Origin of the sequence: Kribbella monticola (assembly GCF_003261635.1) — a bacterium.
In the GTDB taxonomy this organism is placed as follows: Bacteria; Actinomycetota; Actinomycetes; order Propionibacteriales; family Kribbellaceae; genus Kribbella; species Kribbella monticola.
Window position 1 is genome coordinate 56,748 of the sequence record NZ_QFXK01000031.1, and the last position, 56,471, is coordinate 113,218.

Annotated in this window: 53 protein-coding genes and 1 riboswitch (1 of these 54 only partly in view); of the genes, 20 read left to right on the forward strand and 33 right to left on the reverse strand. The window is 68.2% G+C overall.

Annotation, left to right across the window (positions count from 1 at the left end; all coding sequences use genetic code 11):
• Both DIZ26_RS19655 and DIZ26_RS19660 read right to left on the reverse strand, forming a co-directional pair.
• Positions 1-22, reverse strand: the start of a protein-coding gene (locus tag DIZ26_RS19655; protein WP_112243584.1) for an NAD(P)-dependent oxidoreductase. It extends 617 nt beyond the left edge of the window; the window shows 22 of its 639 coding nt (coding positions 1-22); the start codon lies at positions 20-22; the stop codon falls past the left edge of the window.
• Positions 23-128: 106 nt separating this feature from the next.
• Entirely contained in the window at positions 129-1,106 is a 978-nt protein-coding gene (locus tag DIZ26_RS19660) for a helix-turn-helix transcriptional regulator (protein WP_112243586.1), read from the reverse strand.
• A 61-nt stretch (positions 1,107-1,167) separates the two neighbouring features.
• Between DIZ26_RS19660 and DIZ26_RS37920 the strand changes: the two genes are divergently transcribed.
• Positions 1,168-3,036 carry a hypothetical protein gene (locus DIZ26_RS37920; protein WP_198676174.1) on the forward strand — a complete coding sequence of 623 codons (1,869 nt, stop codon included), beginning with the start codon at positions 1,168-1,170 and terminating at the stop codon, positions 3,034-3,036.
• On the opposite strand, the gene ribH is transcribed toward DIZ26_RS37920, so the two are convergent.
• The 5 genes from ribH to ribD are packed head-to-tail and all read right to left on the reverse strand — an operon-like array spanning position 3,037 to position 7,039.
• The gene (gene ribH / locus DIZ26_RS19675; protein ID WP_112243588.1) at positions 3,037-3,507 is read right to left on the reverse strand and encodes a 6,7-dimethyl-8-ribityllumazine synthase; all 471 of its coding nucleotides are present in this window, start codon (positions 3,505-3,507) and stop codon (positions 3,037-3,039) included. It abuts the gene before it with no gap.
• Entirely contained in the window at positions 3,507-4,739 is a 1,233-nt protein-coding gene (locus tag DIZ26_RS19680) for a bifunctional 3,4-dihydroxy-2-butanone-4-phosphate synthase/GTP cyclohydrolase II (protein ID WP_112243590.1), read from the reverse strand. The genes ribH and DIZ26_RS19680 overlap by 1 nt, the downstream gene beginning before the upstream one ends.
• Position 4,740: 1 nt before the next feature.
• Positions 4,741-5,406 carry a nicotinamide riboside transporter PnuC gene (gene pnuC, locus DIZ26_RS19685; RefSeq protein ID WP_112243591.1) on the reverse strand — a complete coding sequence of 222 codons (666 nt, stop codon included), beginning with the start codon at positions 5,404-5,406 and terminating at the stop codon, positions 4,741-4,743.
• The gene (locus DIZ26_RS19690; RefSeq protein WP_112243593.1) at positions 5,406-6,011 is read right to left on the reverse strand and encodes a riboflavin synthase; all 606 of its coding nucleotides are present in this window, start codon (positions 6,009-6,011) and stop codon (positions 5,406-5,408) included. Before DIZ26_RS19690 ends, pnuC begins: the two co-directional genes overlap by 1 nt.
• The gene (ribD, locus tag DIZ26_RS19695) at positions 6,011-7,039 is read right to left on the reverse strand and encodes a bifunctional diaminohydroxyphosphoribosylaminopyrimidine deaminase/5-amino-6-(5-phosphoribosylamino)uracil reductase RibD (RefSeq protein ID WP_198676175.1); all 1,029 of its coding nucleotides are present in this window, start codon (positions 7,037-7,039) and stop codon (positions 6,011-6,013) included. Before ribD ends, DIZ26_RS19690 begins: the two co-directional genes overlap by 1 nt.
• A gap of 123 nt (positions 7,040-7,162) precedes the next feature.
• A riboswitch (FMN riboswitch) is annotated at positions 7,163-7,294 on the reverse strand.
• A 246-nt stretch (positions 7,295-7,540) separates the two neighbouring features.
• On the opposite strand from ribD, the gene DIZ26_RS19700 reads away from it, so the two are divergent.
• The 4 genes from DIZ26_RS19700 to DIZ26_RS19715 all read left to right on the forward strand — a co-directional run bounded on the left by DIZ26_RS19700 (position 7,541) and on the right by DIZ26_RS19715 (position 10,655).
• Positions 7,541-8,398 carry an ABC transporter substrate-binding protein gene (locus DIZ26_RS19700; protein WP_112243595.1) on the forward strand — a complete coding sequence of 286 codons (858 nt, stop codon included), beginning with the start codon at positions 7,541-7,543 and terminating at the stop codon, positions 8,396-8,398.
• The gene (locus tag DIZ26_RS19705) at positions 8,398-9,147 is read left to right on the forward strand and encodes an amino acid ABC transporter permease (RefSeq protein ID WP_112243597.1); all 750 of its coding nucleotides are present in this window, start codon (positions 8,398-8,400) and stop codon (positions 9,145-9,147) included. The genes DIZ26_RS19700 and DIZ26_RS19705 overlap by 1 nt, the downstream gene beginning before the upstream one ends.
• On the forward strand, positions 9,131-9,886 hold the full coding sequence (locus tag DIZ26_RS19710; RefSeq protein ID WP_112243599.1) for an amino acid ABC transporter ATP-binding protein: 756 nt from the start codon (positions 9,131-9,133) through the stop codon (positions 9,884-9,886). Before DIZ26_RS19705 ends, DIZ26_RS19710 begins: the two co-directional genes overlap by 17 nt.
• Positions 9,887-9,947: 61 nt before the next feature.
• Positions 9,948-10,655 carry a polysaccharide deacetylase family protein gene (locus tag DIZ26_RS19715; protein WP_112244430.1) on the forward strand — a complete coding sequence of 236 codons (708 nt, stop codon included), beginning with the start codon at positions 9,948-9,950 and terminating at the stop codon, positions 10,653-10,655.
• Here DIZ26_RS19715 and DIZ26_RS19720 read toward each other — a convergent pair.
• The 6 genes from DIZ26_RS19720 to DIZ26_RS19745 are packed head-to-tail and all read right to left on the reverse strand — an operon-like array spanning position 10,652 to position 15,219.
• Positions 10,652-11,443: an HAD-IIA family hydrolase gene (locus DIZ26_RS19720; protein WP_112243601.1), complete on the reverse strand. Its 792-nt coding sequence runs from the start codon at positions 11,441-11,443 to the stop codon at positions 10,652-10,654. The genes DIZ26_RS19715 and DIZ26_RS19720 overlap by 4 nt on opposite strands.
• The gene (gene rpe / locus DIZ26_RS19725; protein ID WP_112243603.1) at positions 11,440-12,102 is read right to left on the reverse strand and encodes a ribulose-phosphate 3-epimerase; all 663 of its coding nucleotides are present in this window, start codon (positions 12,100-12,102) and stop codon (positions 11,440-11,442) included. Before rpe ends, DIZ26_RS19720 begins: the two co-directional genes overlap by 4 nt.
• Before the next feature lie 13 nt (positions 12,103-12,115).
• Entirely contained in the window at positions 12,116-12,910 is a 795-nt protein-coding gene (gene cobK, locus DIZ26_RS19730) for a precorrin-6A reductase (protein WP_112243605.1), read from the reverse strand.
• Positions 12,907-13,647, reverse strand: coding sequence for a precorrin-4 C(11)-methyltransferase (gene cobM / locus DIZ26_RS19735; protein WP_112243607.1), 741 nt, complete (start codon positions 13,645-13,647; stop codon positions 12,907-12,909). The genes cobK and cobM overlap by 4 nt, the downstream gene beginning before the upstream one ends.
• On the reverse strand, positions 13,644-14,831 hold the full coding sequence (gene cbiE, locus DIZ26_RS19740; protein WP_112243608.1) for a precorrin-6y C5,15-methyltransferase (decarboxylating) subunit CbiE: 1,188 nt from the start codon (positions 14,829-14,831) through the stop codon (positions 13,644-13,646). Before cbiE ends, cobM begins: the two co-directional genes overlap by 4 nt.
• The gene (locus tag DIZ26_RS19745; protein WP_112243610.1) at positions 14,824-15,219 is read right to left on the reverse strand and encodes a pyridoxamine 5'-phosphate oxidase family protein; all 396 of its coding nucleotides are present in this window, start codon (positions 15,217-15,219) and stop codon (positions 14,824-14,826) included. The genes cbiE and DIZ26_RS19745 overlap by 8 nt, the downstream gene beginning before the upstream one ends.
• Before the next feature lie 140 nt (positions 15,220-15,359).
• Here DIZ26_RS19745 and DIZ26_RS19750 point away from each other — a divergent pair, with 140 nt between their 5' ends.
• From DIZ26_RS19750 to DIZ26_RS19770, 5 genes are read left to right on the forward strand one after another with little or no spacing between them, the layout of a single operon-like run.
• Positions 15,360-16,658, forward strand: coding sequence for an ABC transporter substrate-binding protein (locus DIZ26_RS19750; RefSeq protein ID WP_112243612.1), 1,299 nt, complete (start codon positions 15,360-15,362; stop codon positions 16,656-16,658).
• The gene (locus DIZ26_RS19755) at positions 16,655-17,608 is read left to right on the forward strand and encodes a carbohydrate ABC transporter permease (protein ID WP_112243614.1); all 954 of its coding nucleotides are present in this window, start codon (positions 16,655-16,657) and stop codon (positions 17,606-17,608) included. The genes DIZ26_RS19750 and DIZ26_RS19755 overlap by 4 nt, the downstream gene beginning before the upstream one ends.
• Entirely contained in the window at positions 17,605-18,456 is an 852-nt protein-coding gene (locus tag DIZ26_RS19760) for a carbohydrate ABC transporter permease (RefSeq protein ID WP_232828460.1), read from the forward strand. The genes DIZ26_RS19755 and DIZ26_RS19760 overlap by 4 nt, the downstream gene beginning before the upstream one ends.
• A complete protein-coding gene (locus DIZ26_RS19765) occupies positions 18,453-19,868 on the forward strand; it encodes a GH1 family beta-glucosidase (RefSeq protein WP_112243615.1) in 1,416 nt (471 codons plus the stop codon). The genes DIZ26_RS19760 and DIZ26_RS19765 overlap by 4 nt, the downstream gene beginning before the upstream one ends.
• The gene (locus tag DIZ26_RS19770) at positions 19,865-20,860 is read left to right on the forward strand and encodes a LacI family DNA-binding transcriptional regulator (protein ID WP_112243617.1); all 996 of its coding nucleotides are present in this window, start codon (positions 19,865-19,867) and stop codon (positions 20,858-20,860) included. Before DIZ26_RS19765 ends, DIZ26_RS19770 begins: the two co-directional genes overlap by 4 nt.
• A 93-nt stretch (positions 20,861-20,953) precedes the next feature.
• On the opposite strand, the gene DIZ26_RS19775 is transcribed toward DIZ26_RS19770, so the two are convergent.
• The 3 genes from DIZ26_RS19775 to DIZ26_RS19785 all read right to left on the reverse strand — a co-directional run bounded on the left by DIZ26_RS19775 (position 20,954) and on the right by DIZ26_RS19785 (position 24,875).
• On the reverse strand, positions 20,954-22,297 hold the full coding sequence (locus DIZ26_RS19775) for a hypothetical protein (RefSeq protein ID WP_157979762.1): 1,344 nt from the start codon (positions 22,295-22,297) through the stop codon (positions 20,954-20,956).
• 194 nt (positions 22,298-22,491) lie between these two features.
• A complete protein-coding gene (locus tag DIZ26_RS19780; RefSeq protein WP_232828461.1) occupies positions 22,492-23,967 on the reverse strand; it encodes an ABC transporter permease in 1,476 nt (491 codons plus the stop codon).
• Positions 23,964-24,875, reverse strand: a complete 912-nt coding sequence (locus DIZ26_RS19785) for an ABC transporter ATP-binding protein (protein ID WP_112243621.1) — start codon at positions 24,873-24,875, stop codon at positions 23,964-23,966. The genes DIZ26_RS19780 and DIZ26_RS19785 overlap by 4 nt, the downstream gene beginning before the upstream one ends.
• Before the next feature lie 97 nt (positions 24,876-24,972).
• Here DIZ26_RS19785 and DIZ26_RS19790 point away from each other — a divergent pair, with 97 nt between their 5' ends.
• Positions 24,973-25,476 (forward strand): GbsR/MarR family transcriptional regulator, encoded by a 504-nt coding sequence (locus DIZ26_RS19790; protein WP_232828462.1) that lies wholly within the window; start codon positions 24,973-24,975, stop codon positions 25,474-25,476.
• 38 nt (positions 25,477-25,514) lie between these two features.
• Here the strand turns inward: DIZ26_RS19790 and DIZ26_RS19795 are convergent, their stop codons facing one another.
• Entirely contained in the window at positions 25,515-26,168 is a 654-nt protein-coding gene (locus tag DIZ26_RS19795; protein WP_232828463.1) for an NBR1-Ig-like domain-containing protein, read from the reverse strand.
• A gap of 199 nt (positions 26,169-26,367) precedes the next feature.
• Here DIZ26_RS19795 and DIZ26_RS19800 point away from each other — a divergent pair, with 199 nt between their 5' ends.
• Positions 26,368-27,063, forward strand: a complete 696-nt coding sequence (locus DIZ26_RS19800; RefSeq protein ID WP_112243627.1) for an SH3 domain-containing protein — start codon at positions 26,368-26,370, stop codon at positions 27,061-27,063.
• 45 nt (positions 27,064-27,108) lie between these two features.
• On the opposite strand, the gene DIZ26_RS19805 is transcribed toward DIZ26_RS19800, so the two are convergent.
• Together DIZ26_RS19805 and DIZ26_RS19810 are read right to left on the reverse strand one after the other, a co-directional pair.
• Positions 27,109-27,882, reverse strand: a complete 774-nt coding sequence (locus tag DIZ26_RS19805; protein ID WP_157979763.1) for an alpha/beta fold hydrolase — start codon at positions 27,880-27,882, stop codon at positions 27,109-27,111.
• Positions 27,883-27,929: 47 nt separating this feature from the next.
• On the reverse strand, positions 27,930-28,913 hold the full coding sequence (locus DIZ26_RS19810) for a LacI family DNA-binding transcriptional regulator (RefSeq protein ID WP_112243631.1): 984 nt from the start codon (positions 28,911-28,913) through the stop codon (positions 27,930-27,932).
• Positions 28,914-29,036: 123 nt separating this feature from the next.
• Between DIZ26_RS19810 and DIZ26_RS19815 the strand changes: the two genes are divergently transcribed.
• Genes DIZ26_RS19815 through DIZ26_RS19825 form a run of 3 tightly spaced genes read left to right on the forward strand, consistent with a single transcriptional unit; the run spans position 29,037 to position 32,191 of the window.
• Complete coding sequence (locus DIZ26_RS19815) at positions 29,037-29,960, forward strand: carbohydrate ABC transporter permease (protein WP_198676176.1); 924 nt, start codon at positions 29,037-29,039, stop codon at positions 29,958-29,960.
• On the forward strand, positions 29,941-30,867 hold the full coding sequence (locus DIZ26_RS19820; RefSeq protein ID WP_232828464.1) for a carbohydrate ABC transporter permease: 927 nt from the start codon (positions 29,941-29,943) through the stop codon (positions 30,865-30,867). The genes DIZ26_RS19815 and DIZ26_RS19820 overlap by 20 nt, the downstream gene beginning before the upstream one ends.
• 22 nt (positions 30,868-30,889) lie before the next feature.
• Positions 30,890-32,191, forward strand: a complete 1,302-nt coding sequence (locus DIZ26_RS19825) for an ABC transporter substrate-binding protein (protein WP_232828465.1) — start codon at positions 30,890-30,892, stop codon at positions 32,189-32,191.
• Between the two features lie 176 nt (positions 32,192-32,367).
• On the opposite strand, the gene egtD is transcribed toward DIZ26_RS19825, so the two are convergent.
• The 10 genes from egtD to DIZ26_RS19875 form a co-directional block, all read right to left on the reverse strand.
• The gene (gene egtD / locus DIZ26_RS19830; protein ID WP_112243633.1) at positions 32,368-33,345 is read right to left on the reverse strand and encodes an L-histidine N(alpha)-methyltransferase; all 978 of its coding nucleotides are present in this window, start codon (positions 33,343-33,345) and stop codon (positions 32,368-32,370) included.
• Positions 33,342-34,115 (reverse strand): ergothioneine biosynthesis protein EgtC, encoded by a 774-nt coding sequence (gene egtC / locus DIZ26_RS19835; RefSeq protein WP_112243635.1) that lies wholly within the window; start codon positions 34,113-34,115, stop codon positions 33,342-33,344. The genes egtD and egtC overlap by 4 nt, the downstream gene beginning before the upstream one ends.
• A complete protein-coding gene (gene egtB, locus DIZ26_RS19840; RefSeq protein WP_112243637.1) occupies positions 34,115-35,449 on the reverse strand; it encodes an ergothioneine biosynthesis protein EgtB in 1,335 nt (444 codons plus the stop codon). The genes egtC and egtB overlap by 1 nt, the downstream gene beginning before the upstream one ends.
• Positions 35,446-36,672 (reverse strand): glutamate-cysteine ligase family protein, encoded by a 1,227-nt coding sequence (locus tag DIZ26_RS19845; RefSeq protein WP_112243639.1) that lies wholly within the window; start codon positions 36,670-36,672, stop codon positions 35,446-35,448. Before DIZ26_RS19845 ends, egtB begins: the two co-directional genes overlap by 4 nt.
• A 162-nt stretch (positions 36,673-36,834) precedes the next feature.
• On the reverse strand, positions 36,835-40,347 hold the full coding sequence (locus DIZ26_RS19850; protein WP_112243641.1) for a glycoside hydrolase domain-containing protein: 3,513 nt from the start codon (positions 40,345-40,347) through the stop codon (positions 36,835-36,837).
• Positions 40,348-40,401: 54 nt separating this feature from the next.
• Positions 40,402-43,920, reverse strand: a complete 3,519-nt coding sequence (locus DIZ26_RS19855; RefSeq protein ID WP_112243643.1) for a glycoside hydrolase domain-containing protein — start codon at positions 43,918-43,920, stop codon at positions 40,402-40,404.
• 66 nt (positions 43,921-43,986) lie between these two features.
• Entirely contained in the window at positions 43,987-44,655 is a 669-nt protein-coding gene (locus tag DIZ26_RS19860) for a (2Fe-2S)-binding protein (protein ID WP_112243646.1), read from the reverse strand.
• Positions 44,652-45,428 (reverse strand): ABC transporter ATP-binding protein, encoded by a 777-nt coding sequence (locus tag DIZ26_RS19865; protein ID WP_112243648.1) that lies wholly within the window; start codon positions 45,426-45,428, stop codon positions 44,652-44,654. Before DIZ26_RS19865 ends, DIZ26_RS19860 begins: the two co-directional genes overlap by 4 nt.
• Positions 45,429-45,431: 3 nt before the next feature.
• Positions 45,432-46,484, reverse strand: a complete 1,053-nt coding sequence (locus tag DIZ26_RS19870; RefSeq protein ID WP_112243650.1) for a FecCD family ABC transporter permease — start codon at positions 46,482-46,484, stop codon at positions 45,432-45,434.
• On the reverse strand, positions 46,481-47,482 hold the full coding sequence (locus DIZ26_RS19875) for a FecCD family ABC transporter permease (protein WP_198676177.1): 1,002 nt from the start codon (positions 47,480-47,482) through the stop codon (positions 46,481-46,483). Before DIZ26_RS19875 ends, DIZ26_RS19870 begins: the two co-directional genes overlap by 4 nt.
• Positions 47,483-47,618: 136 nt before the next feature.
• Between DIZ26_RS19875 and DIZ26_RS19880 the strand changes: the two genes are divergently transcribed.
• Both DIZ26_RS19880 and DIZ26_RS19885 read left to right on the forward strand, forming a co-directional pair.
• On the forward strand, positions 47,619-48,572 hold the full coding sequence (locus tag DIZ26_RS19880) for an ABC transporter substrate-binding protein (protein WP_232828467.1): 954 nt from the start codon (positions 47,619-47,621) through the stop codon (positions 48,570-48,572).
• Positions 48,573-48,582: 10 nt separating this feature from the next.
• A complete protein-coding gene (locus DIZ26_RS19885; RefSeq protein ID WP_112243654.1) occupies positions 48,583-49,254 on the forward strand; it encodes a hypothetical protein in 672 nt (223 codons plus the stop codon).
• On the opposite strand, the gene DIZ26_RS19890 is transcribed toward DIZ26_RS19885, so the two are convergent.
• Genes DIZ26_RS19890 through folP form a run of 3 tightly spaced genes read right to left on the reverse strand, consistent with a single transcriptional unit; the run spans position 49,227 to position 51,488 of the window.
• Complete coding sequence (locus tag DIZ26_RS19890; protein WP_112243656.1) at positions 49,227-49,919, reverse strand: class III extradiol ring-cleavage dioxygenase family protein; 693 nt, start codon at positions 49,917-49,919, stop codon at positions 49,227-49,229. The genes DIZ26_RS19885 and DIZ26_RS19890 overlap by 28 nt on opposite strands.
• A 22-nt stretch (positions 49,920-49,941) precedes the next feature.
• The gene (locus tag DIZ26_RS19895) at positions 49,942-50,676 is read right to left on the reverse strand and encodes a pyrimidine reductase family protein (RefSeq protein ID WP_232828468.1); all 735 of its coding nucleotides are present in this window, start codon (positions 50,674-50,676) and stop codon (positions 49,942-49,944) included.
• Positions 50,676-51,488 carry a dihydropteroate synthase gene (gene folP / locus DIZ26_RS19900; protein WP_112244441.1) on the reverse strand — a complete coding sequence of 271 codons (813 nt, stop codon included), beginning with the start codon at positions 51,486-51,488 and terminating at the stop codon, positions 50,676-50,678. The genes DIZ26_RS19895 and folP overlap by 1 nt, the downstream gene beginning before the upstream one ends.
• A gap of 160 nt (positions 51,489-51,648) precedes the next feature.
• Between folP and DIZ26_RS19905 the strand changes: the two genes are divergently transcribed.
• The 3 genes from DIZ26_RS19905 to DIZ26_RS19915 are packed head-to-tail and all read left to right on the forward strand — an operon-like array spanning position 51,649 to position 54,679.
• Positions 51,649-52,968: an L-fuconate dehydratase gene (locus DIZ26_RS19905; RefSeq protein ID WP_112244443.1), complete on the forward strand. Its 1,320-nt coding sequence runs from the start codon at positions 51,649-51,651 to the stop codon at positions 52,966-52,968.
• A complete protein-coding gene (locus DIZ26_RS19910) occupies positions 52,965-53,717 on the forward strand; it encodes an SDR family NAD(P)-dependent oxidoreductase (protein ID WP_112243660.1) in 753 nt (250 codons plus the stop codon). The genes DIZ26_RS19905 and DIZ26_RS19910 overlap by 4 nt, the downstream gene beginning before the upstream one ends.
• The gene (locus tag DIZ26_RS19915; RefSeq protein WP_112243662.1) at positions 53,714-54,679 is read left to right on the forward strand and encodes an aldo/keto reductase; all 966 of its coding nucleotides are present in this window, start codon (positions 53,714-53,716) and stop codon (positions 54,677-54,679) included. Before DIZ26_RS19910 ends, DIZ26_RS19915 begins: the two co-directional genes overlap by 4 nt.
• Before the next feature lie 96 nt (positions 54,680-54,775).
• On the opposite strand, the gene DIZ26_RS19920 is transcribed toward DIZ26_RS19915, so the two are convergent.
• Positions 54,776-56,359, reverse strand: coding sequence for an ABC-F family ATP-binding cassette domain-containing protein (locus DIZ26_RS19920; protein WP_198676179.1), 1,584 nt, complete (start codon positions 56,357-56,359; stop codon positions 54,776-54,778).
• Positions 56,360-56,471: the final 112 nt, after the last annotated feature.

The window sequence follows — 56,471 nt, forward strand, 5'->3', positions numbered from 1 at the left end:
CGCCGAAAACCGTGATCTTCATCGAATACCGTCTCTCTGGTCGACTCATATAATACGAGAATCATAATATATGTCGGTCAGAAGATGGTAGTGAGCTGCGTCTCCGCGCCGGCCCGCGCGAAACCGAGTCAGGACTCGTAGAGCTCGATGATGTCGTGCGCGAGGCGGGCCAGTTCCGCGCGGAGTTCAGCAGGCTGGAGTACTTCGAGGTCGGCGGCGAAGCGGATCAGTTGGGTGGCGGCATTCGGCACCGACTCGATCGGGACGGACACCGTGATGCTGCCGTCCTCGGCCGGCTCCGCACCGGCGTCAGTAATTGCTTTGAGCAACAGTGTTGCGGACAGATCGGCCAGTCGCCGGACAAGCGCCGGGGCGATCCGGACCACGGCATGCCCGGTGAACCGGCGTTGCTCGAACTGGTCGAGATGCTCCTGCCAGTACTTCGCGAGATCGAACTCAGCCGCCCTGATGAAGGTCTCGTCGGACGCGGTGAGCTCGAGGATGTTGGAGACCCGGTAGGTCCGGATACCCGGGCCGGCCGCCGAAGCCGCGACGTACCAGCTGCCGTTCTTGAGCACGAGCCCGTACGGCGACAGTGTGCGCTCGACTTCACGGGGTGCTTCCCAGCGGCGGTAGAGCACCTTGATCTTTCGGTCGTGCAGCACCGCCTCGGCGATCGCGGCCAGGTGCGGCGAGTCCTCGGCCTCGCGGTACCAGGCCGGGACGTCGAGGTAGAAGCGGTTCTTCAATCGGCCCGCGCGGTCACGTTGGTCGGGCGCTAGCGCTGCTAGAAGTTTTAGCTCTGCTCCGCTGGTCTGCTCGGTCAAGCCGAGCGCCGCGGCCGGCCCGGGCATACCGACCATGAACAGGGCTGCCGCCTCCTGTTCGGTCAGACCGGTCAGCTTCGTCCGATAGCCGTCGACCAGCCGGTATCCCCCGGCCCGACCCTGGTCGGCGTACACCGGAACACCCGCGGCCGCCAGCGCTTCGACATCGCGGTAGATGGTCCGCAGCGAGACCTCCAACTCGTCGGCCAATTCCCGCGCGGTCAGCCGTCGACGGGTCTGCAGCAACAAGAGGATCGACAGCAGCCGGCTTGAACGCATGATCCGAGACTAGTTCTAAAGACTGCCATTCACTGTCAGGTTTCCGCGAGAAGGTCTGGTCATGAGCACAGCGACCAAACTGACCAGCGACTTCGACTTCCTCACCGGCCACTTCGATGTCGTCAACCGCGTTCTCAAGCCGTCGGGCGAGTGGGAGGAGTACGCGGGCACCTGCACCGGGCGGACCCATCACCACGGGGCGGTCAGCATCGACGAAGCGCGGTTCCCGAGCAAAGCGTCGTACGGGATGTCGCTCCGGCTCCGTGATCCCGCCACGCAGGAATGGACCGTGTACTGGGTGAACAGCACGACCGGGAAACTCCAGCCGCCCGTGCGTGGCAGCTGGTCCGACGGCAAGTGCACCTTGTACGGCGTGGACGAGGTCGACGGGCAGGAGATCCCGGTCCGGCTGACCTGGTCGGACATCACGGCCGAGACCGCGCATTGGGAGCAGGCCTACTCGGTGGACGGCCAGTGGCAGACGAACTGGACGATGGACCTCACCCGCCGCGCCACCGAACCGCCGGCGCTCGACCTCCCGAACGTCACCGGCGACTTCGACTTCTTCGTGGGCGACTGGGACGTGCGGCATCGCAAGCTCGACAAGCCGCTGACCGGGGGCTCCGAGTGGAGCAGTTTTCCGGGGACGGCCAGTTGCTACACGCTCTTCAACGGTGCCGTCTGCATCGACGAGACCTTCTTCGCCACCAAGGATTTCGACGGCCTGACCGTCCGGCTGTACGACGTGCAGGCGGGTTCGTGGGCGATCTACTGGGTCAACAGCGCCCGGGGCATCCTCGAGCCACCGGTGTACGGCGGGTTCGGGCTGGACGACATCGGCATCCTCGAAGGACCCGATCAGCACGAAGGGCGGCCGGTGGACGTCCGGTTCCGCTGGACGAAGGGCGACGTACCGGTCTGGGAGCAGTTCTTCTCCGCCGACGGGGGCGAGACGTGGGAGAGCAACTGGACGATGACCTTCTCGCCGCGGAAGGTGACGAGCGACTTCGACTTCCTCACCGGGTACTTCGATGTCGCGCACCGCCGGTTGACCAAGCCGTTGACGGGGAGCGACGAGTGGGAAGAGTTCGAAGGCACGTGCAGCGCGCGGACGCATTTCGACGGGGCGATCAGCATCGACGAGATGCAGTTCCCGAGCAAGTCGTCGTACGGGATGTCCCTGCGGTTATTCGATCCAGTGGAGAAGGAGTGGACGATCTACTGGATCAGCAGCACGACGATGGAGCTCAATCCGCCGGTCCGAGGGACGTGGTCAGGTGATCGGTGCTGGCTGACCGGCGAGGAGGAGTACGACGGGAAGCCGATTCTGGTGAGCTATGCGTGGTCGGAGGTCACGGAGACGACGGCGCATTGGGAGCAGTCGTTCTCCGAGGACGGCGGCGACACCTGGGAAGTCAACTGGACAATGGACTTCACCCGCCGCGCGACCGAGCCGCCGCCCGTTGACACTCCCAAGCTCACCAGCGACTTCGACTTCCTCGTCGGCAGCTGGCAAATGCACAACCGCCGCCGCAAGCCCGCCCTCGGCGAACCGGCCGAGTGGTACGAACTGGACTCCCGGATGGAGGTCTTCTCCTACTTCGACGGCGCGATCAGCTTCGACGAGGGCTGGTTCCCCACCGAAGGCTTCCGCGGCGCCACCTTCCGCCTCTACAACCCGACCACCAAGACATGGTCCATCCACTGGATCAACAGCCAACGCGGCAAACTCGAAAGCCCGGTCGTCGGCTCCTTCACCAACGGCACCGGCATCTTCGAAGCCCCCGAACTCTGGGAAGGCCAGCAGATCCTCGTCCGCTTCACCTGGACCCCAGGCGAAGACAAAGCCGCCTGGGAACAATCCTTCTCCACGGACAACGGCATCACCTGGCAGCCCAACTGGCAAATGACCCACACCCGCACCAAGTAGCTACAAGGCGCGGGCGGCGAGGAGGGTGGCTAGGGCTGCTTGGGTGGATTCGTAGCCTTTGTCTTCTCGGGAGTCGGGGAGGCCGGCTCGGTCGAGGGCTTGCGGGTCGTTGTCGCAGGTGAGGAGGCCGAAGCCGACCGGTACGCCGGTGTTGACGGAGACCTGCATGAGACCGTCGGTCGCCGCCTGGCAGACGTACTCGAAGTGCGGGGTGTCGCCGCGGATGACGACGCCGAGGGCAACGACCGCGTCGTATCCGTTGCGGGCCGCGTGCAGGGCAGCGACGGGGAGCTCGAAGGAGCCGGGCACGCGGATCACCTTGTAGTCGGTGACGCCCGAGTCGGCCAGCGCGCGTTCAGCGCCGGCGACGAGGGCGTCCGTCACCGTCGGATGCCACTGCGCGGCGATCACGGCGACCCGGACCCCTTCGGCGCGCGGGATCTGAATCGTGGGTGCTCCGCTTCCCGACATCAGTTGACTCCGTTCTCGTCCGTGCCGGTGGGCAGGTGGTGGCCCATCCGATCGCGCTTGGTCCGCAGGTACCGCAGATTGTGTTCGGTCGGGTCGATCGAGATGCCGCGGCGCTCGACCACGTCGATACCGTAGCCCTGGACGCCGGCCAGCTTGTCCGGGTTGTTCGTCAGCAGCTTCACCGAGGTGATGCCCAGATCCGCGAGGATCTGCGCGCCGGTGCCGTAGTCGCGAGCATCCGCAGGCAGTCCGAGATCGAGGTTCGCGTCGACCGTGTCGCGGCCCGCGTCCTGCAGTTCATAAGCCTGCAGCTTGTGCAGCAGCCCGATTCCGCGCCCCTCGTGCCCACGCAGATAGACCACGACGCCGCCCTCGGCCGCGACCTGCCGCATCGCCTCGTCCAACTGCGGACCGCAGTCACACCGCAGCGACCCGAAGACGTCCCCGGTAAGGCACTCCGAGTGCAACCGCACCAAGGTCGGCCCGGCACCGATCTCGCCGCGGACCAGCGCCAACTGCTCCGACCCGTCGACCGTGTTCCGGTAGCCGTGGGCAACGAAATCGCCGTACTGCGTGGGCAGCACCGTCGTGGCGACCCGCTGGATCTGGCTCTCGGTCCGGCGCCGGTACCGGATGAGGTCCTCGATCGACACCAGCACCAGCCCGTGCTCGTCCGCGAACGTGCGCAGATCGGCCCCGCGCTTCATCGTCCCGTCGTCGTTCACCAATTCGGCGATCACCGCGGCCGGCCGCAACCCGGCAATCCGGGCCAGGTCCAGCGACGCCTCGGTGTGCCCAGGGCGAACCAGTACGCCGCCCTCGCGCGCCCGCAGCGGGAAGATGTGCCCCGGCTGCACCAGGTCATAGGACTCCGACGCCGAATCGGCCAGTACCCGGATCGTCCGCGCCCGGTCGGCCGCCGAGATCCCCGTCGTCACCTTGTCGCGAGCGTCCACGGAGATCGTGTACGCCGTCCGCAGGCGTTCCCGGTTGTGCGGCGTCATCAGCGGGATCCCGAGCCGGTCCAGCTCGGCCGCCTCCATCGGGACGCAGACCACGCCCGAGCTGTAGCGGATCAGGAAGGCGAGCAGTTCCGGCGTCGCCTTGGATGCGGCGAAGACCAGGTCGCCCTCGTTCTCGCGATCCTCGTCGTCGACCACGATCACCGGCCGGCCGGCCCTGATCTCGTCGACGGCATGCTCGATCGTGTCGAGTTTCAGCACTTCACCCATGTCAGCCCACCACTACCGGTTCAGGCGTGGCGACCGCCGCGCGATTCTGGATCCGCCACCAGGAGGCGAAGCCGAGGACACAGAAGAGTCCGTACACCACGTACATCGCGGCGGACGGGTAGAACTTGGCCTGCACGAGCAGCGGTACGCCGACCACATCGACGGCGATCCAGACCAGCCAGAACTCGACGAACCCACGCGCCATCCCGTACGTCGCCAGGATCGAGCCGGTCAGGATCCACGCGTCCCACTGCGGACCCCACGAACCCAGCGCCTTCAGCACCGGGTAGGCGATCGCGTAGAGCACGACGGCCACGCCGAGCAACTCGAGCCGTTCGCGACCCGAGGCCCACCGCGGCTGGACGCCGGTGCCCGCGCCGCTGTGGCGGGTCTGGTACCAGCGGTACCAGCCGTAGAGGCTGACCAGGGCGAAGAACACCTGGCGGCCGGCCTGGCCCCAGAGGTCCTTGTCCTGCGGGGTGTCGAAGAGCCCACCGACGAACACGGTGAACAGCAGCACGTTGCCGACGATGCCGACCGGCCAGGCGGCCACCAGCCGGCGCATGCCGAACAGGGCGCTCGCGAGTCCGAAGACGTTCCCGACGATCTCCCGGACCAGGACCGGCGACCCGCCGATCGTCACCTGCGAGTGCAGCAGCCAATCCATTATTTGCCTCCAGCAACGAGTAGCCGCTCGACGTACTTGGCGATCACGTCGACTTCGAGATTCACCGTGTCGCCGACCTGATTGCGGCCTAGCACGGTCAGTTCCAGCGTGGTCGGGATCAGGCTGATCCCGAAGGTTCCGGTGCCGTCGTCGACATCGGTGACGGTCAACGACACTCCGTCGACAGCGATGGAGCCCTTCTCCGCGACGTACCGGAGGATCTCCGGCGGGGCCGCGATCCGGACGACCTCCCAGTGCTCGGCCGGCTCCCGGCTCGCGATCGTGCCGGTGCCGTCGACGTGGCCCTGGACGATGTGGCCGCCGAGCCGTGCGTGCGCCTGCACCGCGCGCTCGAGGTTGACGGTCGAACCCTTCTCGACCGCATCGAGGCTGGTGCGCTTGAGCGTTTCGCGCATCACGTCCGCGGTGAAGGTGCCGTCACCGTGCTCGACCACCGTGAGGCAACAGCCGTTCACCGAGATCGAGTCGCCGTGACCGGCATCCTGCGTCACCAGCGGAGCACGGATCGTGAGCCGGGCCGCGTCGCCGTCGAGCAGGTCGAGGGCCTCGACCGTGCCGAGTTCTTCGATGATGCCGGTGAACATCAGTTCCCTCCCAGGGGAGTCAGGGTCAGCCGGACGTCGTCGCCGAGACGAGTGACGTCCGCCAGGTTGAAGCGCCGGAGCTGGTCGATAGATTCCGCGCCGAGATCGCCGATGGCCGAGAAGCCCGATCCGAGCAGGGCGGGCGCGACGTACGCGACGATCTGGTCGACCAGGCCGGCGCGGAGGAACGCGGCCGCGAGGGTCGGGCCGCCTTCGAGCCAAAGATGGCGGATCTGGTGGTCGTCGAGCTGCCGTAGTACCTCGGCCGGGTCGTGGGTGGGGAGCAGCAGGGTCTCGGCGCGGTCGTTGCGGACCCGCGCGGTCGGTGGGATCGGGCGGTCACCGACCACGACCCGCAACGGCTGCCGGACGGCCGGTACGTCGTGCTCGTCGCGGACCGTCAACTCGGGATCGTCGTCGAGAACGGTCTGCGTACCGACCGCGATCGCGTCGCACTCGGCCCGCTTGCGGTGCACGTCGGCGCGGGCGAGCGGACCGGTGATCCACTTGCTCGACCGGTCCGGCGCCGCGCTCCGCCCGTCGAGCGTGGTCGCGAACTTCCAGGTGACGAACGGACGCCCGGTGCGGACGCTGTGCAACCAGACATGGTTCACCGCCTCGGCCTCGTCGCGGAGGACGCCCTCTTCGACGACGATGTTCTTGCTCCGCAGCTTCTCCGCGCCACCGGCGGCTTGCTTGTTCGGATCCGGTACGGCGTACACCACCCGGCTGACGCCGGCCTCGATCAACGCGTCGGCACAGGGCCCGGTCCGGCCGGTGTGATTACACGGCTCCAGCGTCACGTACGCCGTACCGCCGTGTGCCTGCGAGCCCGCCATCTGCAGCGCGACGACCTCGGCGTGCGGGCCGCCGGGGTAGGCGTGGAAGCCCTCGCCGACCGGATGGCCGTCCCGATTGGTGATCACACAGCCGACGACCGGGTTCGGGTGCGTGCTGCCGATGCCGCGGGCGGCGAGCTCGACGGCGCGACGCATCCACGCGCTGTCGATCGGCGAAACGTTCTTCACTGACGGGTCCCTCGTTGTCACGGACGCGCCCGGGGCCATGACAACCGGCGTGCACGATCCGGACCCCCGGTCGCGCGCAGCCAACGGGGCCGCGTCGTCCGGACGCCGGAGCGCTCCGCCGATCGCGTGCGCCTCCCATCCGGACTTTCACCGTCGGTCCTGGAATTCCACCAGGTCAACCGGCCGAGAAACAGCCTCGGCCGGGTCGCGGACTATCACCGCCGGCTCGGAATTACACCGACCCCGGAGCACGCGAGTGGGTTCACTCGTGCCTCAAGTGTGCCACTGCCGCGCAATCCGTCCAGGACCCAGGTCACATCCTGGTACGCCGAGCAGTCGGCTTTTCCTCGATCGCCGGGGTTGATATACCACAAGTCGAGTAGACATTCGGGCGGCGTCTCAGCGGGTGTCGATGGGGAATTGGTTGCCTGGGCGCGGCGTTAGCGTCGGGCGGTGGGTCACCCCCACGCCTTCCTGTTCACCTGTTCTAAGGAGACCTCTGTGCGCGCCTTCAGCGCCATCCGCCGGTTCGCTGCGCTTGGTACGGCCGTCACCCTGGCCGTCGCGCTGGCCGCCTGCGGCAGTGACGACAAATCCGCTGCCTCGGACGGCCCCGATCTGGGCCTGCTGCAGGCCGGTACGCTCCGGATCGGCACGCTCACCGACGCGCCGCCGAACGTGTACGTCAAGGACGGCAAGTTCACCGGTTTCGACAACGACCTGATCACCGCGATCGCGGCGAAGCTGAACCTCAAGCCGGAGTTCGTCGGTACCGATTTCTCCGCCCTGCTGTCGCAGGTGAACGGCGGCCAGTTCGACCTCGGCTCCTCGTCGATCACGATCACCGAGGCGCGTAAGAAGACGGTTGCCTTCAGCAATGGGTACGACTTCGGCTACCTCGGCCTGAACACCACCAAGACCTCCGGCATCACCTCGTTCGACCAACTGCAAGGCAAGCGGGTCGTTGTCGTCCAGGGCACCGTGCAGGACGACTACGCCACCAGCAAGAACCTGAACCCGGTCCGCGTCCCGAACTACAACGCCGCGGTCGGCCAGCTCAAGGCCGGTACGGCGGACGCCTGGATCTCGCCCGCGGAGATCGGCGAGAAGATGGCCAAGGAGCAGGGCGGCGGCGTGGTGATCCTGGCCGCGAAGGAGCTCAGCTCGGCGCCGACGGCGTACGCCGTTGCCAAGAGCAACGACAAGCTGCGCGAGGCGGTCAACAAGGCGCTCGACCAGGTCATTGCCGACGGCACCTGGACCAAGCTCGTCCAGCAGTACTACCCGGGCCGTGCCGTACCGGCGTCCTTCAAGCCCGGTAGCGGCACCGTGAAGTTCGCCCCGCCCGCCGCCGGCTGATGGACATCTGGTCCACGCTGAACGACACCTTCCTCGACTGGGAGTCGATGAAGGCGGTCCTGCCGGAGATGCTGAAGGTGGGGCTGGTCAACACCCTCGTCCTCGCCGCCGCCTCGGTCGTGCTGGGCACCGTGCTCGGCATGATCGTGGCGGTGATGGGGCTGTCCCGGCGGCGCTGGTTGCGCTGGCCGGCCAAGGTCTACACCGACATCTTCCGGGGCATGCCCGCGATCCTGACCATCCTGCTGATCGGTCAGGGCCTGTCCCCGATCACCCGGCACTGGTGGGGCCCGAACCCTTACCCGCTGGGAATCCTGGCGCTCTCGCTGATCGCGGCGGCCTACATCGGCGAGATCTTCCGGTCCGGTATCCAGAGTGTCGAGAAGGGCCAGCTCGAGGCAGCCCGCGCGCTGGGCTTCACCTACCCGGCCGGCATGTCGCTCGTCGTGATCCCGCAGGGCGTACGACGGGTGCTCCCGGCCCTGGTGAACCAGTTCATCGCGCTGGTCAAGGAGTCGAGCCTGGTCTACTTCCTCGGGCTGCTCGCCAGCCAGCGCGAGTTGTTCCGGATCGGCCAGGACGCAGCGGCGACCAACGGCAACCTGTCGCCGCTGCTGCTGGCCGGCCTGTTCTATCTGGTCATCACAGTGCCGCTCACGCACCTGGTCAACTACTTCGACCGGCGGCTGCGCGAAGGCCGTCCCGCCGAACCCGAGGTCGAGGAGCTCGTCCATGCCGACCACCGCTGAACCCGTCGCCGTCAAGGCGGCCAGCCTGGAACTCGCCGGTATCGAACTCGCATTTGGCAACAACAAGGTCCTGCGCGGAGTGGACCTCGCCGTACCGGCCGGGCAGACGGCCTGCGTGATCGGGCCGTCCGGGTCCGGCAAGTCGACGTTGCTGCGGGCCACCAACCGGCTGCTGGAGCCCGATGCCGGCGACATCGTGCTGGGCGGTGCGTCGGTGCTGAAGAGCAACCCGGACGAGCTGCGGCGGCGGATCGGGATGGTGTTCCAGCACTTCAACCTGTTCCCGCACAAGACCGTGCTGGACAACATCACGCTGCCGCTGCGCAAGATCAAGAAGCTCGGCACCGAGGAGGCTGCCGTGGCTGCGCGACGGCAGTTGGACCTGGTCGGGCTCCGCGAGAAGGCCTCGGCACGGCCGGGCAATCTGTCCGGCGGTCAGCAGCAGCGGGTCGCGATCGCACGGGCGCTCGCGATGGAGCCCGAGGTGATGCTGTTCGACGAGGCGACCTCGGCCCTCGACCCCGAACTGGTCAAGGGGGTCCTGGCTCTGATGGCGGACCTCGCGTCGGCGGGGATGACGATGATCGTCGTCACCCACGAGATGGGGTTCGCGCGTCAGGTCGCCGACCAGGTCGCCTTCATGGACCGCGGCGTGGTCGTCGAGTCCGGACCACCCGAGAAGCTGTTCACCGCCGCGGAGTCGCCCCGCCTGCAGCAGTTCCTGTCCCAGGTGCTCTAGCTTTTCGGCCGGATCACGCGGATGGTGGAGGTGTTGCCCGTCGACGCCTGGGGTGCTGATGATGCGAACTCCTCGGTTGCGTGGCTGTCACCCGCTGCGGGTGGCGGTGGTCGTTCTCGCGCTGCTCGGACCCCTGCTGGTCGTGGGGTGCACCCAGCCCACGGCCGCGGTCACCGCGTCCGCCGGCTCGGGCCAAGCGGCGGCCGCGTCGAAGTACGTGATTCTGACCTTTGACGACGGGCCGTCGCCGTACACGGCGAAAGTGCTGGCGATCCTGCACGCGTACGGCGTGAAGGCAACGTTCTTCGAGCTCGGGCAGAACGTGGCGCGGTACCCGTCGCTGACCCGGCGGGTCTATCTGGCCGGGAACAGCGTGCAGAACCACACCTGGGACCATCGCGATCTGCGAACGGTTTCCTGGACCACCTTCAAGTCCGAGGTGTTGAGCACGGATCGGGTGATCCGGGCCCAGACCGGATACACGCCACGGTGTCTCAGGCCGCCGTACGGCGGGGTCAACAGGCTGACCTACCGGCGCGCCGCGAGCCTCGGCAAGACGGTCCGGTTGTGGACCGTCGATCCACGCGACTGGTCACGGCCCGGTACGTCGGTGATCGTGCGCCGGGTGCTCGCGAACGTCCGCAACGGCTCGGTGATCTTGTTGCACGACGGTGGTGGTAATCGCAGCCAGACGGTCGCGGCGTTGCCGACCATCCTGCGGACACTGAAGGCTCGCGGATACGCGTTCTACACCACGTGGTGCGGTTAGGACAGCGCGGAGATCAGCGGAACGACGTCGGCGATGGAGTTGACGATGCGGGTCGGGCGATAGGGGAAGCGCTCGACCTCGTGGTCGGCGGTCGAGCCGGTCAGCACGAGCACGCTGCGCAGGCCTGCTTCGAGACCGCTGATGATGTCGGTGTCCATCCGGTCGCCGATCATCACCGACGTCTCGGAGTGCGCCTCGATCCGGTTCAGGGCGCTGCGCATCATCAGCGGGTTCGGCTTGCCCACGAAGTACGGCGCTACGCCGGTGGCCCGGGTGATCAGCGCGGCGACCGAGCCGGTCGCGGGGAGCGGACCCTCGGCGGACGGGCCGGTGGGGTCGGGGTTGGTGGCGAGGAATCTGGCGCCGTCCGCGATCAGCCGGATCGCGCGCGTGATCGCCTCGAACGAATAGGTCCGCGTCTCCCCCAGCACCACATAGTCCGGCGCCCGCTCGGTCAGCACGTAACCCACCTCGTGCAGCGCGGTCGTCAGGCCGGCTTCACCGATCACGTACGCCGTACCGCCGGGCCGCTGGTCGTCGAGGAACTGCGCGGTGGCGAGCGCGGACGTCCAGATCGCCTGCTCCGGCACATCGATGCCCCCGGCAAGCAGCCGGGCGCGCAGGTCCCGCGGGGTGAAGATCGAGTTGTTGGTCAGCACCAGGAACTTCTTCCCGGATTCCTGCAGGGTCGAGATGAACTCACTCGCCCCCGGAATGGCCCGCTCCTCATGGACCAGTACCCCGTCCATGTCGGTGAGCCAGCTCTCGACCGGCTTGTGCTCGGTCATGCGATCGCCGCCTCGGCGAGGGTGCGGAGGTGGTTCACCATCTGGTTCGGGTCGTCGGCGGAGTAGACCGCGGAGCCGGCGACGAAGACGTCGGCGCCGGCTTCGGCGCAACGCTCGATGGTCTCTTCCGAGACGCCGCCGTCGATCTCGATCCAGATGTCGAGGCCGTGCTTGGTGACCAGGTCGCGGGTACGGCGGATCTTCGGCAGCACGACGTCGAGGAACTTCTGGCCGCCGAAACCCGGCTCGACCGTCATCAGCAGCACCATGTCCAGCTCGGCCAGCATGTCCTCGTACGGCTCGATCGGAGTGGCCGGCCGCAGCGCCATCGCCGCGCGGGCGCCCTTGGCCCGGATCTCCCGGGCGGTCCGGATCGGAGCCCGACAGGCCTCGACGTGGAAGGTGACGCTGGACGCACCCGCCTCGACGTACCCCGGCGCCCAGCGGTCCGGGTCCTCGATCATCAGGTGGCAGTCGAGTGGTTGCACGGCCGCCTTCGCGAGGGCCTCGACGACCGGCATCCCGAGGGTGAGGTTCGGCACGAAGTGGTTGTCCATCACGTCGACGTGCAGCCACTCGGCGTCGGACACGGCCTTGGCCTCGTCGGCGAGGTGCGCGAAGTCGGCGGTCAGGATGCTCGGCGCGATCTGGATTCCCATAAGAATCCGGAGTCTACCGACGGTCGGTCAGCCTGCGGACGACCTGGTCGACCGTCTCGACCACCGTCACCCCGGCAGGCAACGGCGGCCGCTCGATCACCACCACGGGGATCCCCAGCGCCCGCGCCGCCTCGAGCTTGGCCGAGGTCATCGGCCCGCCGCTGTCCTTGGTCACCAGTACGTCGATCCGCCGCTCCCGCAGCAGTTCCAGCTCACTCTGTACGACGTATGGCCCGCGATCGAGCAGCAGCTCGCACCAGTCCGGTACCGGCTCCGGCGGATCAACACAGCGTGCCAGAATCCACACCCCGGCCGGAGCGGGGCCGGAAGCGGGAGGAGCAGGGGCCGCGGCAGCGGTCGTCTGGGGAACTGCTGCTGCGGCGAAGGCGGAGAGGCCTTGGCGGCCGATGGTGAGGAAGGCTCGCTTTCCCAGGCGCGGCAGGATCCGGGCGGCTTCTTCTGGCGAGCCCACCCAGGTCCACCGGTCCCCCGCCTGCTCGCGCCAGCCCGCGCGCCGCAGTACGAGTAACTCCACATCTGTCAGTCGCGCCGCCTGGGCCGCATGCTCGGTCATCGTCGCGGCAAACGGATGCGTCGCGTCCACCACGACGTCGATCTGGTGAGTATTCAGCCAGTCGATCAGACCCTCGACGCCGCCGAAGCCACCGCGGCGGACGGCACCCTCCGGCAGCCGAGCCTCGGCGGTCCGGCCGGCCAGCGACGACACGACCTCGATCTCCGGCTCCCCTGCCAGCAACTCCGCCAGCCTGCGCGCCTCCCCGGTCCCCCCGAGCAGCAGGACTTTCACCGGGTCCGGGTGGTCGAGTAGAGATGGGAGTCGGGAAAGTTGTCGTCGGCAAGGACCTGGCCGACGATGACCACCGCCGTCCGCCGGATCCCGGCCTCGTGGACCTGGGCGGCGATGGTTTCCAGGGTGCCGCGGAGGATCACCTCGTCCTCGCGGGAGGCGCGGGCGACGACCGCGGCGGGGCAGTCGACGCCGTAGTTCGGGGCGAGTTCTTCCACGAGGCGCTCGATGTGCTGAACCGCGAGATGGAGGACGATAGTCCCGCGACTCGCCCCGAGCGTCGCGAGGTCTTCACCGGGTGGCATCGCGGTGGCGCGCGCTGCGATGCGCGTCAGGATGACGGTCTGGCCGACCTCCGGCACGGTGAGCTCACGGCGCAGGGAGGCGGCGGCCGCGGCGTACGCCGGTACGCCGGGCGTCACGTCGTACGCGATCCCCAGCGCATCCAACCTGCGCATCTGTTCGGCCATGGCGCTGAAGACGGACGGGTCGCCCGAATGCAAGCGGGCGACATCCACACCGGCCTCGTGGGCTTTGGTGAGTTCGGCCAGGATCTCGTCGAGGTTCAACTGAGCGGTGTCGACCTTGCGAGCGTCCGGCGGGCAGTGGTCGAGGAGCTCGACGGGGACGAGCGCACCGGCGTACAGGCAGACGGGCGAGGACGCGATCAGGTCGCGGCCGCGGACGGTGATGAGGTCGGCCGCTCCGGGTCCGGCACCGATGAAGTGGACGGTCATTTGGTCAGGCTCCAGATCGTGACGGGCATTGCGGGGCGCCAGCCGGTCATGCCTCCGACCGGCGACGCTCGCTGGACGTCCAGCCGGACGAGGTCGCCGCCGAGTTCGGCGTACCAGCGAGCGATCAGCACCTCGGTCTCCAGCGTCACCCCGTTGACGACCAGCCGGCCGCCCGGCTTGAGCGCTTCCCAGCAGGTCTCGATCATCCCCGGCGCGGTCGCCCCGCCGCCGACGAACACAGCATCCGGCGACTCCAATTCGGCCAGCGCTTCCGGTGCCTTGCCGACAACAGTCCGTACTACGACGCCCAGCGTCGCCGCGTTGCGCTCGAGCCGCTTCGCACGATCCGGGTCCCGCTCGACGGCGACCGCGCGGCAACTCGGATGGTGCCGGGACCACTCGATCGCGATGCTGCCCGCGCCGCCACCCACGTCCCACAGGAGCTGCCCGGGCACCGGCGCGAGCCGCGACAACGTCACCGCGCGAACCTCCCGCTTCGTCAACTGCCCGTCACTCTCGTACGCCGAGTCAGGCAGCCCGGGAGCCGTCGACAACACCGGCCCGTTCTCACACTCGATCCCGATCACGTTGAGCGCATCCACCTCGCCGGCCCACTCCGCAGCCTTCGTCGTCCGGACCCGCTCGTCCGACGACCCCAACTGCTCCAGCACCGTGAACCGGCTCCCGCCGAACCCGCGATCGGTCAGCGCCTCCGCGACCTCGGCCGGCGTATGCGTACCCCAGCTCAGTACGACGAGTCGCCGGCCGGGCTGGATGTGCGGGTGCACCAGCTCGAGCGGATGCCCGACCAAGCTGATCACCTGGACCTGATCCTGCGGCCAGCCGAGCCGCGCACACGCCAGCGAGACGCTCGACGGATGCGGGATCACCTTCACCGCATCCGCACCGAGCAGCCTGGTGAGCGTCGTACCGATGCCGTGGAAGGTGGGGTCGCCGCTGGCCAGCACGCAGATCCTCCGGCCGCGGTGAGCCTGGAGCAACCCCGGCAAGGACTCCGACAACGGCGACGGCCAGGCGACCTGCTCCGCCTTGCCGGCCGGGATCAGCGCGAGCTGACGAGTGCTGCCCATCAGCACCTCGGCCTCGGCGATCTCCATGCGGGCGATCGGAGCCAGCCCGTCCCAGCCGTCGGCGCCGATCCCGACGACGATGAGGTCAGACACGGCCGAGAACCTTGCTGACGGTGATCTCGATGACCACGCGCTCCGGGTTCTCGCGCGGCTGACGGTAGCGCTCGGCGTACCGGCGTACGGCGTCGGCGACCCGCTCGGGATCGTCGCTCACCACCGCGCGGCCCTCCAGCGTCGACCACATCCCGCCTTCGACCTGGGTGACGGCGACCGACGCCTCCCCCAGCGCCCTGATCTGGCGAGCTTTGTGCGAACCACCGGAACAGATCACGCGGGCGATGCCGGTCTTCAGATCGAGCGTGACGCCCACCATCACGGCATGCACCGTGCCGTCCGCGCGGACCGTACTGAGCACCGCCAGCCGCCGTTCGGTCCAGAAGTCGGCGAACTCGGCGGACCGCTCGTTCAAGGGCTGTTGCACCCGCCGATCGTAGACAACGCCGAGTTTGGACTCGATTTGGGAACGCTCCCACTGAACTCTTGACAGCCCCTACGACTGCCCCGATGCTCTTGGGAGCGCTCCCAAATGGAGTGTCGCAAATCACTAGGAGGGGTCAGGCGATGAGCCAGACGAAGCGGTTCCTGGCGGTCACGGTGGCTGCCGTGACAGCCCTGGGCATGGTCGGGGCATGCAGCAAGAACACCGACGACGCCAAGCCGGCGGCGGACGGTCAGGTCAAGTTGGTGGTCGACACCTTCGGCGACTTCGGTTACAAGGCGCTGGTCGCGCAGTACCAGCAGGAACACCCGAACGTGAAGGTCGAACTGCGCAGCGTGCAGAAGCTCGACGACTACAAGCCGAAGCTGACCCAGTACCTGGCCGCCGGCACCGGCGCAGGCGACGTGGTGGCGCTCGAGGAGGGCATCCTCAACGAGTTCAAGACGCAGCCGCAGAACTTCGTCAACCTGCTCGACCAGGGTGCCGCCGACCTGCAGCCCAACTTCCTGCCGTGGAAGTGGGAGCTCGGCCGGGTCGGAACCGACGGGCCGCTGATCGGGCTCGGTACCGACGTCGGCGGTCTGGCCGTCTGCTACCGCAAGGACCTGTTCGCCAAGGCGGGCCTGCCCACCGACCGCGACGCGGTGTCGAAGCTGTGGCCGGGCTGGGACGAGTTCATCGCCACCGGCAAGAAGTTCTCCGCCGCCAAGACCGGCGCCAAGGGCTTCGTCGACTCGGTCACCACCAGCTTCTCGGCGATGCTGTCGCAGGCCGGTGACACCAACTTCTACGACCGCGACAACAAGCTGATCGCCGACTCGAACCCGGTCGTCCGGCAGTCGTGGGAGACCTCGATGAAGATGGTCTCCGAGGGCGTCAGCGCCAAGGTCCCGACCTGGTCGAAGGACTGGGAGGCGGGCTTCAAGAACGGCAGCTTCGCGGTCACCATGTGCCCGTCGTGGATGCTCGGCATCATCAAGACCAACTCCGGCCCGGCCAACGCCGGCAAGTGGGACGTTGCCTCGGTGCCTGGTGGCGGCGGCAACTGGGGCGGCTCGTGGCTCGCCGTACCGACCCAGAGCAAGCACCCGAAGGAGGCCTACGAGCTGGCCAAGTTCCTGACCTCGCCCGAGGGCCAGGTGGCCGCCTTCAAGGAGGCCGGACCGCTGCCGTCGTCGCCGAAGGCACTGGACGACCCGGCGTTCCTGGCGCTGACCAACGACTACTTCTCCAACGCCCCGGTCGGCAAGATCTTCGGCGCCGGCGCCAAGTCGCTCAAGCCGGTCGTGCTCGGGCCGAAGCACCAGGCGGTCAAGGAGCGTGCCTTCGAGCCCGCGCTGCAGGCCGTCGAGCAGGGCAAGCTCACCCCCGACAAGGCATGGCAGCAGGCTCTGAAGAGCGCTGTCAAAGAGGCGAAGTGACCTCTTCCAGCGTCGTCCGGGCGTCGGCGGCAGCGCGTGCCGCCGACGCCCGGGATCCTTGGCGCTCCCGGCTGACTCGCGCGGACGTGAGGTTCGCGCCGTACTTGTTCATCGCGCCGTTCTTCGTCCTGTTCGCGATCTTCGGGGCGTTCCCGCTGGTCTACACCGGCTGGGTGTCGCTGCACGACTGGCACCTGATCGGTGACCACACGTTCGTCGGTCTCGACAACTACACCGCACTGTTCTCCGACCCGGACTTCTGGAACGCGCTGAAGAACACGGTCGGCATCTTCGTCATCGCCACCGTCCCGCAGCTGCTGATGGCGCTGGGGATGGCGAACCTGCTGAACCGCAAGATCCGCGCCCGGACCTTCTTCCGGATGGGCGTGCTGATCCCCAACGTCACCTCGGTGGCCGCCGTCGGCATCGTCTTCGGTCAGCTGTTCGCCCGCGACGTCGGTCTGGTCAACTACGTGATCACCAGCCTCGGCCTCGATGCGGTGGACTGGCAGGCCAACACCTGGTCCAGCTGGATCGCGATCGCGACGATGGTCGACTGGCGCTGGACCGGCTACAACACGCTGATCCTGCTCGGCGCGATGCAGGCGATCCCGAAGGAACTGTTCGAGGCCGCCTCGCTGGACGGCGCCGCGCCCTGGCAGCAGTTCTGGCGGATCACCGTGCCACAACTGCGCCCGACCTTGGTGTTCACCGTGATCATCTCCACGATCGGCGGCCTTCAGTTGTTCACCGAGCCGGTGATCTTCGGCAACGGCCGGATGCTCGGCGGCACGCTCGGGCAGTTCCAGACGGTCACCATGTACATGTACGAGACCGCGTTCCAGCGCTTCCAGTACGGGTACGGCGCCGCGATCGCGTGGGCGCTGTTCGGCCTGATCGTGGTGTTCTCGCTGATCAACCTGCTGATCGTCCGGAGGGCTGCCCGATGAGCACGATGAAGGCTGCCTCCGTCCGGTTGTGGCGCACCAGCCCGGCGACGTACATCGCGTTGATCGTCGGCTGTGTGACCTCGCTGTTCCCGATCTACTGGATGTTCGTCGTGGCCACCCGGTCCAACGACGTGATCAACGACGTACCGCCGCCGTTGCTGCCCGGCGCGGCGCTCGCCGACAACGTCGGCCGGGTGTTCGCCAACGAGCACGCCGCGTTCGCGTACGGCCTGGTGAACTCGCTGGTCGTGTCGAGCGTGGTGACGCTGTCGGTGGTGTTCTTCTCCACGCTGGCCGGGTTCGCGTTCGCCAAGCTGCGGTTCCGCGGCCGCAACGGGATGTTGATGGTGATCATCGGCACGATGATGGTCCCGGTCCAGCTCGGCCTGATCCCGCTCTACATGCTGATGGTGAAGATCGGCTGGAACGGCCATCTGCAGGCGGTGATCGTGCCGTTCCTGGTGAGCGGTTTCGGCGTCTTCATGATGCGCCAGTACGCCGCCGAGGCGATCTCCGACGAACTCGTCGAGGCCGCCCGGGTGGACGGCTGTTCGACCTTCCGGATCTACTGGAACGTCGTCCTGCCGGTACTGCGGCCCGCCGCGGCCGTCCTCGGCCTGCTCACCTTCATGCAGACCTGGAACGAGTTCATCTGGCCGTACGCCGTCCTCGACGCCAACACCCCCACCGTCCAGCTGTCGCTCAGCCTGCTGGCGACGGCGTACTACACCGACTACGCCCAGGTCTTCGCTGCGACGGCCTTGGCTACGCTGCCATTGTTCGCAGTATTCATCCTGTTCGGACGCCAGATCATCGGCGGCATCATGGAAGGTTCGATCAAGTCGTGACAACGGAGAGCCAGACCGAGCCCGGTACCGGCCTGCAGCTGCCCCCCGGCTTCCTTTTCGGCGCCGCCACGGCCGCCTACCAGGTGGAGGGCGCGGCGACCGCCGACGGGCGCGGCCCCTCGATCTGGGACACCTTCTCGCACACCCCCGGCCGGGTACTGGGCGGCGAGACCGGCGATGTCGCGATCGAGCACTACCAGCGGTACCGCGAGGACGTCGCCTTGATGTCCGACCTCGGCCTGCAGGCGTACCGGTTCTCGATCGCCTGGCCGAGGGTGCAGCCGACCGGTCGCGGTGCGCTCAACCAGGCCGGTGTCGACTTCTATTCGCGGCTCATCGACGAACTGCTGGCCGCCGGGATCGAGCCTTGGCCGACCCTGTACCACTGGGATCTGCCGCAGCCGCTGGAGGACGCCGGCGGCTGGCCGGAGCGGGACACGGCGGAGCGGTTCGCCGACTACGCCGGCGCGATCAGCGCAGTACTGGGTGATCGGGTCCGGCAGTGGACGACGCTGAACGAGCCTTGGTGTTCGGCGTTCCTGGGCTATGGCTCGGGCGTGCACGCACCGGGTCGCCAGGATCCTGCGGCAGCGGTTCGGGCGGGACATCACCTGATGCTCGGGCACGGCCTGGCCGCCGGCCTGCTCCGATCCGGCGGCCACCAGGTCGGCGTGACGATCAACCTGTACGACGTCGTGCCGGTCAGCGAGCGGGAGATCGACGTGGACGCCGCCCGGCGGATCGACGGGCTGCAGAACCGCTTCTTCCTCGACCCGGTCCTGCTCGGGTCGTACCCCGCCGACGTGATGGCCGATCTCGCCTCGGTCACGGACTTCTCGCACGTCCAGGACGGAGACCTGTCGGTCATCTCGACCCCGCTCGACATGCTGGGCGTGAACTACTACAGCCGGCACGTGGTGACTGGTGAGGCGGGCGACGGTGACGACGGTCACGGAGGTGCAGCCGGTAGCGGCGCCTCGCCGTGGCCGGGCAGCGAGCACGTGGGCTTCGCCAAGGGTGACTTGCCGGTCACCGCGATGGGCTGGGAGATCCACGCCGAAGGGCTGACGAGCGTCCTCGAGCGCGTTTCCGTGGAGTACCCGGCGGTGCCGCTGTACGTCACCGAGAACGGCGCCGCCTTCGCCGACGTACCGGATCCGGACGGGCTGGTCCGCGATCCCGACCGGATCAGCTACCTGGACGGGCACCTGCGGGCCTGCCAGGCGGCGATCGACGCCGGGGTGCCGCTGCGCGGGTACTTCTGCTGGTCGCTGTTCGACAACTTCGAATGGTCCTGGGGATATTCACGGCGCTTCGGGCTGGTCTATGTCGACTACGAGACCCAGACACGGACCCCGAAGAGCAGCGCGTATTGGTACGGCGATCTGATCCGAGGCAGGCTAGCGACATGACCGAATCCCGTCCCACTATCGAAACCGTCGCGGCGAGGGCGGGGGTGGGGCGGGGTACTGCTTCGCGGGTGGTGAACGGATCGTCCCAGGTCAGCCCAGCCGCCCGCGCCGCGGTACTGAAGGCGATCGACGAGCTGGGCTACGTGCCGAACCGGGCCGCCCGCAACCTGGTCACCCGGCGTACCGACTGCGTCGCGCTGGTGATCTCCGAACCAGGCGAGCGGCTCTTCACCGAGCCGTACTTCGCGGGCATCGTGCGCGGCATCAGCTCGGCGATGGCGCAGACCAACCTGCAGCTCTGGTTGTCGATGGTGCAGAGCCCGGCCGAGCGGGACCGCGCCGGCCACTTCCTCACCCGGGAACACGTCGACGGCGTGATGATGCTTTCCCAGCACGCGGACGATCCGCTGCCGGCCAAGGTACGAGCCAGCGGTCTTCCGCTGGTTCTCTGCGGCCGCCCACTGGCCGGCGCCGAGGACATTCCCTTCGTCGACGCCGACAACGCCATCGGCGCGCGGCAGGCGGCGCAGTACCTCTTGGACCAGGGCCGCAGCCGTCTCGCCACCGTCGCCGGCCCCCAGGACATGTCCGCCGGCGTCGCCCGCCTCCAGGGCTTCCGCGACGTCGCCGGCGACGCCTTGGTCGAATACGGCGACTTCAGCGAAGAAAGCGGCGCCCGCGCGATGGCCGCCCTCCTGGACCGCGACCCCACCCTCGACGCGGTCTTCGCCGCCTCCGACCCGATGGCCTTCGGCGCCATGCGAGTCCTCAAGTCCGCCGGCCGCCACATCCCCACCGACGTAGCCGTCATCGGCTTCGACGGCTCCCCCGCCGGCCGCCACACCGACCCACCCCTGACCTCAGTCTTCCAGCCCACCGAAGAAATGGGCCGAGAAATGACCCGCCTCCTCCTGGCCCAACTAACCGGCAACACCCCCACCGAAACCCAAGTCATAGTCGACACCCACCTAGAACACCGAGGCAGCGCCTAACCTCACCGAGGCGTGCGTGCGGGGTCTCGTCGCCGCTCGGCCGGATTCGCGCGGGTGTGCGCGAATCCGGCGCAGGGCAGGCGTTCGCTTGGGTCAGGTTGCCGCGGAGACCAGGACCTTGGTGCTCACTGCGGTCTCGAACCACCGTGCCTGGCCGGCGTAATACGCTCGCCACTGGCCGCCGGCCGGCTGGTCGACAGTTGCGGAGAACCCGTAACCGCTGCCGTCCCAGTCCGCGTTCTCGATGGTGGCCAAGGTCACCCAGGAACTCGTGGTGCCGGATGCGCGGTACTGGATCTGTACGGGGATGGTTCCGGGCGTGTAGTTGCTGAAATTCAGGTGGCCGCTGGCGACCACCTGGCCGGATTCGTTCCTGGCAGCGGTGAAATCGCTGAACTGTGCCGGCTGTAGCACGCTCACCGGCGCTCTTGAAGTCACCGGTGGCAGGAAGGGGTCCGGCTGCCCGTTCTCGTCCTTACCGGAGAATCCGACCTGGTAGTAGCCGGTGACGTGGGGCACTGCGGTGATCGAGAACCGTCCCTCGGCGTCGGTCACCGGCTGATCGTCGACGGCGCCCCAGCAGTACTCGAACTCATCGCATTCCGAGAGACCGAACGGCCGGTTCGCCAGCGGTTGCCATCCGTCCGGAGAATTCCAGGTCAGCTGGCCGCTGATGGTGACCGGCTCGCCCGCCTTGACCTGTCCGGGCGTCACCTTGACCGCGATGCGCGTGCGCAACGGTTGCACCGAGATGTGCTGAGACTCTGACTCGGCGAATCCGTAATCGTTGCTGCGGATGTTGAAGTAGGCGGAAATGTCGTCTGCCTTGTTGAGCGTCACCGTGCCGGTGAAGCGTCCGTCCGAGCCGGTCTGCACCCCCACGGACGGTCCGAAAAGCGACAAGATCTCGACCGGCTGGCCTGAGATCGGCCGGACCAGTCCGTCCGTTGGCCATTTGCCGCTCAGGGTGCCTTTCACCTTCACCGTACGCCGGCTGTAGGTGATCGTCGTGTGGTCGAAAGACAGCGCACTGAAGCTCGGCTGGATGACATAGACGAGTGACCCGGCCGACTGCAGAGAGGTTCGCTGGCCCAGCGTGTCGATGGCATCGACATCGATGCGGTAGATGCCGAACTTGTCGAGCTGAACACGCGAGTCCGCGGTGTACACGCCCTCATGAACCGTGCCGCTGGACAGGCTGAACGATGTGACAGTTGCGACTTCCTCGCCGCTCGTCATGGACCGAATGTGCGCGGTCAAACCCTCGATGCCCGCCTCGGCGCTCGCGTAGACCTCCACGATCCCGGGATCGTCCTGGGAACCGTGGGCCCAGTTGACGGTCGGCGGAGCTGCGGCGATTGCCGCCGCCGGAACAACACCCATCAAGGCGGCGGCACTGGCCAACGCCACTATCAGTACCCGCAATTTTGCGGTCATGGATCCTCCCCCAGATGCTCACCCCGAGCGGGCGGAGCGTAACAGGGTGTGGAGGGTGGGCGCGACGGGATTGCAGGTTTGTTGCAGCCGTCAGGTGGTGAGGTCTCGGTGGCGGAAGGTGTAGAAGCCTGCGGCCATGAGGGCTGCAGTGATGGCTAGGAGGGCTACGACGGGGGTGGGGGTGAAGGGGCCGCCTAGGGGGAGATGTTCATGACTGAGTCGGGGAGGTTGAAGAGGGGGCCGAACTGGCCTAGGAGGAGGAAGGTGGCGAAAAGGGCCCAGGTTGCGGTGACCAGTTTGGGGGCCAGGCCGAAGAGGATGACGACCAGGGCTGTGACCAGCCAGATGGCTGGGAGTTGGACCAGGGCGGCTGCGAGCATGCGTGGGAGTTGGCGGTTCATGTTGCCCAGGGAGGCACCGCTGGAGATGCCGGAGCCGAGGCCGCCGACCAGGACCAGGACCGAGGTGCCGAACAGGGCCATCAGGACGTGGCTGGCGAGCCAGCGGGAGCGGGTGATTCCCGTTGCCAGCAAGGGTTCTGCGCGCAGGGAGGTCTCCTCGCTGCGGAGGCGCAGCGCGGCCTGGATGCCGAAGGCGCTGGCGATCAGCCCGAGCATCCCCATCTCGGTGGAGAGGAACGCGTCGGTGATTCCCTCCACGCCGCCCAGCTTCTCGACCATCTTGCGGGCACTGTCGCTGGTGACGAAGCCTTCCACGTTGCTGGCGATGTTGCCGACGATGAACCCGAGCAGCAGGAACCCGAATCCCCAGGCATACAAGGAACCTCGGTGCAGCCGCCACGCCAGCGCCAGCGGCGACCGCAGCCACCGCGAGGCGGTCGCGGGACCCGGACGCGCCCGGAGCAGACCAGCACCGATGTCGCGCCGGCTGAGCAGCCGGTACGCCGCTGCCACCAGGATCACCATCAATGCCAACGGCAACAAAGCGACCCAGAAGCGGTCGCCCGCATAGGCCCGGATCTGCTGCGACCACCCGATCGGCGACAACCACGAGATCCACCGTGGACCGTCCGAAGCAGCCGAGTCGCCGAGCGCGCGGAGTACGTAACTGACACCCAGTACTACGGCCGTCAACCCGTTCGCCGCACGGGCCCCCTCGGTGAGTTGGGCCGTCACCGCACCCACTCCGGCGAACGCGAGCCCGGCCGTGATCCAGACCAGCCCGAAAGCCAGCGATCCCGAGACCCCCAGCCCCACACCGATCAGGCTCAGCGAGGTCAACAGGCCGAGCACGATCACCATGCCGCCCGAGACGATCAGGGCAGCCGTCACCACGGCGTACCGGCCCAGTACGCCGGCGCTCAGCAACTCGAGTCGGCCGGCCTCCTCCTCGGTGCGGGTGTGCCGGACGACCAGCATCGCGGCGAGCAGCGCAACCAGCAGGGCGCCGAACGCGGTCAGCTTGAACAACGACACCTCACCGAGCGAGGTAGGGTCGAAAATCCTTCCGTACAAGGAAACCAGGGCCGGTGAGGAGTTGGTCGTGCTGGCCGCGGACACCCGCGAGGCGACGTCCGGGTAGAGGTCGATCGACGCCTGCGCCGAGCCGGCCGCCATCGCGACGAAGACGACGATCCAGACCGGCAGCAGCACCCGGTCGCGCCGCAACGCCAGGCGCACCAACGTCGCAGTACCAGCGAAGTCCTTCATCGCGACGCCGCCTCCAACGCAACCCCGTCGTCCTCGTAGTGCCGCAGGAACAGCTCTTCCAGGGTCGGCGGCTGCGCCACCAGACTCTTGATCCCCGCTTCGGACAGCTCCTTCATCAAGCCGTCGAGCTGAGCGGTGTCGACCTCACAGCGCACTCGGTTGCCTTCGACATCGAGTCCGTGTACGCCGGGCAGCCGGTCGAGGCCCATCGGCGCAGCCGACAGCTCGGCCTGGATGGAGGTCCGGGTGAGGTGACGCAACCCGGCGAGGGTGCCGGATTCGACCACCTTGCCGCGCCGGATGATGCTGACCCGATCGCAGAGCGCCTCAACCTCGGACAGGATGTGCGAGGAGAGCAGCACGGTCCGGTCGCGGTGCCGCTCCTCCTCGATGCACTGCCGGAACACCTCTTCCATCAGCGGGTCGAGGCCGGACGTGGGCTCGTCGAGGATCAGCAGCTCGACGTCGGAGGCGAGCGCCGCGACCAGGGCGACCTTCTGCCGGTTGCCCTTGGAGTAGGCCCGGCCCTTCTTCGTCGGATCCAGATCGAACCGCTGCAGCAGGTCGTCGCGCTTCTTCGGGTCCAGCCCGCCGCGCAGCCGGCCGAGCAGGTCGATCACCTCGCCACCGGACAGGTTGGGCCACAGGTTGACGTCGCCGGGAACGTAGGCGAGCCGCTTGTGCAGCTGCGCCGCGTCCCGCCACGGGTCGCCATCGAGCAACGACACCTCCCCCGCGTCAGCCTTGAGCAGCCCGAGGAGGACTCTGATGGTGGTGGACTTCCCGGCGCCGTTCGGGCCGAGGAAGCCGTGCACCTCGCCGGTCGCGACGTCCAGGTCGAGACCGTCGAGGGCGTGCGTGCTCCCGAAGGACTTGTGCAGTCCGGAGCTGACGATGGCTGATGTCATGTTTCAGAAGGTACACTTCGTTCAGAACTTTGTGAATCTTTCTAACACGTTCCTCACAGGTCAGGTTTTTCCGTCACCGGGAGGAGATGATGGGGCGGTGAGCGCACACCGAGACGACGAGGCGGTCCAGCGGTACGCCGAGCAGTTCGGCAACCTGCTGGCCGAGACGGGCTGGCCGCGGATGGCCGCCCGCGTTTTCGCCGCCATCCTGGGCAGCGAGCAGGGCCGGATGACCGCCGCGGACCTGTCCGACCAGCTCCAGGCGAGCCCGGCCGCGATCTCCGGGGCGGTCCGCTATCTGCTCCAGATGCGGCTGGCCAGCCGGGAACGCGACCCCGGCAGCCGCCGGGACGTCTACGTGGTCCAGGACGATTTCTGGTACGAGTCGATGATGCGCCAGGACCGCTTCCTGACCCGCTGGGAGGACAGCGTCAAACTGATGCTCGACGCGGCCGGCCACGGTACCGACACCGCCCGGCGGCTCCGGGCGACGATGGGCTTCCTCGAATTCATCCAGGCCGAGGTCGACGGCCTGAGCGAGCGCTGGGTCAAGCGCAAGGCCGAGATCGACGCCGAACTCGATGCGGAGTTCGGCAACTAGAACTGGGCACCCAGAGCTCGCCAAGTGGAGCTGGGCGATCAGAGCTCGTAGACGGTGAAGATCGTGCAGTAGACGGGCGGTGACTCCAGACCCGGGTAGTAGAGCCGGCCCTCTTCGTCGGTGACCTTGAAATAAGCCGTCGATGCTCCCACCTGCGACGGCGCCTGCAGCATCATGCGCACGGTCACGACCTCACCCGGCACTGCGTCCGGCAGCCTGGTGCGGGCCGGCGAGCGCATCCACCCGGGCGTCCCGGCGGCGCCTTGCCGCGTCAGCCAGCGATCCTTCCAGACCCGCTCGCCGCTGTTGCGGATCTCCCAGCTCTTCTCGAACTCCTGGTCCCGGCAGACCCGGGTGCCGTCCGGCACTGTCTCCCCCACCAGTTCGGCGCGGTCCTCGGGATGATGGTCGGCCGGGACGGATCCGCCGAGCAGCATCGGGTGCAGCACGGACCCGCGCCGGCGCATGTCCCGCAGCGACATGTCCTTGCCGACCCGGACCGCCTCGTCCAGCTCGACCGACTGGTTCACCAGCGACTGGCCGGCGCCGAACGACTCGTCGTACCACTCGATCAGTTCGCGACTCGGCTTGGTGTGCCCGCGCTCGACCCGCGACAGGTGTCCCTTGTCCCAGCCGGACAGGGTGGCGGCACGGGTGAGCGGCACGCCGGCCGCTTCGCGGAGTTCCCGCATGCGACTGCCGATTACGGAGCGAGCCTGTGCTGGCCTCACGGTTTCTCCCGGTGGTCACTCGTTCACAGAGACTACTCGGTGGTCCGTTATTGGTTTTCGTTGCCCACTGCGACAACACGGTGACGCTTTGATTCTCTGTTTCCACTGCCAGATCGCCAAGGACCTGCCCCGGGTCCGACGCCAGTGAAGGGATCTGATCATGCGCCCCGCCCTCCTTCGAACCATCGCCCGAGTCACCATCACCGCGCTGTTAGGTGGCGTCGCCGCCGTCGGCGCCGTCACCCTGCCGGCCAACGCGGCCACCGGCACCGTCGTCACCGACAGCGGAACCGGGGTCGCCATCCGATCCGGCAACGCGACCACGTTCGGCATCGTCGGCAACCAGCCGAACGGCGCGGTCGAGATCGACTGCCAGATCTACGGCGAACCTGTGACAGGCAAGTACGGTCGCAGCCTCATCTGGGACCACGTCCCCGGCAAGGGCTTCATCACCGATTCCTACGTCAACACCGGCAGCACCGGCCTGGTAGCGCCGCTCTGCACCAGCAACCCGCGCGCCGACAAAGCCATCGCCTGGTACGCCGCCCGCAGCGGCTCGACGGCGTACCAGGGCTACTGCGAGAAGGCGGCCGAGAACTCCTACGGCAAGGACCTCGTCTGGGGGTCGGCCAAGATCGACTGGAACGACGCGGTCTCCCGCGGCGCGGCGCACCCTGGCGACCTGCACCCGCCGAAGGGCGCCCTGGTCTTCTGGGACCTCGCGGCGCCGTACGGGCACGTCGGTCTCGCCAAGGGTGACGGCACCTTCTGGGCGACCAGCGTCAGCGGCGCGATCGGCACCCGCACCCTGCCCTACTTCAACAGCTACCTCGGCTGGGCCTGGCCCAACTTCTGACCCCGCTTCTGACCCTCCGAACCAGGACCCGGCCGCATCCGCCCCTCAAGCGGCCGGGTCCTCCAGCTGTCCCTCGACCCGATCGAGCCAGTCGGCCACCAACGCCCGGTAGAGCGCATGGTTCCGCACCGGAAGATCATGGTCCGCTTCATCCAGTACTGCGTACGTCGCGCGCGGGTAGTCGTCGAGCAGCGACCAGGCATCCGCATAGCCCGTCATCACGTCCTGTCGCCCGGTGACGATCAGCGTCGGCGCCTCCAGCCGCACGGACAGATCCCCGGACAATGAGTAGCGAGTGACATCGCTCTGGATCGCGCCGAGGAACTCCAGATCGGCCTGTAGTTCGGCCGGATCGTAGTAGGCCTTCTGCTTCTCCAGCAGCGCCGCCTCGAACTCCGGAGTCTGCGTAGGAATGTCGTGCGGCAACTGGCGCTGCGAGCGATCGACGACCACGCCGGGCACCCGGAGCATCAATCCCAAGATGCGCCCGGGCTCCCGGCGAACCAATCCGCGCGCGTGCAACCCGCCGGCCGAAGTACCGGCGACCCCGAAGGCAGACGAGCCGATCACGCCGTCGATCGCCCGGGCGATCACGTCGAGCATCCCGTCCTGGTCGGTGATCCATTCGCGTGACGGGGTGTTGCCGGTGCCCGGTGGGTCGAGGTAGATCCGCCGCCACCCGGGCCGATCGGCGAAGACCGGCTCGTGGACGTCGCGGCCTTCGCCGTTCGCGTTGCCCCAGCCCGGCAGGAAGACGATCGGCCTCCCCTCACCAAAAGACTCGTAGTACACGGGCAGTCCGTCCACGTCGCTGATCACAGCACCGAACGTACCCACATCGCACACCCAACCGGGCGTTGTTATCCCTAAGGCAGAACAGGGACCTCGCCCGAGCCACGCTGGATCAGAGCGCACGGCAGGACGATGCGCTGGGGCGCCCGGGTGTCCGCGCCGGATGCCCGGTCGAGCAGCAGGCGAGCGGCGATCCGGCCGAGCTCCGCGGTGTCGGAGGCAACGACCGTGACGGGCGTCGGCAGCATGTCGGCCATCCGGAAGTCGTCGAAGCCGACCACCGCGGGCTGCCGGTCGACCTCGCGCAGCGCCCGAAGCACGCCCTCGGCAACGAAGTTGGTCGACGCGAACAGCCCGGTCGGCGGATCGGGCTTGTGCATGAGCTCGCGGGTCGCCTTCTCGGCGGCCTCCGCCGTACCTTCGGGCAACTGGACGACCAGGCTCTCGTCGACCGCGATCCCCGCGCCGCGATGGGCCCGCCGATAGCCGCGCAACCGTCGTCCGGTGGTGTGGTACGACGGCGCGAGCAGGATCGCGATCCGCCGATGTCCCTGCTCCAGCAGGTGTTCCGTGGCCAATCGGCCGCCGCCCTCGTTGTCGACCGTGACGATGTCGGCCTCGATCCCGTGCGCAGGCCGGTCCACGAACACGACCGGCACACCGGCACCGGCCAGGTAGGAGTGATCGCCCTGGTCGGGCACGATCATCAGCCCCGCGACCTGCCGGCCGATCAGTTCCTGGATCGCCCGCCGCTCCCCCTCCGGGTCCTCGTCGACCGAGCCGAGCACCACCGCGAATCCGTCCTGGCCGGCCACTTCGAGTGCCGCCTTCGCGATCGTCGCGTAGAACGGGTTGGTCAGGTCACCGAGCACCAGGGCGAGGCTGGACGACTTCTTCCCGGGCCGCAGCGCACGGGCCACCTCGTTGCGCTGGAAGCCGAGCTGGTCGATCGCGGCCCGCACCCGCGACGCGGTCTGCTCCCGGACCCCGGCCCCGCCGTTGACCACCCGGGACACCGTGCCGAGCCCGACCCCGGCCGCCTTGGCGACGTCGATCATCGTCGGGCGGCTGGATCCCGCTTGCGTTGGAAACGTTTCGGACACAGGGTTGACTTCCCTCTCACGACACGGCATCGTCACACAACAGTAAGCCGTTGGAAACGTTACCGTCCAGGAGGCAGGATGAATCGTTCCCGAGTCGGGATGAGCCGCAGTGCCGGCTCCGATACACGGGCGGCGTACCTGTTCATCCTGCCGCCGATCATCGGGTTCTCCGTGTTCGTGGCCTATCCGCTGGTGCGGTCGTTCTACCTGGCGCTAACGAAGTACAACGGGCTCACCGATCCGGTCTTCGTCGGCCTGGACAACTTCCGCCGGCTCTTCACCGTGGACCCGGCGTTCTGGCCGTCGCTCAAGGCAACGGGTTACCTGGTCGTGCTGTACGTCCCGCTGTCGCTCGGCCTCGGCCTGGCGCTGGCGATGTTCTGCAACCAGCGCTTCGCCGGTGTCCGGATCGTGCGGACGCTGGCCTATCTGCCCGTCGTGCTGCCCGCGATCGCCACCATCACGCTGTGGAAGTTCATCCTCAATCCCCAGGTGGGCCTGGCGAACACGATCCTGGCGAAGCTGCACCTGCCGACGAGTTCGTGGTTGCAGAGCCCGTCGATGTCGATGCCCTCGATCGTGATCGTGATGCTGTGGGGCGTCGGCGGCACGATGATCATCTTCCTCGCCGCCCTGCAGGCCGTTCCGACCGAACTCTACGAGGCGGCCAAGGTCGACGGCGCCGGACCGTACTCGGTGTTCTTCCGGATCACCCTGCCGATGATCAGCCCGATCATGTTGCTGCAGGTGATCCTGCAGACCACGGCCGCGCTGCAGACCTTCAACCAGCCGAAGATCCTCACCGGTGGTGGTCCCGGCTTCAGCACCAACGTGCTGATGCTCTCGATCTACAACAACGGATTCTCCAACCTGGGCAGGATTCCGCAGCTCGGCTACGCCTCCGCCCAGGTATGGGTGCTGTTCATCCTGATCATCGCCGTGATCGCCCTGACCGCGAAGTTCTCCTCGCTCTGGACGTACAGTGACAACACTCCCGACTGACCCCTCGACCGAGGCTCCGCTCGCGCTGGCCGGAGCCCTCGACGAACCGGTCCGCCGACCGAAGAAGCGCCGCCCGCTCGGTACGGCGTCGTGGTACGCGACCGCCCTGTTCATCTGCGCCGTGATGGTGGTGCCGCTGCTCTGGATGATCGCCATCGGCCTGAAGAGCCGGACCGCCGTGTTCGAAGTACCGCCGAAGCTGCTGCCGCACGAGTTCCACTGGGGCAACTTCATCAAGGGCCCGCAGGCGATCCACTTCCCGCGGTTGTTGCTCAACTCAACGATCATCACGGCGCTCAGCGTGCTCGGTGGGGTGATGACCGCGATGATGGCCGGCTACGCGCTGGCCCGGTTGCGGTTCCCCGGCCGGAAGATGTGGTTCTACCTGTTCGTCGGCAGCATGCTGCTGCCCGGTGTGGTCGGGCTGATCCCGTTGTTCCAGCTGTACAAGAGCATCGGCTGGTACGACACATGGCTGCCGTTGATCGTGCCGGCCTTCTTCGGCGGCAATCCGCTGTTCATCTTCCTGGCCCGGCAGTACTTCCTTGCCATCCCGTATTCGATCGACGAGGCCGCCAAGATCGACGGCGCCGGGCACTTCCGGATCTTCACGAGTGTGATGCTGCCGCTGACCAAGCCGGCCTGGATCACGATGGCGATCCTCGCCTTCCAGGCCTCCTGGAACGACTTCCTCAATCCGCTGGTCTACCTGTACTCCTCCGACAAATGGCCGCTGTCGGTCGGGATGGCGTCGTTCATCTCCCCGTTCGCGGGGCAGACGCCGGACTGGAGCTACTACATGGCCACGAACCTGCTCTACATGCTGCCGCCGCTGATCCTCTTCTTCGCCGCGCAGCGCTATTTCATCCAGGGCCTCGGCTCGCTCGGCAGCACGACCCAGAAGTGACTCACCCCTGAGGAGCACAGCAGTGAAGAAGCACATCATCGGTACCAGCCTGGCGTGCGCCGGGTTGCTGACGGCAACGGCCGCGTGTAGCGGTTCCGACTCCGGCAGCAAGTCCGACGGCCCGGTCACCGTGACAGTGATGACGTGGGAGTCGGCGCAGACCAACGCCGCCATCGACAAGGCGCTGGCCGGATTCAAGGACGACAAGATCACCGTCAAGCGGGTGGACACCCCGAGCGGCGGGTACGGCGACAAGCTCGCGTCGCTGACCCAGGCGAAGAAGCTGCCCGACCTGTTCTGGTGCGGTAACGACACCGAGCAGCAGTACACCGCGCAGGGCCTGACGGTGGACTGGGCCAAGCGCATCACCGACGGCGACGGCGACTTCAAGGCCGGCAACTTCGTCGGCTCGGCGATGGAGAACTGGAAGACCGGCGACGGCCAGATGGGCGGCCTGCCGTCCCTGATGAACACCTACGGCATCTGGTACTCCGTCGACGCCTTCAAGGCCGCCGGGATCCCCGAGCCGAAGGCCGGCTGGACCTGGGACGAGATGTACTCCGCCGCGAGCAAACTGGCGAACAAGGGCGGCGCGAAGTACGGGCTGGTCGCGGACAACCTGACCTCGGCGGACGCACCGTTCTCGATGAGCATGTACTCCGTGTCCGCGGGCGGCGCGCCGTTCACCGACAACGTGAACCACCCGACCAAGGCCGAGGCGGACGACAAGTACGTCGAGGGCGTCACCAAGCTGGCCGCCGCGATCAAGTCCGGCTCGGTCGCCCCGCCCGGGTACGACGCGTCGAACGTGCAGGCGCTGTTCTCGGCCGGCAAGGTGCCGATGATGGTCGGTGGTCAGTGGCTCGCGGCTGGGTTCCAGACCGACAAGCCGAAGATCAAGTACGGCTTCGCCCCGTTCCCGCAGGTGAACACGCCGACCACCCTGTACGACTCGGTCGGCATCTGCACGCCGAAATACACGGCCAACGAGGACGCGACGTACAAGGTGCTGCAGTACCTGAACACCAAGGTGTGGGACGCGGTGCTGCCGGCCTCACCGGTCGCTCCCCCCGCCTACACCCCGGCACAGGCGAGCTACTTCGACGCGCTCACCAAGGCCGGCCAGACCACGGTCGTCGACACGGTCAAGGCGGACCTGTCCGCGGAGAAGACGGTCGGCGTTCGGTTCACCACGACCTGGGCCTCGCAGGTCGCCGACCTGACCACCGCGTGGTACCAGCCGATCCTGAGCGGCAAGAAGCCGATCAGCGACCTGCAGACCTACGTCGGCAAGATCAACGACCTGATCAAGTCGGCGGGCTGATCCAAGGCTGAGCCTAGGGAAGGCGGGGCGGGACTGCAGGCTGATCCAAGGCTGAGGCTAGGGAAGGCGGGGGCGGACCGCAGGTTGATTCAAGGCTGAGGCTAGGGAAGGCGGGGGACCGCGGGCTGACAGCGGCTGCGGCCGACGACCATGGAGTCGTCGGCCGCAGTCTTGTTCTAGACCGCTTGCCAGAGGGACAAGGCGAAGCGCTCCTCCGAGTCGGTCCACCAAGCACCCGGGGTGAAGCCTGCCTTGCCGAGCTCGGCCTCGACTCCGTAGCGGTGGAACTTCGCCGACACCTCCGTGCTCAGCTCCTCCCCCTCGGCGAACTCGATCTCGAGCCCGATCTCAGGGATCAGCACCTGCATCGCGCGGTCTGCTCGCAGGTGCATCTCGATCCATTCGTTCTCGGCGTCCCAGACCGCGACATGGCTGAACGCGTCCACGTCGAAGTCGGCCCCGAGTTGCCGGTTGAGCACCCGCAGTACGTTCTTGTTGAACTCGGCGGTCACGCCCGCGCTGTCGTCGTACGCCGCGACGAGGGTCGCCGGGTCCTTCACGAGATCCGTGCCGAGCAGCAACCACTCCCCCGGCTCCAGTACTTCGCGCACCGAGGCGTAGAAGTCGGCGCGCTCGTCGGGCAGCAGGTTCCCGATCGTGCCGCCGAGGAACGCCACCACGCGTGGAGCGTCACCGGGCAACTTGTCGAGGTGCTCGGTGAAGTCGCCGACCACGCCGTGCACCACGAGGCCCGGATAGTCGGCGGTGATCGCGGCGGCCGCCTCGCGCAGCGCCGACTCGGACACGTCCAGCGGAACGAACGTCGTCAGCGTGCCGTGATCACGCAGCCCGCTGAGCAGCAGCCGGGTCTTCTCCGACGAGCCGGAGCCGAGCTCGACCAGCGTCTTCGCGCCGGTCAGCTCGGCGATCTCACCGGAGCGGGCGTCGAGGATCTCCCGCTCCGCGCGGGTCGGGTAGTACTCCGGCAGGCGGGTGATCTCCTCGAACAACTCGCTGCCACGCGCATCGTAGAACCACTTCGGCGCCAGCCATTTGGGCTCGGCGGTCAACCCGGCTCGGGCATCCTCACGCAGCGCGCGGGAGGCGTAGTCGGGAGTCAGATGAGTATCGATCTCGGGGTCGATGAGGGTCACTCTCGTCCTTCCATCGGAAGCTCCACCGGTCGGGGAGCCAAAGGTGTGATCGTCAGTGAGTTCTTGGTTGCCACCAGCAACGATTGGTCGGGAACCTCGGCCCAGCCGTCGTCGCGTTGCCACGGCTCGGAGCTGACGGCAACGGACTCCGCCGTCCGCCGGACCCACAGCGAGTGGGTCCACGTTGTCGCGACGATCTGGTCGCCGTCGGTGAGCAGCACGTTGAGCCGGGAGCCCGGTGCGGCCTCGGCCACCTCACGCACCACCGACGCGACTGCCTCGGCAGCAGGCGCACCGGCGTACAGGCGGTCCTGGATCAGGGCCCACAGGAGCGCGGAGTCCATCGGGGCGTCGAGGGTGAGCAGCTCGGAGACCGGCAGCGTCTCGGCGAGTTTGGACACCGAGCCGGGCCACCCGGTGATCAGCCCGTTGTGGCTGAACAACCAGCGATCCCGAACGAACGGTGCCGCGGCCGCCTCGTTCAGAGGTGACCCAACCGTGCCGTTCCGTACTGCGGCCAGCAGTGCGCCGGATCGGATCGAGCGGGCCAATCCGGGCAGCGACTCGTCCGCCCAGATCGGCACACTGCGCCGATACCGCACGGGAGCGCCGTCGACGTACCAGCCGAGGCCGAAGCCGTCCGCGTTGACCGAGCCACCACCGCGCATATCGGCCGGCTCCCAGCTCTGCCGGTACAGCGAATGCGGCGGCTCCAGGACCAACGACGCCGGCGTCACCGGAGGCCCGAGATATGCCAGGTGCCGGCACACTAGCCGAGCTCCGACGGCAGCGGGTCGCGCGCACAGCGGAACCCGGCGAAGATCTGCCGCCGGATCGGGTAGTCCCAGTTGCGGAAGGTGCTCCGGGCAACTACTTCGTCGGTGCCGAACGATCCGCCGCGGAGCATCTTGTAGTCGCTGCCGAAGAAGACCAGCGAGTACTCGTCGTACGGGAAGGCGCGGAAGCCCGGGTACGGCTTGAAGTCGCTGCTGGTCCACTCCCAGACGTCGCCGATCAACTGCTCGACCCCGAGCGGCGAGGCACCGGCCGGATACGCACCGATCGGTGCCGGCCGCAGATGCCGCTGGCCGAGGTTCGCGTGCTGTGGTCCGGGGCTCTCGTCACCCCACGGGAACCGCCTGGTCCGGCCGGTCGCGGGGTCGAAGCGGGCCGCGAACTCCCACTCCTCCTCGGTCGGCAGCCGCTTGCCCGCCCAGGCCGCGTACGCCTCGGCCTCGTAGAAGCAGACGTGCATCACCGGCTCGTCCAGCGGAAGCACCTCGCGGTGACCGAACCTCGTCCGCATCCAGTTGCCGTCGACCTGCTCCCAGAATCGCGGCGCGACCAGCGACGCCTTCTGCACGTGCGCCCAACCGGCCTCGGACCACCACTTCGGATCGGCGTACCCACCGCCGAGCACGAAGCGAAGGTAGTCGCCGTTGCTCACCGGAACGGTGTCGATCACGTACGCCGCGACTTGCACCGGATGTGCCGGGCGCTCGTTGTCCAGCGCCCACGGCTCGACCGACGTCCCCATCTCGAAGACGCCGCCCGGCACCAGCACCTCCGACCGGGCCAGCCGCCGGCCGGCCGGTGGCGCAGGGGCATCCAGCACCGGTACGCCGGTCCGCAGTTGGTGCGTGGCCAGCATCGTCTCGTCGTGTTGCTGCTCGTGCTGCACGATCATGCCGAAGGCGAACGCGTTCTCGACCAGCTCCCGGTCGCCGCCGAACTTCACGTGGTCGAGCACGTCCAGCACCTTGTCCCGCACCTCGACCACATAGGCCCGGGTCTCGCTCGGCCCGAGCAGCGGCAGCGACGGCCGGTCGGCCCGGGCGTGCATGAACGCGTCGTACAGCTCGTCGATGTCCTGCCGGACCGGCTCGCGGCCGCCGACGTCGCGGACCAGCCAGAGCTCTTCCTGGTTGCCGATGTGGGCGTAGTCCCAGACCAGTGGCGACATCAGTTTCGAGTGCTGCCGGACCAGGTCGTCGGTGTCGACCGCGTCGGTCAGCTGCACGGTCCGCGACCGCGAGCGATCGAGCTGCTCGGCGACGAAGGCGCGCAGGCCCTCCTCGGTCAGGTCGGACAGTTGGTGGTTCATGAGGCTCGCCTTCTCTGGGTGTCGTCGACGATGCGGTTCAGCCGGGTTGCGACTTCACCGAGCAGTTCGGGACCGATGCCGGTGCGGTCCAGTACTTCGATTCCGAGCTCCACCACGTCCCGCGCCGCCTGCAGGACCAACTTGTCGTCGAGTCCTTCCCGGGCGGCGGGGAACCAGCGGCCCGCCGCCGGCTCGGCAGCGGCCATGGCACGGTCGATCACGGCGGCGTCGGACATCAACGCCGTCAGCAGCACGGTCGGGGCGATCCACCCGTCGCCGGCCTGGGTGTCCAGGTAGCGCACCTCGAGATACCCGCGCGGCCGGACCGGCGGGAACAGCGTGGAGAGGTGGTAGTCGAGATCCGCGTACGTCGGGCTGTCGCCGGGCAGGGCCCCATCGGCCCACGCGCCGAAGGTCAGGCCGGCCGGCGCATCCCAGTTGTCGCCGCGGCGCAGGCACAGCACCGGTGCTTCCATGGCCATCCGCGCCCAGGCCGCGGCCGGGTCGCCGTCCAGCGGCGGCGGCTCGGTGAACGGGGCGCAGGTCCCGAAGGTGGCCTCGGTCCGGGCGGAGGCCCAGCCGGTGTCGTCCCCGGTCCGGCGCCGGGAGTTGGCGAACAGCGCGACCAGAGTCGGGCCGAGATCGTGCAGCGCCCGCCAGCGGGTCGCCGTCTGGTCGGCCTCGCCCGCGTCGAGACAGATCTGCAGTCCGGCGGTGCTGCACATCATTCGCGGGCCGTGCGGGCCCAGCCGGGCGAACGCGCGCTCCATCGCCGCGTAGCGCGGGACGGTCAGGATGCGCCGTGGCGGCCGGAAGGCGTCCAGGCCGTGCTCGCCCGGAATCAGGCCGGCGGTCGCCAGCAGGGAGGTCAGTTCGGCCGCGTCGGCGGCGGTGTCCTCGATCAACCTCGTGACTGAAGTTGACGGAGAGCCGGAGATTTCCACCTGGCCACCCGGCTCGACCGTGACCAGAGCACCCCGGCCGAGCGGCAGCTGCGGGCTACCGGGCACCAGGGTGGCGGGCGCGTGCGCGCCCAGGGCCTTGCTCAGTTGTGTTGCGTCGAGTGGTCGGTACGGATCGTCCGCATGATGCACCGTCCACTCCAGCTCAACGCCCTGCAGCTGGGGAGGACCGTGCTTGAAGCACACCATTTCGACGTAACCCTCGGCCGCCACGCGGGAGCCGATCGGGGTCGTCGCCGGGGTACCACCAGGCTCCGTCACGTCATCGAACCTAACCGCGGCCCTGGCGGCGGACAACCAAAAGCGGGTTACCCGTCGGTGACGTACACGGCGGCGCGATGGCCGCCCGACACTGTGTCAGATTCATGATCGACATAGTGCCGGGCGGCACCGACAATATTCCGCGGCCCGGATCCAGCGGGCTCAGGCGGGGTACTTCACGCTCCCGCCCCAGTCGTTCTTGTGCCAGCCGTCCTGCGGCGTCCACCACCAGTGGTAGAGGGTGCCGGTTGCGCTCTGAGCGAAATACTGGTGCTGGTCGGCGAAGGCGAAGGCCACCGGGTCGGCGTACACCTCGCCACCGAGGTCTTCCCAGCTCACCTTCGAGGTGCCCTGGTCCCAGAACCAGTGGTAGAGCGTGTTGTTCGGACCCCGGGCGACCACGTGCTGCTGGGTGCCCGTCTTGAACGCGGACGGCGCCCCGACGAACTTCCCCGGCGCCCCGGTCCACTTGACCTGGTGCAGACCGTCACCGGCGTCCCAGAACCAGTGGTACAGCTGCCCGTCCGCGGCCTGGCTGTAGACGTGCTGCTGACCGTTCCAGACGAACGTGGCCGGATCGGAGTACGCCTCGCCTCCCCAGTCGGCGAAGTGCGGCTCGAACTCACCGAGCGACCACCACCAGTGGTAGAGGTGGTTGTTGGCTCCACGGGCCACCACGTGCAGCTGGTTGCCCCAGACGTAGGTGGACGGCGTACCGACGATCGGGCCGGGTGCACCGCCCCACTTGTCCAGCCGTAGCTGTCCGTCGGCCGGGTCCCACCACCAATGCTGCAGGTCGCCCGTCGATGCCCTGGCGAAGATGTGCTGCTGACCTGACCACACCACTGCTGTCGGGTCGCCTGCCGCGTCCCCGCCCCAGTCGCCGTAGTGCGGGGTCGTCTCGCCCTCGATCCACCACCAGTGCAAGAGCTTGCCCGTCGTACTGCGGGCTACCGCGTGCTGCTGGTTGTTCCAGGAGTAGCCGGTGGTCTTCCCCGCGATCGGACCGCCACCCCAGTCGGCCGTCTTGAGTCCCGCCGCCGCCGACCAGTCCCAGCGCCGCATCGACCCAGTCGACCCCGGCGCGAAGATCACCTCGTGCCCGGCACCGCCCGCGTCGTTCCACTGGTATGCCGTCGAGCCCGGTACGACGTCCGGACCGTTCGGGCCCGCGCCGTAGACCTCGATGTCGTCGACGAACTCGCCGGTGCCCTTGTCCGTCCCGGTCTTGGCGAACGTGACCCGGACATAGCGGGCGGTCACCGGAGCGAAGCCGACGTCGTACCAGACCTTGGACGCGCCGTTGACCCAGCTGAGCAGTCCCCGGTCGGTGTAGTTGACGCCGTCCGTGCTGGTGGCGACGGTGAGCATGTCGGGCCGGTAGTCCGGATACTCCTCGTAGGCATGGATCCGGGCGGTGCCGACGACCTGCGGGTAGCCGAGGTCGATCGCGACGGTCGGTGCTTTGTACTCGCCCTTGGCCAGCTCGTAGCCGAAGCTGCGGCCGTCGCCCCACTCGTCGGCCAGTACGCCGTCCGTCGCCTCCCGCCCGCTGTCAGGGAACCTGGCCGACGGCGCACTCGCGACGTACGGCTTCCCGCCCGCGATGTTCTGCTGCAACAGCAGGTTCCCGGCGACTTCCAGGTCCACCAGCTCGTACGGCGTTGTACTCGTCACCTCGACGCGGATGTACCTGGCCTTGCCGTTGATGCCGACGAAGTCGTCACCGCCGTTGCTGGTGACGTTGGCGGCCTCGGCCCAGTTCGTCCCGTTGTAGGAGATCAGCACCCGGTAGTTGCTCGCGTACGTCGTACCCCAGTGCAGGTGGACGCCGTCGACCTGAGCCTGCCGCCCGACATCGGTCTGGATCCACTTCGGACCTTCGGTCCGCACCTTCGCCAGGTCCTTGGCGACGATCGGCTTGCCGGCCGCCGCGTCCAGCATCAATGCACGAACGCGCTGCATGTACGAGACGTCCGGCGAGTACTTGTCGTCGCGCTGGACCAGGCTGGTGGCGAAGTCCTTGGCCAGCCCGGGGTTGGTCTTGCCCAGCTTGTTCAGCACCTCCCAGTCCTCCATGCCGTCCCGCAGCGACTCGTACCGGGTGGATGCCTCGACCGTGTGGTTCGCCTTGTCGGGGCGAACGATGTAGCCGTCGCCCTTCACGTCCTGGTCGTTCATCGTGTACTGCCAGTTGCCGTAGGCCCAGTGCAGGTAGCCGGTGGCGCCGCGGCCGTAGGCGAGCCACATCGTCTGCCGCTGGCTCCACTCCGGCTGGTCGATGAACCTGTTCAGGTGGTTCCCGACCGGGATGTTGCAGTTGTAGAACCACAGCGGCTTGCCCTTGGCCCGCTCGGCGTCGTACGTGCCGGGGTCGGCGGTGTAGGTGAACAGGTTCGGGATGACGATGTCGGAGTTGCGCGCGATCAGCGGGCCGGAGCCGTTCACCGAGGTGTCGCCGATCTTCACGCCGGGGAAGTACTGGCGGAGTTTGGCGGCGATGCCCAGCCAGCCGGCCTCGCCCTCCGAGCCGTTGGCCTCGTCACCGACGTGCATCCAGTACATCGACGTCCAGCCCTTGGCGTCGAGGTGCGCCTTGAGTGCCGGGTAGAACTGCGAGTACCAGCTGGTGGCCTCCGGGGAGTCCCAGAACAGGTAGTCCGGGATCTGCGACCCGGTGTTCTTCGGGGTGACCTCGATCAGCCACTTCCGCGACGGGTTCCGCTCCGGGCTCTGCGACCCGGCCCCGGTGAAGCCCTCCAGCCGGTTCACCACGCCCTTGTCCATGAACCGCTGCACGACCTGGTCGAAGCGGCTGAAGTTGAACGTGTAGTTGCCCGCGGCATCGACCTTGGAACCGCCGTCGGTGAGCAGGTTGATCAACGGAAGCTGGAGACTGTTCTGCCGGTATTTCTTCATCGTGTCGGCCCAGTTGTCGATCAACTGCCACCAGTCGGCCGAGTACCGGTCGTAGTCGTAGAACAGCTTGACCGTGTCACCCTTACCCGGGTCCCACGAGGTCAGGCCGAGGAAGTTGGTCCACATGACGTTGGTGAACTCGCTCTGGTTCGCCGGCGGGATGACCACGTCCCGCGCGTTGACCGTGATCGGCACACTCAGGTCGCCGTTCGTGGTCCGGACCGTGGCGCGGCCGGAGTAGATACCGCCCGCCGCGGTGGCCGGCACGTGTACGCGGACCCAGAGTGCCTGCGTCTGGTTGGCCGGTACGGCGATGCCGGTCTGGTTCAGCAAGCGGTCGGGGTAGTCACCGGCACCGGTGCGGATGGTCGGATAGACCGGCTGCGGTGGGTTCCAGCCGAACACCGAGTTGTGGTTGAGGTACTCGTACCCGACCGGGTTGTAGGTGATCTCGCTCGCCGGGATCGAGTCGGCGCCGCCGGTCAGCGAGGTGAAGTCCACGCTGTTGACTGTGAACGCCGCCGGCCCGCGGAGCACGATCTGCGCACCTTCGTAGTCGTTCTTCGCCGTGTCCAACTGGATGCCGTCCGCCGCTTCCGGCGATCGCCCGCTGTCCTTGAACACCGAGTTGTACGCCGTCTCCGTCCACACCGAGGGCGGCGCACCGGCCGTGACCCGGGCCTCAGCACCCGGCGGAACCAGAGCGGCCGCGGTCACCGCCATGCCGCCCGCCAGTACCGCTCGCAACCATCGCATCGTGAGTCCTCCGACCGTTCGTTGTCCGTGACCGTTGTCGTGCCGGGTGCGTTCTCAGGAGGGGTAGTGGACGCTGCCGCCCCAGTCGTTGCGCTGCCAGCCCTCGGCCGGGGTCCACCACCAGTGCGACAGGGTCCCCTTCGAGCTCTGCGCGAAGAACTGGAACTGGTCGTTGAACGCGAACCCGACGGGATCGGAGAACGCTTCGCCGCCCTGGTCCTCGAAAGAGACCTTCGCTGTGCCCTGGTCCCACCACCAGTGGTAGAGGGTGTTGCCCGGTCCGCGGGCGACGACGTGCTGCTGGTTGGCCGTCTTGAATGCGGCCGGCGCACCGACGAACTTGCCCGGGGCACCGGTCCACTTCACCTGGTGCAGCCCGTCGACCGGGTCCCAGAACCAGTGGTAGAGCTGCCCGTCCGCCGCCTGGGTGTAGACGTGCTGCTGGCCGTTCCAGACGAAGGTGGCCGGGTCGGAGTACGCCTCGCCGCCCCAGTCCGCGAAGTGCGGTGCGTACTCGCCGAGACCCCACCACCAGTGGTAGAGGTGGTGATCGGTGCCGCGGGCAACCACATGCAACTGGTTGCCCCAGACAAAGGCCGACGGCGTACCGGCGATCGGGCCGGGAGCACCACTCCACTTGTCCAGCCGCACCTCGCCGTCTGCGGGGTCCCACCACCAATGCTGCAGGTCGCCCGCGGATGACCTTGCGAAGGCGTGCTGTTGCCCGGACCAGACGACCGCCGCCGGGTCACCCGCTGCGTCTCCACCCCAGTCGGCGCTGTGCGCGGCCGACTCGCCCTCGATCCACCACCAGTGCAGGAGCTTTCCAGCCGTACTGCGGGCCAGCGCGTGCTGCTGATTGAGCCAGCTGAACCCGGTCGTCTTGCCCGCGACCGGCCCACCGCCCCAGTCGTCGCGCTTGACGTTCGTCGCAGCACTCCAGTCCCAGCGGCCCACGCTGCCGGTGGCAGTCGGCGCCAGGATCACCTCGTGCCCGGCGCGACCGACATCGGTCCACTGATAACCCGCCGACCCTGGCACCTCGTCCTGTGCCTGGCCGGCGCCGTACACCTCGATGTCGTCGACGAACTCGCCGGTGCCCTTCGCGGTACCGGTCTTGGCGAAGGTCACCCGGACGTAGCGGCCCAGCGTCGGCGCGAAGCTGATGTCGTACCAGAGCCGGGCGCCGCTGATCGCGCCCACCTGACCGACGTTCGCGTAGTTCACTCCGTCCCAGCTGGTGGCGACGGTGATCTGGTCCGGCCGGTAGTCCGGATACTCCTCGTACGCGTGCACCCGGACGCTGCCGATCGTCTGCAATCCACCCAGGTCGATCGCGACGGACGGCTCCGCGTGCTGGCCGTTGCTCAGCTCGTAACCGAACGCGAGCCCGTCACCCCAGTCGTCGGCCAGTACGCCGTCCGTCGCCTCGCGCCCCTTGTCGGGGAACCGCGCGGAGGGCGCCGTCGCTGTGTAGGACTTCCCGCCGGCCAGGTTCTGCTGGAGCAGATAGTTGCCCGCCACCTCGAACGTCGGCAGCTGGTACGGCGTATCGCTGGTCACCTCGACGCGGATGTAGCGCGTCTTCGCGTTCAGCCCCACGAAGTCGTCGCCGCCGTCACCGGTGACGTCGGCCGCCTGCGACCAGTCGGTGCCGTTGTAGGAGATCATCACCCGGTACTTGGTCGCGAAGCCGGCACCCCAGCGCAGGTGGACACCATCCACCTGGCCCTGCCGGCCGAGGTCGACCTGCTCCCACTTGGTGCCGCTCGTCCGCGCCTTCACCAGGTCCTTGGCGACCACCGGCTTGCCGGCCGCCGCGTCGAGGGTGATAGCCCTGATCCGCTGCATGTAGGAGACGTCGCGGGAGTACTTCGTACCGTTCAGGCCGACCGTCTGGGCAAGGTCCTTGGCCAGCCCGGGGTTCGTCTTGCCCAGCTTGTTGAGGATCTCCCAGTCCTCCAGACCGTCCCGGAGCGACTCGTACCGGGTCGAGGCCTCGATCGTGTGATGGGCCTTGTCGGGCCGGACGATGTAGCCGTCGCCCTTGATGGTCTGGGCGTCCATGTCGTACTGCCAGTTGTTGTAGGCCCAGTGCAGATAGCCGGTGGCCCCGCGGCTGTAGGCGAACCACATGGTCTGGCGTTGCTGCCACTGCGGCTGATCGATCAGCCGGTTCAGGTACTCACCGCCGAGCCCGGCACAGTTGTAGAGCCACAACTCCTTGCCCTTGGCGTGTTCGGTGTCGAACGGATTCGGCTCGCCGGTGGCCATCGTGTGGCTGACGGCATCGGAATAGATGGTGACGTTGGGGATCACGATGTCGGCGGCCTTGACGAGATCCCCCGACATCGGGAACACGGTCGCGTCGGCAAGCTTCACCTCCGGCCAGTACTGCCGGATCCGCGCCGCGATCTCGTACCACTGCTGCCCGCCGCTGGCGATGTTCGGCTCGTCGCTGACATGGGTCCAGAACTTGTCCTGCCAGCCCTTCTCGGTCAGGTGCTGACGCAGCGCCGGGTAGAACTGCTTGTACCAGTTGTCGGCCTCCGGCGTACCCCAGTACACGTAGTCCGGGATCTGCCGGCCGGTCTCTTTCGGGATCACCTCGAGCTTGTACTTCGGGTACTGCGGGTTGAGGTCGGGATTCCAGGAACCGGCCTGGGTGAAGCCCTCGAGCCGGTTCACCACGCCCTTGTCCAGGAACCGCTGCACCACCTCGTCGAAGCGGCTGAAGTTGAAGGTGTAGTTGCCTGCGGCATCGACCTTGGAGCCGCCGTCGGTGAGCAGGTTGATCATCGGCAGCTGCAAATTGTTCTGCCGGTACTTCTTCATCGTGTCGGCCCAGTTGTCGATCAGCTGCCACCAGTCGCTCGAGTACCGGTCGTAGTCGTAGAACAGCTTGATCGTGTCGCCCTTGCCAGGGTCGTACGAGGTCAGACCGAGGAAATTGGTCCACATGACATTGGTGAACTCGCTCTGGTTCGCGGGTGGGATCACCACGTTCCGCGCGTTGACCGAGATCGGCACGCTCAGGTCGCCGGCCGTCGTCCGGACCGTCGCACGGCCGCGATAGATACCGCCCGCCGCGGTCGCGGGCACGTGCACCCGGACCCACAGCGACTGGGTCTGGTTCGCGGGGACGGCGATGCCGGTCTGGTTCAGCAACCGGTCGGGGAAGTCGCCCGGCGCGTTCCGGATCAGCGGGTAGATCTTGTCGGACGGCTTGTTGAGGTACTGGTAGCCGACCGGGTTGTAGCTGAGCTCACCCGCGGCGATGGAGTCGGCCGGGCCGGTCAGCGCGGTGAAGTCCACGCTGTCGACGGTGAACGCCTGCGGTCCGCGGACGACGATCTGCGCGCCCTCGTACTCGTTCTTCGCGGTGTCCAACTCGATGGCGTCCGCCGCTTCCGGCGATCGCCCGCTGTCCTTGAAGACCGAGTTGTACGCCGACTCGGTCCAGACCGACGGCACCGCCGTGGCCTGTTCCCGCGCCTGCGCGGCACCCGACTGCCCGAACGCCACCGTGGGGACCAGGAGTGCGGCGGCCGTGGCCACCCGGATCCATCGCATGCCGACCTCCGCTGAGCGACGATGTGTCACCACAGCGTGGATTCCGGGCTAGCCCGAAACAATCCATCAAACCAGCGTCGAAACCCTCGGGCAGCCGGCACACGGATTGACGTTGGGCAACGCGTAGACGAAACAGCACGAAGTACGGACCTGCTGGTCGAGCGGGACACCGAAGGCGGCCGAGGCGGCCTCGGCGAACTCGGCCTCCGCGGGCATCCGGATCGCGGCCCGGAGCTCGTCCTGGACCGCGCCGAGCCGCTGGAGCGAACTCATCTTGACGCCCGGCCGGTAGGAGTCGGTGAAGGCGCGGGTGTGTGAGCTGACCTGAGCGGCCGCCTCGACCGCGGTGACGACCTGGTCGGACAGCAGCGCCACCTCAGCCGGGTAATGCGCCATCGGGTGCCGCCGGAAAGCCAGCGAGGCCGGCGAGACGTCCGGCGAAACCCCGGTCAGAGCGGCGGAAACGCCCGCGACGATCGAGGGCACCGAGACGTACCACATCAGCACGAACATCGCGGCGACCTGCTCCGGCGGCTCGATCGCGTACTCGCGACCGTAGTCCTCGTGCAAGGCCTGCCGCCATCCGTGCGTCGGGTCGCCGCCGGCCTGTTGCTCCGCGAGCAGCCCGGCGCAGGAGATCCAGTCGGGGCCCGGCAAGGCGTCTGCAGTACGGACTGACAGCCAGGAGACTTCCCCGTCCACGAGGTCCGCGAGGCGGTTCGCGGAGTACGTCATGGCACCAGCGTACGGTCCGGCACCACCACCGGAGCTCCGCCGACCTCCACCACCTTCGCCCGCAGCCCGAACACCTCGGCGAGCAGTTCCTCGGTCAGTACCTCGGCGGGCGGCCCTTCGGCGGCGATCCGGCCGGCACCCATCACCACCAGATGATCGGCGTACTGCGCCGCCAGCGTCAGGTCGTGCAGCACCGTCACCACGGTCCGCCCGGTCGTGTGCGCGGCCGCGTGGACGACATTCATCACGTCGACGGCGTGCGCGAGATCCAGGTACGTCGTGGGCTCGTCTAGCAGCAGGTACTGCGTTCCCTGGGCAAGCACCATCGCGATCCAGACCCGCTGCCGCTGGCCGCCGGACAACTGCTCGGCGGGCCGGTCCCGCAACTCGACCAGTTCGACCGCGGCCAAGGCGTCGTCGATCGCCTGATGGTCGTCGGAGGTCAGCCGGGCGAACAGGCCGCGGTGGGGATGCCGCCCGCGCGACACCAGCTCCGCCACGGTGATCCCTTCCGGCGTCACGGGGCCCTGTGGCAGCAGACCCAACTGACGAGCCAGCTCCCGGGCCGGCAGCTGGTGGATGTCCTTGCCGTCCAGGAGTACCCGGCCGGATCGCGGCGCGAGCAGCCGGCTCATCCCGCGGAGCAAGGTCGACTTGCCGGAACCGTTCGGGCCGACGATCGCCGTCAACTGCCCGGACGGCACGGCGAGGCTGAGCTCGGACACCACCGGCTCGTCCGGGCCGTAGCCAAGGGTGAGATTCTCGACGTCCACGGTTCAGCGCCCCTTCTGCTGACGGCCGATGAGGTGAAGCAGGTACGGCGCTCCGGCCGCGGCCGTGACGACGCCGACCGGCAACTCGTACGGGCCGACCTGCAACACCTGCAGGCCGTTGCGTGCGATCAGATCGGCCAGCGTGACGAACAGCGCGCCGAGCATGGCGGTCGTCAGCAGCGGCGGGCGATCCGTCCGCGCCAACCGCTGCGCGACCTGCGGAGCAACCAGTGCGACGAACGTGATCGGCCCGGCGCCCGCGGTCGCCATCGCCGCGAGCACGGTCGCGACGACCAGCAACGCGAGCCGGACCCGGGACACCCGGACACCGAGCGAGGAGGCGACGTCGTCGCCGAGTACCAGCGCCTCCAGCTCGCGACCGAACATCATTGCCACCGGCAACAACACTGTCACGGCGAGCCCGACCGGAACGGCGTCCGACCAGGTCCGCGCGTTGAGCGAACCGGCCAGCCAGGCGGCGGCCCGGCCCGCGTCGGTGACGTCGCCGATCACCAGCAACCAGGCGACCAGCGAGTTCGCGGCGGCCGCGACTCCGACGCCGATCAGCACCACCTTGCTCGCGTCGACGACGCCGCGCTGGATCGACAGCAGGCCGACGATCAAGGTCGCCAGCAAACCGCCCAGTACTGCGGCCAGCGGCAGCCCGATCCGCTCGGCAGCGCCCGAGATGTTGCCGCCGCCGGTGCCCGCCAGCACGATCACGCCGACCGCGGCCGCCGAGGCACCCGAGTTGACGCCGATGATGTCCGGGCTGGCCAGCGGGTTGCGCGACAAGGTCTGCAGGAGTGCTCCGGAGACGGCGAACGCGATGCCCACCAGCAACCCGGTCGCGACCCTGGGCATCCGGAGCTCGATCACGATCAGCCGGGTCCCGCTGTCGCCTCCGCCGAACAGGGCTCGCAGCACCTCGTCGAGTGGCAGCTTCGTAGTACCGAGGCTCAAGGAGACCAGCGCAAGAACCACTGCTGCGACAGCGAAGGCAGCGGCCAGTACTACGGTGCGCGGCTTGACCGCGACTTCGGTGGTTGCGGTCACAACGCGACCGCCCGACGCCGTACGACGAGCACGAACAGCGGCGCGCCGACGATCCCCAGTACGACGCCTGCCTGGACTTCACCGGCTCCGCCGACCAGCCGGCCGACCAGGTCCGCAAGGATCAGGGCGGCTGCTCCGGTCAGCCCGGCGGCCGGGATCAGCCAGGCGTTGCGGGCTCCGAAGATCCGGCGGGCGACGTGCCCCGAGAGCAGCCCGAGGAACCCGATCGGCCCACAAGCCGCGACGCCCGCCGCGGTGAGCAGCCCGATCGCGAGCAGCCCGACGAGGCGGGCCCGGCGTACGGACAGGCCGAGACCGGCGGCGACATCGTCGCCCAGGGACAGCAGATCGAGATCACGCGCGTTGACCACCGCGAGAAGGACGCCGACCAGAGCGAACGGCAGGACCTGACCGACCACGTCGAACCCGCGACCGGCCACCGAACCCACCGCCCAGAAGCGATAACCGTCCAACGTGTTCGCGTCGAGCAGCACGATCGCCGAAGTCAGCGCCCCGAGCATCGCGGCCACCGCGGCCCCGGTCAGCGCCAGGCCCACTGGCGTCGCGCCACTCCCCCGCGACGCCAGCCGCTGTACTGCGAAGGTCGCCACCAGCGCGCCGATCAGTGCGCACCACACCGTCGAACCGACCGTCTCCACCAGCCCGACCTGCAGTCCGAGCACCACCGCCAACGCGGCGCCCGCACTCACGCCGAAGATTCCCGGCTCGGCCAGCGCGTTCCGGGTGTGTCCCTGCATCAATGCGCCGGCGATGCCCAGGCAGACGCCGATCACCAGCGCGACCACGGTCCGCGGCAACCGCAGACTTCGCACGATCACATCGGCGTCGCTCCCGTCGGGCGACAGCAACGCGTGCCCGACCGCGCCCGGCCCCAGCCAGCGCGAGCCGAGCGCCAGACTCGCCACAAACGCCAGCACCACGGCGGTCGCCACCAGGATCAATGCCACCGGCCTCGACACCCGCCGCACAGCCCACATAACGGCCAACCTTAGGCGACCCTTACCTGGGGCCCGGCCACCGAGGGGCAGGTTAGGGCAGCCTAACTTTCATGGAGTAGGGTGCTCGGACCTGCTGCCGATACTGGGAGAACTTGTGCGCGTCCGCCTTGGAACTGTGATTGTTGCCGTTGCGTTGGCCTTGACCGGCTGTGGCGGGTCGGAGCAGAAGAAGGAGGATCCCGCGCAGGCGTCCGCGAACGCCGGCTTCCCGCGGACGATCGACCACGCGATGGGCAAGACCGAGATTCCCGCCAAGCCCAAGCGGGTGGTGGCGCTGGACGCGAGCTTCGTCGACGCGACGATGATCCTGCACACCCAGGTGGTCGGCTTCACCGACTACCGGACCATCAACGGCAAGCTGCCCGACTACCTCGGCGACGACCGCACGAAGTACGGGGCGGAGGCGCAGTCGGTCGGCACGCTGGCCGAGCCGAACCTGGAGAAGATCGCCGCGCTCAAGCCGGATCTGATCATCACCGCGAAGGTCCGGCACGAGAAGCTGTACCCGCAGCTGAGCAAGATCGCGCCGACGGTGATGACCGAGACCACCGGGCCGACCTGGAAGGACAACATCCGGCTGGAGGCGAAGGCACTCGGCGCCGAGGACCTGGCGAACGAGGAGCTCACCTCGTACGAGACCGCGGCCAAGTCGGTCGGTGCGGCGATCAACGAGAAAGCCAAGAACCCGACGATCTCGGTGGTCCGGTTCGTCGACGGCCCGACCCGCCTCTACCAGAACGCCAGCTTCTCCGGGATCGTGCTGAAGGACGCCGGCCTGAAGCGGCCGAAGTCGCAGGACGTGAACGGCTTCGCCGCCGAGATCAGCGCCGAGCGGATCAAGGACGCGGACGCCGACGCGATCTTCGTCGCGACGTACGCCGACGAGAAGGGGCTGAGCAAGAAGACGGCCGACCAGTTCAAGGCCAACCCGCTGTGGAAGCCGCTGGCGCCGAAGGTGCACGAGGTACCGGACATCACCTGGATGACCGCGGTCGGCCTGCAGGGCGCCTGGTCGATCCTGACCGACCTGAGCAGCACCTTCGACGTACCGGCGCCCGAGCGCAGCTAGGTTGGGGCCTATGACCACGTTGGAGCGTTGGCACGTCGGGCCGTGGACCACGCACGGGACACTGCCCGGCGAGCCGTTCGAGCCGGGCCGCAAACGCACCCCGGACGAGCTGAACTTCGACGTGGTCGGCCTGGCCCGGATCCTCGGCCGCCGGTTGTCCGGCCGCGAGGAGTTGCAGGTCCGCCTCTGGCAGAACGAACTGCGCCCGACCCACACCAGGATGTGTGGAGTCCACACCCTCGCCGACCCGGAGAACTCCGAGAAGCTGCGCACGACTGCCCTCGAGGCACTCGAGTGGCTGGCCGAGCGCGCCCCGGCCGGGTACGAGTTCGTCTATACCGACGCCGTCTACCTCCGGCCGCTGACGGACCTGAGCGCCGAAGTCGTCACCGTCGACGCGGTGATCCAACTGGCCGCCGAGCGCGGTGACGCCTTACCCGCGGACAGGCTCGCGGCTTCCCAGGTACGCCGGTCCGCCGCGGGCTGGTTCGCCGGGGACGCGGTGTGCCATTGGTCGGGCCCATACCCGAGCGCGGAGGAGGCGGCCGACGCCGTACGAGCCGCGCGGGTCGAGCTGGCCAACCAGCTCGTCGAGGCCGGGCATGCCGACCTGGCCGCCACAGCGTCCCGGTGGCCCGAAGTACATATAGAGGGTCAAGCAGACCAGGCGGCGACGAAGTAGCCCACGCCGTACGGCGCTGCGTGGTACAGCAGGTTGCCGGTGAAGGTGGCCGGACCGGCTGCACCCGCGAGCACCTGCCAAGGCGCTCGACCGGCAGCCTTGAGCTCGCCGGCGAGGTCGGGGTCGAGCGCGGCGAGCGTGGCCGTGTCGGCGAGGTCCAGTGCGGCCGCGACCGTGCTGTCGAAGATCTCCGCGCGAGGGTGCAGATGCACCGGTGAGTGCTCGCTGCGGCGGGCCGATCCGTCGCCCATCACCAGCAAGGCTTTCCGCTCGTTGCCTGCGGCAAGCTCCTGGCCCAGCGCCAGGCACCCCTCGACCGGCTCGTCCGTGGCGACGGTGACCATGCGGGACGGTAGGCCGGCCGCCTTGCTTTGCGAGAGGAGCCAACTGCCCATCGTCAGCGAGAGCGGCAGCACCGGCTCGCCAGTGCCGACGGTCACCTGCGGAGCGCCGTACGGGCCAAAGCTGCCACCTGCCGACGACTCGTACTGCGTACCGGTGGCCGGGCCGGAGCCGACGATCAGGAGGGAGTCGGCGTCTGCAAGCTGGTCGATCGCGGAGAGGCAGGCAGCGCGCAGTACGTCGAGCTCTGCTGCTGCACCACCGGCTACTGCGGGAACCAGCAGCGGCGGGTGGGGACAGGCAGCGGCACTGACGATAGGCACGACTCAACCGTAGTCGAGGCGGTCAGGACGCTCGCAGGTAGCGCAGGAACAGGGAGCCGTCGTCGGCGCCGAGCACCGACCGCAGTACGAACGGCCGGGCCACAGTGTCGACTGCTCCGGCGGTGATCCGCCCAGCACCAGGACCGACCAGCAAAGGCGACAGCGACAGGTCCAACTCGTCCACGAGATCCGCCTCGGTCAACGCACCCAGGAGATGAGGACCGCCCTCGCAAAGGATCTGCGGAAGGCCACGCTCGGCCAGGGTCGACACCACCGCGGACAGGTCGACCTCCGCCTCGCCACACACCAGTACGTCGGCTACTTCACCCAGGGCCTCCACCCGCTCCGGCGATGCGGCCGCGTGCGTGATCACCAGCGGACGGATCGGCGCGTCCGCGAAGACCTTGTTGATCGGGTCGAGGTCCAGCCGGGACGAGACGATCGCCAGCGTCGGGTTCTCCGCCAGGCCGTTGGCTTTGCGCCAGGCCCGCCGGTCGCCGCCGAGCCGCAGTCCGTTGTATCCCTCGATCCGGACCGTGCCGGCCCCGACCAGAACGACATCGCTGAGCATCCGGAGCTTGCCGAACAACTCGCTGTCCTCGGGATTCGTCAGCGACTTGGACTGGCCGTCGATCTCCACCGCGCCGTCCAGGCTGGTGACGAAGTTGCTGCGCAGATGCGGCACCGACCGGTCCTCGACCTGGTAGGCCTGGATGACCTCGTCGTCGGTGATCTCGGCAGTGGTCAGGCGATGCATCAGGCCAGGCTCCTTCGGGTTCCGGCGGGCTCGGCCGAGCCCCGCAGTACGGCGATCAGGTCGAGTGCCTGCCGGGCGGCGGGCACGTCGTGGACGCGGAAGACGCGGGCGCCGAGCCAGGCCGAGACGCTCAGCGCGGCGAGCGTGCCGTTGCCGCGCCGGCCGGGCGGGAGGTCGAGCGTCTCGCCGATGAAGTCCTTGTTGGACACGGCGACCAGCACCGGCCAGCCGGTCGCGGTCAGCTCCTCCAGCCGGCGGGTGAGCTCGAGCGACTGCCAGGTGTTCTTGCCGAAGTCGTGCGTCGGGTCGATCAGGATGCCGTCGCGCCGGACCCCTTCGGCCACGGCCCGCTCGGCCAGCCGGGTGGTCGTCGCGATCACGTCCGCGACCACATCGCCGTACGCCATCCGGTGCGGGTCGGTCCTCGGCGTCAGGCCGCCGACGTGACTGCAGACCAGGCCGGCGCCGACCTCGGCCGCGGCGGCCGGCATCGCGGGATCGGAGCCGGCCCAGGTGTCGTTGATCAGGTTCGCGCCGGCCGCGCCGACCCGGCGGGCGACGCCGCTGCGATAGGTGTCGACGCTGATCACCAGGCCGGGATGGCGCTCCCGGATGCCGGCGACGAAGTCGACCGTCCGGCGGAGTTCCTCGTCCTCGGAGACGGGCTCGCCGTACCCGGCCTTGACGCCGCCGATGTCGACCAGGTCGGCACCCTCCGCGACGGCCCGGTCGATCGCCTCGTACGCCGCCTCGGTGGCGAAGGTGGCGCCGCGGTCGAAGAACGAGTCCGGCGTCCGGTTCACGATCGCCATCACGGCGAACTCGCCCGGCCCGAACGACCGGCTGCCCAGCCGTAGTACGTGGTCCTGTTCATCCGGCACGAGGTCGACTCTAGTCGTCCCCCGGTGGGCAAGCTGGCACATATCCTATAGGATCCTGCCGTCAGGTCGGATCACGGCAGAACGGGTGTCCATGCCACGCTTCACGGAGTTCGAGACGTACGACGTCCGCTTCCCCACCTCGCTGGATCTCGACGGCTCGGACGCGATGAACGCCGACCCGGACTACTCCGCGGCGTACCTGATCCTGCGCACGGACGCCGGCGACGGGCTCGAGGGACACGGGTTCGCGTTCACCATCGGGCGCGGCAACGACGTCCAGACCGCGGCGATCGAGGCCCTGCGCGACCACGTCGTCGGGCTCGATGTCGACGCGGTCCTGGGTGATCTCGGCGGCTTCTGGAAGTCGCTCGTGCACGACTCGCAACTGCGCTGGCTCGGCCCGGAGAAGGGCGTCATGCACATGGCGATCGGCGCGGTCGTCAACGCGGTCTGGGATCTCGCCGCCAAGCGGGCCGGGGTGCCGCTGTGGAAACTGCTGTCCGACCTCAGCCCCGAGCAGATCGTCGACCTGATCGACTTCCGCTACCTGACCGACGCCCTCACCCGCGAGGAGGCGCTGGAGATCCTGTACGCCGCGGTGCCCGGGCGCGCCGAGCGCGAGAAGGCGCTGCGCGAGCAGGGTTATCCGGCGTACACGACGTCGCCCGGCTGGCTCGGGTACGACGACGCCAAGCTGGTCCGGCTCTGCCGCGAGGCGGTGGCCGACGGGTTCACCCAGATCAAGCTCAAGGTCGGCGCCTCGTTGGATGACGACGTACGCCGGATGCGGCTGGCCCGCGAGGCGGTCGGCCCGGACATCCGGATCGCGATCGACGCCAACCAGCGCTGGGACGTCGCCGACGCGATCGAGTGGATCAAGGCACTAACGCCGTACGACGTGTGGTGGGTCGAGGAGCCGACCAGTCCCGACGACATCCTCGGCCACGCCGCGATCGCCCGGGCCATCGCGCCGGTCCGGGTCGCCACCGGCGAGCACGTGCAGAACCGGGTCGTCTTCAAGCAACTGCTGCAGGCCGAATCGCTGTCGTTCGTGCAAATCGATTCGGCCCGCGTCGCCGGCGTGAACGAGAACATCGCGATCCTGCTGCTGGCGGCGAAGTTCGGCGTACCGGTCTGTCCGCACGCCGGCGGGGTCGGGCTCTGCGAACTCGTCCAGCACCTGTCGATGTTCGACCTGGTCGCGGTCAGCGGCAGTACGGAGAGCCGGGTGATCGAGTACGTCGACCACCTGCACGAGCACTTCCTGGACCCCGTCGTGATCAAGGACGGCCACTACGTCGCACCCACCCGGCCGGGGTTCAGCGCCGAACTGGATGCGGAGACGCTCTGTGACTTCCGCTACCCGAATGGCAAGATCTGGACCGACCTCGAGAAGGAGAACGCCAAGTGACGGATTTCGCCGGCCTGAAGGCAGTGGTCACCGGAGGAGCCTCGGGCATCGGACTGGCCACGGCGACACTGCTCGCCGCCCGCGGTGCCGAGGTGGTGGTGTTCGACCTCAAGCCGGACGTGTCACCGCCGCTGGCCGGGATCGCCGCCGACGTCAGCGACGACAGTTCGGTGCGGGATGCGGTGTCTGCGGCCGCGTTGAAACTCGGCGGGATCGACATCCTGGTGAACAACGCAGGCATCGGCGCGCAGGGCACGGTCGCCGGTAACGAGGACGAGGAGTGGCATCGGGTCCTCGACGTGAACGTGGTGGGGGTCGCCCGGGTCACCCGCGCGACGCTGCCCTACCTGCGCCGGTCCGAGGCCGCCGCGATCGTCAACACCTGCTCGATCGCCGCCGTCGCCGGCCTGCCGAACAGGGCTCTGTACTCCGCCAGCAAGGGCGCCGTCCTTGCTCTGACGATGGCGATGGCTGCCGACCATGTTCGCGAGGGGATCCGGGTCAATTGCGTCAACCCTGGCACCGCGGACACTCCCTGGGTCGGGCGATTGCTCGACGTTGCCTCCGACCCCGCCGCCGAACGCGCCGCTTTGGAGGCGCGGCAGCCGATGGGCCGGCTGGTCACGGCCGAGGAGGTCGCACTGGCGATCGCCTATCTCGCTTCGCCGCTGTCCGGCTCTACTACCGGTACTGCGCTCGCCGTCGACGGTGGAATGCAGAACCTGCGGCTTCCGGCGGCACGGTCATGAAGCTCTTTCCTGCCGATCAGCGGATCGGGCTGGGTGGCGCGCCTCTCGCCGGTCTGTTCACACCGGTCGCCGACGACGAGGCTGTCGCGACGGTCCAGGCCGCCTGGGACGAGGGCTGGCGGTACTTCGACACCGCGCCGCACTACGGTCTCGGGCTGGCCGAGGAGCGACTCGGCCTGGGCCTGGCGGGGAAGCCGCGCTCGGAGTACGTGCTGTCTTCGAAGGTCGGGCGGATCATCTACTCGGCCTCGACCGAGGCTCCTGACGACGAGGGGTTCGCCGTCGTTTCGAATCGCCGGCGGCGCTGGGACTTCAGCCGCGACGGGGTGCTGCAAAGCATCGAGGACTCACTGCGCCGCCTGGGCACGGACCGCCTCGACGTGGTGTTCGTCCACGATCCCGACGACCACTACTCCGAAGCCGTGGCGACCGCCTTCCCGACGCTGATCGAGCTTCGCGACCAAGGGGTGATCGGGGCGATCGGCTCGGGGATGAACCAGACGGCGATGCTCACGCGGTTCGTGCGCGAGGTCGACATCGACGTCATCATGCTGGCTGGCCGCTACACCTTGCTGGACCCCGACGGGCTCGACGACGTGATGCCGGCCTGCGAGCAGAACGACGTACAGGTCGTTGCCGTCGGCATCTTCAACTCGGGTCTGCTCTCCCAGCCGCGACCCGCGCCCGACGCCACCTTCAACTACGCCCCGGCGCCGGCTTCGCTGCTCTCCAAGGCGAACCAACTGGCCGACGTGTGCGAATCCCATGGCGTCACCCTGCCTGCCGTCGCGCTGAAGTTCCCGCTCTTCCACCCCGCCGTCGCCGGCATCGCCGTCGGCTGCCGCACCGCCGAAGAGGTCCACGCCAACGCCGCCCTGTCCCGCATCGAGATCCCCACGGCCGTCTGGACCGACCTCAAATCCGCCGGCCTCCTCCGCGAAGACGCCCCAACGCCCGCCTGACCCACCTCGCCCGTGTGGCCCACTCCGCTTGTGCGGGTTACCCCATCGCTAGAGCAGTGGGGTAACCCGCACAAGCGGAGTGAACCCCCCTCGGGGTCAGAGGGGGTCGATGTCGGTCAGTGCGTTGTGGTCGAGCTGGAGCCAGCGGGTGATGCCGATGGTGCGGAGGAAGGGGAGGTCGTGGCTGGCGATCACGAGGGCTCCTTGGTACGAGGCGAGGGCTTCGGTGAGTTGGGCGACGCTGGCCAGGTCGAGGTTGTTGGTCGGCTCGTCGAGCATCAGCAGCTGGGGCGGGGGTTCGGCGAGGAGGAGGGCGGCGAGGGTGGCGCGGAAGCGTTCGCCGCCGGACAGGGTGCTGACCGGCTGGTCGGCGGCCCTGCCACGGAAGAGGAAACGGGCCAGGCGGGAGCGCCGTTCCTGGTTCTCCACCGTCGGCGCGAGCAGAGCAAGGTTCTCCACCACCGACAAGTCGTCCTGCAGGAGATCAAGCCGCTGGGGCAACAGGCGATAAGGAACCAAAGGCTTGCCATCGGCAACGATCGAGTGCAGCAGGGTGCTCTTGCCGGCGCCGTTCGGGCCGACCAGCGCGATCCGCTCCGGACCACGGATCTCCAGCGAGGCCTCGAGCCCCGTCCGTAGTACGTAGTCCTCGAGCTTCAGCACGATCCGGCCGGCCGGGACGGACGTCTTCGGCAGGTCGACGCGGATCCTGTCGTCGTCGTGAACCTTCTCCTCTGCCTCGTTCAGCGCATCCTGCGCGGCGTCGAGCCGGTCGGAATGCATGCCGAGGTGTTTGCCCGCCGACACCTGAGCGGATCGCTTCAACCCACCCGCGATGATCTTCGGGATCCCACCGGCCTCGAACGCCCGCTGCCCGGCCGCCCGGCGGCGGTCCATCTTCATCCGGGCCTCGATCAACTCACGCTTCTGCTTACGCAGGTCGGCTTCGGCGCTACGGACCATCCGCTCGGCCGCCTCCTGCTCGACCGCGACGGCTTCCTCGTACGCCGTGAGGTTGCCGCCGTACCACGTGAGGTCACCCCGCCGCAGGTCGCCGATCTGATCCACACGGTCGAGCAACTCCCGGTCGTGGCTCACCACGAGCAACGCACCCCGGAAGGTGTCGACCGCGTCGTACAGGTGTCGGCGGGCGCGCAGGTCGAGGTTGTTCGTCGGCTCGTCGAGGAGCAGGACGTCTGGCCGCTTGAGCAGTTCGCCGGCCAGGCCGAGCAGGATCGTCTCGCCGCCGGACAGTTCGCCGACGTTGCGGTCGAGGCCGATCGAGCCGAGCCCGAGCTTGCCGAGCAGCGCCAGCGCACGCTCCTCCACATCCCAGCCGTCGCCGACGATCGCGAAGTTCTGCTCGGACGCGTCGCCGGCCTCGATCGCGGTGATCGCCTGCCGGATCCCGGCGATGCCGAGCGCCTGGTCGACGGTCAGCCGGACGTCCAGGGTGAGGTCCTGCGGCAGGTAGCCGAGTTCGCCGCTGACCCGGATGGAGCCGCGCTGCGGATTCAGCCGCCCGGCGATCAGCCGGAGCAGCGTGGACTTGCCGGCGCCGTTGCGACCGACGAGCCCCGACCGGACGGGTCCGGCGACGAAGCTCAGGCCGTCGAACAGCACGTCGCCGTCCGGCCAGGCGAAGAAGAGGTCAGTACACGTCAGGGAATAAGAAGACATCAGGTTGTACTCCGAGATCTCGAACGAGACCGCGCACCGATCGGTGGCGATCAACCGCTGCTGAAGAGAGATCTCAGTTCGTCAACCCGCACCCCTGTCGTAGGCAATGTGA

Bases quoted from the DNA above. Each gene is read 5' to 3' on its own strand.
- DIZ26_RS19660 (WP_112243586.1), bottom strand. From the start codon at position 1,106: ATGCGTTCAAGCCGGCTGCTGTCGATCCTCTTGTTGCTGCAGACCCGT.
- DIZ26_RS37920 (WP_198676174.1), top strand. From the start codon at position 1,168: ATGAGCACAGCGACCAAACTGACCAGCGACTTCGACTTCCTCACCGGC.
- ribH (WP_112243588.1), bottom strand. From the start codon at position 3,507: ATGTCGGGAAGCGGAGCACCCACGATTCAGATCCCGCGCGCCGAAGGG.
- DIZ26_RS19680 (WP_112243590.1), bottom strand. From the start codon at position 4,739: ATGGGTGAAGTGCTGAAACTCGACACGATCGAGCATGCCGTCGACGAG.
- pnuC (WP_112243591.1), bottom strand. From the start codon at position 5,406: ATGGATTGGCTGCTGCACTCGCAGGTGACGATCGGCGGGTCGCCGGTC.
- DIZ26_RS19690 (WP_112243593.1), bottom strand. From the start codon at position 6,011: ATGTTCACCGGCATCATCGAAGAACTCGGCACGGTCGAGGCCCTCGAC.
- DIZ26_RS19705 (WP_112243597.1), top strand. From the start codon at position 8,398: ATGGACATCTGGTCCACGCTGAACGACACCTTCCTCGACTGGGAGTCG.
- DIZ26_RS19710 (WP_112243599.1), top strand. From the start codon at position 9,131: ATGCCGACCACCGCTGAACCCGTCGCCGTCAAGGCGGCCAGCCTGGAA.
- DIZ26_RS19715 (WP_112244430.1), top strand. From the start codon at position 9,948: ATGCGAACTCCTCGGTTGCGTGGCTGTCACCCGCTGCGGGTGGCGGTG.
- DIZ26_RS19720 (WP_112243601.1), bottom strand. From the start codon at position 11,443: ATGACCGAGCACAAGCCGGTCGAGAGCTGGCTCACCGACATGGACGGG.
- rpe (WP_112243603.1), bottom strand. From the start codon at position 12,102: ATGGGAATCCAGATCGCGCCGAGCATCCTGACCGCCGACTTCGCGCAC.
- cobM (WP_112243607.1), bottom strand. From the start codon at position 13,647: ATGACCGTCCACTTCATCGGTGCCGGACCCGGAGCGGCCGACCTCATC.
- DIZ26_RS19750 (WP_112243612.1), top strand. From the start codon at position 15,360: ATGAGCCAGACGAAGCGGTTCCTGGCGGTCACGGTGGCTGCCGTGACA.
- DIZ26_RS19760 (WP_232828460.1), top strand. From the start codon at position 17,605: ATGAGCACGATGAAGGCTGCCTCCGTCCGGTTGTGGCGCACCAGCCCG.
- DIZ26_RS19770 (WP_112243617.1), top strand. From the start codon at position 19,865: ATGACCGAATCCCGTCCCACTATCGAAACCGTCGCGGCGAGGGCGGGG.
- DIZ26_RS19775 (WP_157979762.1), bottom strand. From the start codon at position 22,297: ATGACCGCAAAATTGCGGGTACTGATAGTGGCGTTGGCCAGTGCCGCC.
- DIZ26_RS19780 (WP_232828461.1), bottom strand. From the start codon at position 23,967: ATGAAGGACTTCGCTGGTACTGCGACGTTGGTGCGCCTGGCGTTGCGG.
- DIZ26_RS19785 (WP_112243621.1), bottom strand. From the start codon at position 24,875: ATGACATCAGCCATCGTCAGCTCCGGACTGCACAAGTCCTTCGGGAGC.
- DIZ26_RS19795 (WP_232828463.1), bottom strand. From the start codon at position 26,168: ATGCGGGAACTCCGCGAAGCGGCCGGCGTGCCGCTCACCCGTGCCGCC.
- DIZ26_RS19800 (WP_112243627.1), top strand. From the start codon at position 26,368: ATGCGCCCCGCCCTCCTTCGAACCATCGCCCGAGTCACCATCACCGCG.
- DIZ26_RS19810 (WP_112243631.1), bottom strand. From the start codon at position 28,913: ATGATCGACGTCGCCAAGGCGGCCGGGGTCGGGCTCGGCACGGTGTCC.
- DIZ26_RS19815 (WP_198676176.1), top strand. From the start codon at position 29,037: ATGAATCGTTCCCGAGTCGGGATGAGCCGCAGTGCCGGCTCCGATACA.
- egtB (WP_112243637.1), bottom strand. From the start codon at position 35,449: ATGAACCACCAACTGTCCGACCTGACCGAGGAGGGCCTGCGCGCCTTC.
- DIZ26_RS19850 (WP_112243641.1), bottom strand. From the start codon at position 40,347: ATGCGATGGTTGCGAGCGGTACTGGCGGGCGGCATGGCGGTGACCGCG.
- DIZ26_RS19855 (WP_112243643.1), bottom strand. From the start codon at position 43,920: ATGCGATGGATCCGGGTGGCCACGGCCGCCGCACTCCTGGTCCCCACG.
- DIZ26_RS19860 (WP_112243646.1), bottom strand. From the start codon at position 44,655: ATGACGTACTCCGCGAACCGCCTCGCGGACCTCGTGGACGGGGAAGTC.
- DIZ26_RS19875 (WP_198676177.1), bottom strand. From the start codon at position 47,482: ATGTGGGCTGTGCGGCGGGTGTCGAGGCCGGTGGCATTGATCCTGGTG.
- DIZ26_RS19885 (WP_112243654.1), top strand. From the start codon at position 48,583: ATGACCACGTTGGAGCGTTGGCACGTCGGGCCGTGGACCACGCACGGG.
- DIZ26_RS19895 (WP_232828468.1), bottom strand. From the start codon at position 50,676: ATGCATCGCCTGACCACTGCCGAGATCACCGACGACGAGGTCATCCAG.
- folP (WP_112244441.1), bottom strand. From the start codon at position 51,488: ATGGCGATCGTGAACCGGACGCCGGACTCGTTCTTCGACCGCGGCGCC.
- DIZ26_RS19905 (WP_112244443.1), top strand. From the start codon at position 51,649: ATGCCACGCTTCACGGAGTTCGAGACGTACGACGTCCGCTTCCCCACC.
- DIZ26_RS19915 (WP_112243662.1), top strand. From the start codon at position 53,714: ATGAAGCTCTTTCCTGCCGATCAGCGGATCGGGCTGGGTGGCGCGCCT.
- DIZ26_RS19920 (WP_198676179.1), bottom strand. From the start codon at position 56,359: ATGTCTTCTTATTCCCTGACGTGTACTGACCTCTTCTTCGCCTGGCCG.